The sequence below is a fragment of the Sphingomonas sp. 28-62-11 genome (assembly GCF_002278865.1).
GTDB lineage: Bacteria > Pseudomonadota > Alphaproteobacteria > Sphingomonadales > Sphingomonadaceae > Sphingomonas.
In genome coordinates, this window is the sequence record NZ_NCGB01000022.1 from 57,672 (window position 1) to 110,835 (window position 53,164).

Consider the following 53,164-nt stretch of genomic DNA (forward strand, 5'->3'; position numbering starts at 1 on the left):
CCCGCCCGCCCGATACGATGATCTTCGCGCTCGTGAGTTCGGGGCGTTCGGAAGCGGCGATCTCGGACGAGACGAAGGTGGAGACACCCTTTTCGCCGGTCGAGCCGATCGCTTCGATCGTCGCCGAACCACCTTCGGTCGCGGCCTTGGCGAAGGCGGTGCCGCGCACCGTCACTACCAGCTTGGCGTCCGACGACTTGACCGTGGCGATCGCGTTGCCCGCATAGATCGGGCGGGTGAAGGTATTGTCGCCCTCAACCGACAGGATGTCGCTGATCTGCATGACATCGAGCAGGGCCGCCACGCGCGGGGCAATGTTCTTGCCGGTCGAGGTGGAGGGCACGACGAACGCATCGTGATGGCCCATCAGCTCGGCGACGAGGGGCGCGACATTCTCGGCCAGTGCATGCGCATAGGCGGCGTCATCAGCGACATGGACCTTGCCCACGCCGGCGATCTTGGCGGCTTGTTCTGCAACAGAACCGACGCCTTGTCCTGCAACGAGCAGGTGCACGTCGCCCATCTGGCTCGCGGCGGTGACCGTTGCGAGCGTGGCATCCTTGACGACCGCGCCGTCATGCTCGACCCAAACCAGCGTCTTCATGCAACAACTCCCAATGTCTTCAGCTTGCCGATCAGCTCATCTACGTCCGCTACCTTGACGCCAGCACTACGCTTGGCGGGTTCCTCGACCTTCAGCGTCGTGATGCGCGGGGCGATATCGACGCCGTAATCAGCCGCGGTCTTCTGCGCGAGCGGCTTCGACTTGGCCTTCATGATGTTGGGCAGCGATGCATAGCGCGGCTCGTTCAGGCGCAGATCAGTGGTGACGATCGCGGGGAGCTTGAGATCGACGGTTTCGGAGCCACCGTCGATTTCGCGCGTCACCTTGACGGTATCGCCGCTGACCTCGACCGCGCTCGCAAAGGTGCCCTGGCCCCAGCCGGTGAGCGCGGCGAGCATCTGGCCGGTCTGGTTGTTATCGTCATCGATCGCCTGCTTACCGAGGATGATCAGCCCGGGCTGTTCCTCATCGGCAATTGCCTTGAGCAGCTTGGCGATGCCCAGCGGCTCGACCCGGTCTTCGGTGACGATCAGGATCGCGCGGTCAGCGCCCATCGCCAGCGCGGTGCGGAGCGTTTCCTGCGCCTTGGCCTCACCGATCGAGACGGCGACGATTTCCGTCGCGACGCCCTTTTCCTTCAGGCGGATCGCCTCTTCCACCGCGATCTCGTCAAACGGATTCATGCTCATCTTGACGTTGGCCAGATCGATGCCCGACCCATCCGCCTTGACGCGGGGCTTTACGTTATAGTCAAGCACGCGCTTGACGGGGACCAGTATCTTCATTCGCATACTCTCCAATGCACGTCGCCGGATTCCCGGCAAGCAACAGCGTCAATTAGTTTGCCAGTTCAAGTCGCCGTTCGATCCGGTCGAGGCGTTCGCTGACATGGTCGATCGCGACTTGCTGAGCCGCGTCGGCCGCCGAAAAATGGGCCAGATGCTGGATAATCGATGCTTGCCCGCTTTCGAGGTTGGCGACCCGCGTTTTCAGATCGCGCAATTCGCGCTCGATACGATCAAGCGACGCCTGAAAGCGCTTCATATGCTCGAGCAGCAGGTTTTCGACATTCTCCGTCATGCTGACCCTCTTACGCCGCCGCTTTCACCTCGGCGACGATTTTCCGTGCGGCATCGCCCAGATCATTGGCGGGGACGATGGCGAGGCCCGAATTGGCGAGGATATCCTTGCCCGCCTGCACATTGGTACCTTCCAACCGAACGACCAGAGGCACCGACAGGTTCACTTCCTTTGCCGCGGCGACGATCCCCTCGGCGATGACATCGCATTTCATGATGCCGCCGAAAATGTTGACGAGGATGCCCTTCACGTTCGGATCGGCGAGGATGATCTTGAACGCCGCCGTCACCTTTTCCTTGTTGGCGCCGCCGCCCACGTCGAGGAAATTGGCGGGGAACATGCCGTTCAGCTTGATGATGTCCATCGTCGCCATGGCGAGGCCGGCGCCGTTGACCATGCACCCGATATCACCGTCGAGCTTGATATAGGCGAGATCGTATTTGCTCGCTTCGAGTTCGGCCGGGTCTTCCTCGGTCTCGTCGCGAAGTTCCATCAGGTCCTTGTGGCGGAACAGCGCGTTGGCATCGAAGCCGACCTTGGCATCGAGCACGAGCAGGCGGTTGTCGGTGGTGACGGCGAGCGGGTTGATCTCGATCTGCGCGGCATCGGTGCCGAGAAACGCGTCGTACAGCTTCGACGCGACATTGGCGGCCTGCTTGGCAAGATCACCCTTCAGCCCGAGTGCATCGGCGACGGCGCGGCCATGATGCGGCATGAAGCCGGTCGCAGGATCGACATCGATCGTGTGAATCTTTTCGGGCGTGTCATGCGCGACGGTTTCGATGTCCATTCCGCCTTCGGTGGAGACGACCATGCCGATCCGGCCGCTGGCGCGGTTGACGAGCAAGGCGAGGTAGAATTCCTTGGCGATATCGACGCCGTCGGTCACGTAGAGCCGGTTGACTTGCTTGCCATGCTCGCCGGTCTGGATCGTCACCAGCGTGTTGCCGAGCATGTCGGTGGCTGCCGCGCGGACTTCATCGGCGCTGCGGGCGAGGCGGACGCCGCCCTTGGCTTCGGGGGGCAGCTCGACGAACTTGCCCTTGCCGCGCCCACCGGCATGAATCTGCGCTTTTACGACATAAAGTGGCCCGGGGAGCTTGGCGGCGGCGGCAACGGCTTCGTCGACACTCATTGCGGCAAAACCGGCGGGCACGGGCACGCCAAATTTGGCGAGCAGCTCCTTGGCTTGATATTCATGGATGTTCATGGGGGGCCAGCGCCTTTGCAAGGATCGGGAATGCAGACGCCTTAAGCACAGTGCGACCGCCAAATCCAGATACGCCCCTAAAGATGTATCGGCACGCCCTCGCCTTCGCGCGAAGCGTTCGTTATATCGGCGTTATGTCGATCATTGCCGGTTTCGCGCTGTTCTTTGCGACCATCCTGGGGATGGAGATTTTCGCCTATGTCGTCCATCGCTGGGTGATGCACGGATTCGGCTGGTTTCTGCACGAAAGCCACCACCGCCCGCGCACGGGATTCTGGGAGCTGAACGACTGGTATTTCGTGATTTTCGCGACGCCCTCCATCGTCTTGCTCGTGCTGGGGACGAGTGGCACGACGGGCGATTGGGCGACGTGGATCGGCGCCGGGATTGCGGGCTATGGCGCGATCTATCTCGGCTTTCACGACATCATCGTCCACCGGCGGCTTGAGACCGGCTATGTGCCGCGCTGGAATTACATGAAGCGCATTGTTCAGGCGCACCGGCTGCACCATGTGGTGGAAACCAAGCATGGCACGGTGAGCTTCGGCTTCATTTATGCGCCCAAACCCGAAGTGCTGAAAGCCGAGCTGAAGCGTCGCGAAATGGCGGGCGTGCGGGCGCCCGCGCGCAGTTGATTCGGCGCTATCATCATTGATCGATAATCCCTGGTTCTATGCGCTGGCGGTGCCGGCGGTGATCCTGCTCGGCCTTGCCAAGGGCGGGTTTGCGGGGATGGGCGCGCTTTCGCTCCCGCTGCTCGCGCTCGTCATCTCGCCGGTGCGGGCAGCCGCGATCATGCTGCCGATCCTGATCGTACAGGATGCGGTGAGCATCTGGGCATTTCGCCGCAACTGGGATGGCTATGTGCTCGGCTGGATGGTGCCGGGCGCCGCGTTGGGCATCGCGCTTGGCTATATCTTTGCCGCGCGGGTGTCATCTTTGCCGCGCGGGTGTCGCCCGATGCCGTGCTCGGGATGGTCGGGGCGATTTCGATCCTGTTCGGGCTGTACCGGCTCTGGACCGATCGCGGTGGACGGGTGGCCGCCCCCGCATCGTCGCCCGGCTGGGTGGGGGCGCTGTGCGGCATCGCATCGGGCTTCACCAGCCAGGTGGCACATGCCGGGCAGCCGCCGTTTCAACTCTGGGTGCTGCCGCGCAAGCTTGACCGCGACGTGCTGGTCGGGACGACCGCGATCTTTTTCGGCATCATCAACTGGATCAAAGTGCCCGCCTATGCCGCACTCGGCCAGTTCACCCCCGCCAATCTGGTCACCGCCGGATTGCTGATGCCGCTGGCGATCCTGTCGACCCTGGTCGGCGTCTGGCTGGTGCGGCGCATTTCCCCGGCACGTTTCTATGCCGTGATCTACTGGCTGATGATTCTGGTGGGCATCAAGCTGGTCTGGGATGCGATCGCTTAATCGAACAGGCTGGAGACACTCGACTCGTCGGCGATCCGCTTGATCGCTTCGCCCAGCAAGGGCGCAATCGTCAGCAGGCGGATGCGTTTGGCATCCTTGATCACCTCATGCTGGCCGATCGAATCGGTGATGATCAGTTCGCTGAGCGCCGAGTTTTCGACCCGCGCGACGGCCCCGCCCGACAGCACGCCGTGGGTGCAATAGGCGATCACGTCCTTAGCTCCCGCCGTTTTCAGCGCCGCCGCCGCGTTGCAGAGCGTACCCGCCGAATCGACAATATCGTCGATCAAGATGCAGACGCGCCCTTCGACATCGCCGATGATGTTCATCACCTCGGATTCGCCCGCACGCTCACGGCGCTTGTCGACGATAGCGAGCGGGGCGTTGTTGAGCCGCTTGGCAAGCGCCCGCGCGCGCACCACACCGCCGACATCGGGCGAGACGACCATCAGATTCTGCCCGCCATAGCGCGCCTCGATATCGGCCGACATCACGGGCGCACCGAACAGATTATCGGTCGGGATATCGAAAAAGCCCTGGATCTGCCCGGCATGAAGATCGATCGAGAGCACGCGGTTGGCGCCTGCCACAGTGATAAGATTGGCGACCAGCTTGGCGGAAATCGGCGTACGCGGGCCGGGTTTGCGATCTTGCCGGGCATAGCCGAAATAGGGGATGACTGCGGTGATCCGCCGCGCCGATGCCCGCTTCAGCGCATCGATGCAGATCAGCAATTCCATCAGATTATCGTTCGCGGGATAGCCGGTCGATTGCAGCACGAACACGTCCTCGCCGCGGACATTTTCGTGGATTTCGACGAACACTTCCTCATCGGCGAAGCGGCGCACGCTGGCATCGGTGAGGTTGATGTCGAGATAACCCGCCACGTCACGCGCCAGCAGCAGGTTCGAATTGCCGGTCATCAGTTTCATTAAACGGCCACCCTTCGCTGCACCCCGCCCTCATAATCCGGGGAAGCGTGAACGCAATGCCACGATTGTGTCATAGGCGAATTTAGGCTATAATTCTGGCCAGATTATCGGGGTAATCATGCGCCATATTCCCATTGCCCAATTCAAAGACAAAATGTCCGAAATCATGGCCGCTGCCGAAGGGGGCGAAGACATCATCATCACGCGCCATGGTCGCGACTATATGAAGTTGGTGCCGGTCGCAGCAGACCGGATGGCCCGGCAACGCGCGGCGGTAGACGCGTTGTACAAGCTTGGCCAAGAGATCAAGGCCAGAAATGGCCCAACCACAGCCGAAGAAATCCGGGAGTGGATCAACGAAGGTCGTCGATGATCGTGATTGCCGATGCCTCGTCGGTTGGCACGTTCCTGATTCCTGACGAAAGTGGTGCCTTTGCCGAATTTGCTCGGTTAGTCTGCCGATCCACCCCTATCCATGTGCCGTCCATATGGTCTGCCGAAGTGGCTAATCTGTTGCGTACCGCCTATCGGCGTGGCCGCATCAACGATGCAGAGATGCAGGATGCCGTGGCGATCGCGGAAACGATGTTATCGGCCGTCCAGATTGAGCCGGATCCATCAATTGGTGCCATCCTCGACCATGCCCTGCGGACCGGGTTGAGCGCCTATGATGCAAGCTATGCGTTGCTGGCCGCCCGCCTCAACGCTCCCTTGCTTACCGCCGATGGCCCCCTGCGTCGCGCGGCGCAGACCCTTGGCCTGAAAGTCCTGACACCATGACCGTCACCACCCGTTTCGCCCCGTCGCCCACTGGCACGCTCCATGTCGGCAATATCCGCGCTGCGCTCCACAACTGGCTTTGGGCGCGCAAAAATGGCGGGCGGTTTGTGCTACGGATTGACGATACCGATGCCGAGCGGAGCGAGGAGCGGTTCGTCGAGGCGATCCGTGCTGATCTCGCCTGGCTGGGGCTCGAACCCGATGCCGAGGTGCGCCAGTCGCAGCGGTTTGACCTTTACCAGCGGCATTTTGACGCGCTGCTGGCGGACGGGCGCATCTATCCGGCCTATGAGACCGCGCAGGAACTTGATTTGCGGCGCAAGATCGCAGCCGGGCGTGGGCTGCCACCGGTCTATGACCGTGCCGCACTGGCACTGAGCGATGCCGATCGCGCGAAGCTGGAAAGCGAGGGCGTGCGCCCGCATTACCGCTTCAAGCTCGATCATGATGCGCCGATTACCTGGGACGATCTGGTGCGTGGCCCGCAGAAGTTTGATCCGGCGACGATGAGCGATCCGGTTATCCGTCGGGCGGATGGATCGTGGCTTTATATGTTGCCCTCTGCGATCGATGACGGTGATCTGGGGATCAGCCATGTTGTGCGCGGCGAGGACCATGTTTCAAACACCGCGCTTCAACTGCAGATGTTCGCGGCGATGGGCATGGCGCCGCCGCGCTTCGGCCATGCCGCGTTGCTGGTGGGCAGCGAAGGGAAGCTGTCGAAGCGACTCGGCGCGGTCGGCGTGGCCGAGTTTCGAGCGATGGGAATCGAACCCGAGGCGATCATTGCGTTGCTCGCGCGACTGGGCACCAGCGATCCGGTCGAGCCGCTGGTCGTTCGCACGCCGTTGCTCGAGCGGTTCGACTTTGCGCATTTCGGACGCGCACCGGCGCGGTTCGACGACACCGAACTGCAGGGGCTCAACGCAAAAATCATCCACCAGCTGCCGTTTGCACGCGTTGCCGAACAGCTGCCGTCGGGAATGGATGAGATAGCGTGGGAAGCAATCCGCCCGAATCTAACGGTGATCGCAGATGCGCAGGACTGGTGGGCGGTGGTCGAGGGGCCGATCGAAGCGTCGGTCGCGCCAGAGGACCGCAGCTTCCTTGAACGGGCAGCGGCGCTAGTCGAAACGCTCGACTGGGGCGCTGAACCTTGGAAGGCGCTTACCGGGCAGCTCAAGGCCGAGACCGGGCGAACGGGCAAGGCACTGTTCCTCCCTTTGCGCCGCGCGCTGACCGCCCGCGATCACGGCCCGGACATGGCAGCCATGCTGATCTTGATCGGGCGCGAACGCGCGCTGGCGCGGTTGCGGACATAAACCGGCACTGGAGCAGAACCGGGGGCTGGCCTTGGCTGCTTGCCCGCCCTATCTTTGTCACGATGAATTTTATCGCCCGTCTCTCGCCCTTTCGCGCGATCCGCGATTTGCGATTCTTCCTGTCGCAGCGGCAACCCTATGAACTGGGGTTTCTGGCCCTATCGATCCTGATCACGACAGCAGTAATCGCCGGTTTTGTGGCTGATTCGCGGGTCGAAAAGCCGTATAAGAAGAACATCATCTATGTTGAGCAATGGCCGGCGACGCGCACCAATGCAGAGATTGTCGCGCAACAGAAGATCGATCAGGTCGTGCGCGACAAGGAAAAGGCCGAGCAACTGCGCCGCGAGAAGGAATTGCAGGCGCAGTTCAAGAAACTCGACGATCGGTTGAAGGCCGTCGGGCTCTGATCACGTCGAACGCGGTCGCCGACGCGCGCTGGATGGCCGCTGCGCTGACTCTGGGCGCACGTGGCCGGGGCCGCACCGCCCCCAACCCCAATGTTGGCTGCATCATTGTTCGGGATGACCGCGTGGTCGGGCGGGGCTGGACGCAACCCGGCGGCCGTCCGCATGCCGAGGCTATGGCCCTCGAACAGGCGGGGGCATTTGCCAAGGGGGCGACGCTTTACACCACGCTTGAGCCTTGTGCGCATGTGTCACCCCGTGGCCCGGCGTGCAGCGACCTGATAATCGACGCACAGCTGGCCCGCGTCGTCATCGCCCTGGTTGATCCCGATGCGCGCACCTGCGGACAGGGCATCGAAAGGCTGCAAACGGCAGGGATCGCCGTGACGCACGGCCCAGGTACTGCCGCAGCGCTCAGCGTCATGGCGGGCTTCCTGACGCGACTTGCACTCGGGCGGCCCTATATTACCCTGAAGCTCGCGACGTCGCTCGACGGGCAAATCGCGCTCGCGGACGGCACGAGCCAGTGGATCACTGGACCACAGGCGCGGGCGCACGGCCACCTCGAACGTGCCCGGCACGAAGTGATCGTCGTCGGGCGCCACACGATCCAGGCCGACGCGCCAAAACTCGATGTTCGGCTTGCGGGGCTTGAAGATCGATCGCCCCGTCGGCTGGTCCTCACCACGATGACCGAAGCACCCTCGGGATGGGGCGTATTGCGCAAACCAGCCGATGTTGCGCTGCTGACGGGCGTCAACGACGTTTTGGTCGAGGGCGGCGCGCAGACCGCCGCGGCGTTCCTGGCGGACAATCTGGTCGATCGCCTGCTGCTGTATCGCGCACCGATCCTGATCGGGGCGGGCAAGGCGGCGCTAGGCGAATTTGGGCTGAGCGATCTGGGCACAGCGCATGGCAGATGGCAGCACGGCGATACGCGGACGCTTGGCGATGACAGGCTCGAGGTTTACGAGCGGGTGAGGGAGTAAACCATGTTCACAGGCATCATTACCGATATCGGCACCATCGAGCGGATTGAAAAGGACGGCGACACCCGGCTGATCATTCAGACCGCCTATGACACAACCGGGATCGATCTGGGCGCATCGATTGCCTGTTCGGGGGTGTGCCTGACAGTGATCGACAAATCCGGCCCCGGTGGCCCCGGCTGGTTCGCGGTCGATGTGTCCGATGAGACGATCCGCCGCACCGCGCCCGGCCAGTGGCAGCAGGGCCGTCGCCTGAACCTGGAACGCGCGATGAAACTGGGTGACGAGCTGGGCGGGCATATCGTGACAGGACATGTCGACGGAATCGGCATGATCGATTCGATCGCCGTCGTTGGCGGATCGCATCACTTGGTCGTCATCGCCCCGCCCGAGATTGCGCCCTTCATCGCGACCAAGGGGTCGATCACCGTCGATGGGGTGTCGCTGACCGTCAATGCCGTTCATGATCGCACGGACGGTTCCACCGCCTTTGACCTCAACATCATTCCGCACACCTGGGCGGTGACCGCACTGGGCGATGTCGTGCTGGGGCAGGAAGTGAATCTGGAGATCGATGTGTTGGCGCGTTATCTGGCGCGGATGAAGGATTATCTCGGCACGCGATAGTTTTAATGTGATTGTCATGCTTGACGGTCACATCTTGATGTGATTAGTGCATGTCATGAGCACGCAATTAATCGATAAACTCCGCAGCCTTGTCACCGATGGGGGTATGTCCCGTTCCGGCCTTGCCCGCGCGGCCGGGCTTCACGCCAATACGCTGCGCGATCTCGAATCGCCCGACTGGAACCCGACCGCGGATACGCTGCGCAAGCTGGAGACCTTCATCTTCGCGAGCGACGACAGCCCGGCGCTCGTCCCGATCGAGGAAATCATCGACGAGGCGCGTAACGGCCGGATGTTCATCCTGGTCGATGACGAAGACCGCGAGAATGAGGGCGATCTGGTGATCCCCGCGCAGATGGCGACGCCCGATGCGATCAATTTCATGGCGACGCATGGCCGCGGGCTGATCTGCCTGTCGCTCAGCAAGGCGCGAGTCGATGCACTGGGGCTTGAGCTCATGAGTCGCGCCAACGGCACCCGGCACGAAACCGCGTTTACAACCTCGATCGAAGCGCGCGAAGGCGTGACGACGGGCATTTCGGCGGCAGACCGCGCGCGGACCATTTCGGTGGCGATCGATTCATCCAAGGGCCGCGACGATATCGTGACGCCGGGGCATGTGTTTCCGCTGGTCGCGCGCGAAGGCGGCGTGCTGGTGCGCGCCGGGCATACCGAGGCGGCGGTCGATGTCGCGCGGCTGGCCGGGCTCAACCCGTCGGGCGTGATCTGCGAGATCATGAAGGATGACGGGACGATGGCGCGAATGGACGATCTGATATCGTTCGCGCGGCTGCACAATCTGAAGATGGGCACGATCCGCGATCTGATCGCCTATCGCCGCAAGCATGATCATCTGGTCGAAAAGCGCGCGGAAATGCCGTTCCAGAGCCGCTGGGGTGGCGAATGGAAGGCGATGACCTTTTACAACAAGGCCAGCGGCGACGAGACGATCGCGCTGGTGAAGGGAAGGATCGACCCGGAAAAGCCAACGCTGGTTCGGATGCATACCGCATCCTGGTTCGTCGACATGTTCGGCGAAGTCTCCGAACGATCGGGGCTGCTCTCCTGTTCGATGGAGGCGATTGCCGAGGCGGGATCGGGGGTGATCGTGGTGATCAACCGGCCGATGAAGGACAGCGTATCGCGCTTCATCAAGCTGCGCGGCGAAGGCAAGGGTGCCGGCGCGCCGGAAATCGAGGAACTGCGTGACTATGGCGTCGGTGCGCAGATCTTGGCGGAACTGGGCGTGCAGGACATGGTTTTGCTCACCAACACGCACCACACCTTGGTTGGGCTCGACGGTTATGGCCTGAGCATTGTCGGCGAACGGCCGATCCCGGGGACAGGGGGGGAATGACGTGCGGTGAATGACTTCAGTTGCCGTCACCCTGAACTTGTTTCAGGGTCCACTGCGCCGACGGCAAAACCGCACCTGAGGCACGATGGATGCTGAAACAAGTTCAGCATGACGGTTGATTTTGAGGACAGCATGGCAAAATTTCTCATCGTCGAAGCACGGTTCTACGATCACCTGAACGACATGCTGATCGACGGTGCCCGCGCCGCGATCGAGGCGGCGGGGCATGCGCATGAGACGATCACCGTGCCGGGTGCGCTCGAAATCCCCGGCGCGATTGCGTTTGCGGCCGAAACCGGCGCCTATGACGGCTTTGTCGCCCTGGGCGTCGTCATCCGCGGCGAGACCTATCATTTCGAAATCGTCGCAGGCGAAAGCGCACGCGGATTAATGGCGCTCAGCATGGACGGGCTCTGCATCGGCAACGGCATTTTGACCGTCGAGAACGAAGCCCAGGCGCTCGCCCGCGCGCACCCTGCTGACAAGGACAAGGGCGGCGAGGCCGCCAAGGCTGCGCTCGCGATGATGGCGCTGAAGGCGCGCTTCGGCTGAAGCCATGCCCGGCCAGATGCCCCCGCCGCGCTATCGCATCGTCGAACGCAACCGGCGGCTGGTGGTGATCGACAATTGGGCGACAGTGCCGCGACCCCTGGTCGCACAATCCCCGATCACGCGCCCGGATCGGCAAATCAGCGCCCCAACGCCGCCAGCCAAGCTACAGAAGATCGCATTTGACGGGCGCACATCCTTTACCACGCACCGCCTGTTCGATGCCCGGGGCCCACGCACGATCATTCTTGATCCCGGCAGCGCATCAGCGATCAACGGCGTCAAGATCGGCGGCGCCGTTGCCGCCTTTGCGCTGGTCGTCCTCGCCTTTATCTCCCCGGTATTGCTGTTACCGCTGGTCGTTCTGCTTCAACGGCGGGTGCGCGAACAGATCCGCAGCGCCATCACCGCTTGGCTCGATCGGGCAGCACTTAACAGCGCCTGACGGGCAAGCCGCTAGTCTTTTGGCTCGAGCTTACTTATACTGATGTAAGTAATGCAGCCGGAGACTCCCATGGCGCTCGCTCACACCTTCAAGGCCAATCCCCATTGGCTGCCCAAGATCCCGCAAAGCGCCATTCGCGATATTCCGGGCGAGGACGGCCTGCCCCTGGTGGGCAACACGTTTCGCATGCTCGCCGATCCGGTGGGGTTCGGGCGGCGGATGATCAGCACCTATGGCCCGGTGTTCCGCAACAACGCCTTTGGCGGGCCGCAGGTCAACATGGTCGGCCCCGATGCCAACGAATTGCTGCTATTTGATCGCGACAAGGTGTTTTCGTCCGAACAGGGCTGGGGGCCACTGCTCAACCTGCTGTTTCCGCGCGGGCTGATGCTGATGGATTTCGAGAAGCACCGCGCCGACCGCCGGGTGATGGCCGTCGCGTTCAAGCCCGAGCCGAGGTGATGGCCGTCGCGTTCAAGCCCGAGCCGATGCGCCATTATGCCGAGGTGCTGAACAGCGGAATCGCCCGGACTGTGAGCACATGGGGCAACAAGCCGATCAACTTCTATGATGCGATCAAGGAACTGACGCTTGATCTGGCGGCCGAGAGCTTTTTGGGGATGGAGCTCGGCCCCGAAGCGACCAAGATCAACCAGGCCTTTGTTGACGAAGTGCAGGCGAGCGTGACGCCCGTTCGCATTCCGCTGCCCGGCACCATGATGGCGAAGGGGGTGAAGGCGCGCAAATATCTGGTCGATTTCTTCCTGCGCGAAATTCCCAAGCGTCGCGCCGGGGACGGCCAGGATTTCTTCTCGCAATTCTGCCGCGCGACCGATGACGACGGCCAGCCACTGTCTGACATGGCGATCGCCGATCACATGAACTTCCTGATGATGGCCGCGCATGACACGATCACGTCATCAGCGACGAGCCTGGTGATGCTGCTTGGCCGCAATCCCGAATGGCAGGAAAAACTGCGCGCAGAAATTGCCGATCTGGGGCTGAACGATGATGAGGGGCTTGCTTATGGCCAGCTCGACAAGCTCGAACTGACCGATTTTGCGTTCAAGGAAGCATTGCGGCTGATTCCGCCGGTGCCGTCCCTCCCTCGCCGCGCGTTGAAACCGTTCGAGTTCGGCGGTTACCAGATTCCGGCGGGCGCCAATTGCAATATCGCGGTCGCCTACACGCATATGATGCCGGAAATTTGGCCCGAGCCCGAAAAATTCGATCCGATGCGCTTTGCGCCTGATCAGGTGCGCGGACGGCACAAATATGCCTGGGTGCCGTTCGGCGGCGGCGCGCATATGTGCCTGGGGCTGCATTTTGCGACAATGCAGATCCGCATCCTGATGGTGCAATTGCTGCGTCGCTACCGGATCGAGCTGGCCGAAGGCGCCGGGGCCGAGTGGCAACCCTGGCCGATCCCCCGCCCCAAGGACGGGCTGCCGCTGAAGTTCGTGCCGCTATAGGTTCGCGCAGCGGTGCAGAGGACGCAGAGGCGTCGTTCAAAGACCGCGCAGAGCGCTCATAGCCTTTCACCATGAAAAGGGCGGCTGCGCCGTGCGCGAACCGCCCTTCTTCTCTGCGTTCTCTGCGCCTCTGCGCGAACAAGCTTTATTCAGCCGCTGCCGTTTCCAGCGCCGGGTAATCGATATAGCCTTCCGGTCCCTGGCTGTACCAGGTGCGGAAATCATTCGCGTTGAGCGGTGCACCAGTGCGCAGGCGTTCCGGCAGATCGGGATTAGCCAGAAAGCTCCGGCCGAAGCTGACGGCATCGGCCACGCCCGAACCGATCACCGCCTGGGCAGCCTCTGCGGTGACATAATCCGAATTGACCACCAGCGGTCCGGCAAACACCTCCCGAATGGCAGGCGACAGGCGGGGCACATCGGTGCGACCAAAAGTGCCATCGGGACCGGGCTCGCGCAGTTCTAGGAAGCCGATGCCGATATCGCTCAGGATCTTCGCCGCCGTCGTGAACAATGGCTGCGGATCGCTGTCATCCACGCCTTGCGATTCGCCATTGGGCGAAAGCCGTACCGAGGTACGATCCGCGCCTGCGACCGACGCAACCCGCTCGGTCACTTCGCGCAGCAGGCGGGTGCGGTTTTCGATCGAGCCGCCGTAAATGTCATCGCGATGGTTCGCGCCGTTGCGCAGAAACTGATCAATCAGATAGCCATTGGCCGCGTGAATCTGCACGCCGTCAAATCCTGCAGCGATCGCATTGCGCGTCGCACGGGCATAATCTTCCAGCAGGCCCGGAATCTCATCGATCGTCAGCGGACGCGCGGTTTCGAAATCCTGGCGGCCTTCATAGGTATGCGCCTGCCCCGCCGTTGCCGTCGCCGATGACGACACAGGTTGTTCGCCGATCACCGACGAATGCAGCTGCCGTCCCATATGCCAAAGCTGGGCGATGATCCGCCCGCCGGCTGCATGGGTAGCCGCCACCACGGGCTTCCAGGCCTCGGTCTGCTCGTCGGTCCACAACCCCGGCGCGAATGGCCAGCCAAGCCCCTGCCGGCTGACGCCGGTGGCTTCCGAAATGATCAGGCCTGCGCTCGCACGCTGCGCGTAATATTCCCCCATGATCGGCTGCGGCACATGCGCCTTGCTAGCCCGACCGCGGGTGAGCGGGGCCATCAGGATGCGGTTGGGCGCGGCGATCGCGCCGAGTTGGATGGGATCGAACAGGCTCGGCATGAATTGGCTTCCTTGGTCAAACACCCCGTTTTGCGAGGCGACGCGCCGAACATAGGGCGCTATGCGCGGCGATGCACCTGAAACGATCCCAAGAAATAATAGGCCTGCAGAAACCAACCATCATGGCCGCTTCGACGATTCCCGCCCCTTCTGCCCCCCCGGCCACCGCGCTGGCTGCGCTGGTGATCGCCAATGTCGCGCTCGCCTTTGGCCCCTTGTTCGTGCGGATCGCTGATACGGGACCGGTCGCATCGGCATTCTGGCGGATCACGCTGGCCGCCCCGCTGTTGATTGCGATCGCGCTGGGCAGTGGTTGGCGGCCACAGGCTGTCGGCAGGTCGATCTGGGCAATCGTTGCCTTTGCCGGGATATTCTTCGCCGCCGATCTGGCGAGCTGGCACCTCGGTATTCTCGGCACCACGCTCGCCAATGCCACGCTGTTCGGCAATTCAGCGACCTTATTCTATCCCATATACGGTTTCCTGATCGCGCGCGCGCTGCCCAGTCGGGTGCAAGGGATCGCCTTGCTGCTCGCAACGATTGGCGGCGGACTGTTGATGGGGCGATCCTATGAACTGAGCCCGGCCCATCTGGTCGGCGACTTGCTCTGCCTGCTCGCGGGCATTCTCTATACCGGCTATTTCATCCTGATGGCGCGCGCACGGGAGACGATGGCGGCCGTGCCGGCGCTGGGGGTTTCGACCGTCGCGAGCATATTGCCGCTACTGTTGATGGCGCTCGCGCTGGGCGAACGGATCATCCCTGATCATTGGGGGCCGCTAATCGGGCTGGCGCTGGCCAGCCAGGTGGTGGGGCAAGGGATGATGATCTATGCGCTTGGCAAGCTGAGCCCGCTCGTCATCGGGATCGGCCTGCTGATCCAGCCAATCGTCGCCGCCATCACCGGCTGGGTGGTGTTTCGCGAACAATTGGGGCTCGCCGATCTGGTCGGCGGCGTGCTGGTGGCGATTGCATTGGTGCTTGTGCGTCGACCGGCACCGCTTGGCGCGGCACGGGACGATCGCTAGAACGGGCCCTCCAAGGAGATTGATCATGCCCGTTGCCCTTCCCGCCGATCCGACGCTTGACGAGATCCGCGCGGCGCTTGCCCCGCTGATTGCCGATAATGCAGCGTTTGATGGTTGGACCAACGAAGCGCTGATGCTGGCGGCCGAGCAGGCCGGATTCGATCAGGATATCGCGCGACTGGCCTTTGCCGACGGCGCCGTGGCGATGATCGATGCGTGGTTCGCGCATGTCGACGATGCCATGACGATCGCCGTGCCTGCCGTCGCGCTTGAGCGGATGAAGGTGCGCGCCAAGATTACCGCCCTTGTCGAGGCGAGGCTGGCAGTGGTGGCCGATAATCGCGAAGCGCTGCGCCGGGCGCTTGCCGTGCTGGCGATGCCACAAAATATCGCCCGGGCGGCCCGGCTCGGCTGGCGGACGGTCGATCTGATTTGGCGTCAGGCTGGCGATACCGCAACCGATTACAACCACTATACCAAGCGAACGATTCTGGGGGCGGTCTATGCCTCCACCATCACGGTTTTCATCAATGATGAGAGCGAGGATTGGGCCGATACCCGCGCTTTCCTGGCCCGCCGGATCGAAGGAATCATGCGGTTCGAGAAGGCCAAGGCCGGTTTCGTCGCACGGACCGAGAATTTCCCGAGCCTGTCGCGCTTTATCGGTCGGCTTCGCTACCCGGTCGTGTGATCACCACAGCGGTTATTGATAATCAATCGCAATGGGCGTATCCGCGAAGGCGTGACCGATAAGCTGACCCTTGAGAAACTGCCGACTCGCCAATCGGCGACCGTCGCGGCGATTGATTGGTCGCGGCTGGCCGAACCCGAGGCGCGGCGCTTGCGCGAACTGGGTTTCGACGAGGGCGTTGGCGTTGAAGTGCTCCACCGCGCCACATTGGGCGGCGGGCCGATTGCGTGCCGGATTGGCCGGATGACGGTGGCGCTGCGCCGGGTGGTGGCGGGAACGATCCACGTCCGGCCGCTTTCCCCGGCAGAATGATCCGACGGAAGTGACCTCGCGGACATGACCACAATCCCGCTGGTGGCGCTGGTCGGCAATCCCAATGCCGGCAAAAGCGCGCTGTTCAACGCACTGACCGGTGCGCGACAGAAAGTGGGCAATTATCCGGGCGTTACAGTGGAGCGGCATTCGGGGCGGCTTGCGCTGCCCGATGGTCGCCCGGTCGAGCTGGTTGATCTGCCCGGCGCCTATTCGCTCGATCCAGGCAGCCCCGACGAACGGGTGACGCGTGACGTGTTGACCGGCACGCAAGCGGGCGAACGACTGCCCGATGCGCTGATCGTGGTAGTGGATGCCGCCAATCTGGACAATCACCTCCGCTTCACGCTGCAGCTGATCGCGCTTGGCCTGCCGGTGGTGGTGGCGCTCAACATGGTCGATCTGGCCGAGCGCGACGGGCTGGTGCTCGATCCGGAACGGCTATCTGCTGAGCTTGGTGTACCCGTGGTGCCGACGGTTGCTGTGCGCAAGCGCGGGCTCGACGTGCTGAAGGCGCAAGTGAGCGACATGATCGGCACCGGCGCCGTCACACGGCTGCGGGCAAGCGACGGGAGCGTGCAGGAAGATATCGTCACGTTGCAGCGCCGCGCCCGAACGATTGCGATGGCGGCGACGATTTCCGAAACCCCCACCCGCCGCTGGACGCACACGCTCGACGAGATCGCGCTGCACCCGGTGTGGGGGATGATGTTGCTGGCGACGATCCTGTTCCTGATGTTCCAGGCGGTGTTCAGCTGGGCCACGGTGCCTGCCGACCTGATCGATCGCGGGTTCAGCGCAATCGGCGATGCGATTACCGCCCGGTTTGGCGAGGGTTTCTTCCCATCGCTGATCGTCGACGGCGTGATCGCAGGCGTAGGCGCGGTAATCGTGTTTCTACCGCAGATCATGATTCTGTTTTTCTTCATCCTGCTGCTCGAGGCGAGCGGATACATGGTGCGCGCCGCCTTCTTGATGGACCGGGTGATGGCGAGCGTCGGCCTGTCGGGTCGCGCCTTTATTCCGTTGCTGTCGAGCTTTGCCTGCGCCGTGCCTGGCATCATGGCGACCCGCACGATCGAGGATGAGAAGGACCGGCTGACGACGATCCTGATTGCGCCGCTGATGACCTGTTCGGCGCGCCTGCCGGTCTACACGCTGATTATCGCCGCGCTGATCCCCAACACCCCGGTGCTGCCTTTCATCGGGCTGCAGGGGGTGGTGATGTTCGGCCTGTATGTGATGGGTGTGGTCGGCGCATTTATCGCCGCGCTGGTGCTGCGCAAGACGGTGACCAAAGGGGCTTCATCGGGTTTCATGATGGAAATGCCGAAGTACCAACTGCCTCGTGCGCGCGATGTGGCACAGGGGCTGTGGGGCCGCGTGGAGATTTTCCTGCGACGCGCGGGCACGATCATTCTCTATTCCACGATCGCTTTATGGCTGTTGCTGAGTTTTCCCAAACCGCCTGAGGGCAGCCCGGTTTCGCCGGTAAACTATTCGGTCGCGGGGCGTGTCGCCAATGGGCTGGCGGTGGTGCTGAAACCGATTGGGTTCGATCGCGACATTGCGCTTGCGCTGATCCCGGCGATGGCGGCACGCGAGGTAGCGGTGGCGGCATTGGCGACGGTTTATGCGATCGACAATCCGGACGGGGAGAGCGGACAAAAGGCGCTGGCTGCCAACTTGCGCACACATTGGAGCCTGCCGACGGCACTCGCCTTCCTGATGTGGTTCGTGTTTGCGCCGCAGTGCATTTCGACGATTGCCGTTACCCGGCGCGAGACCAACAGCTGGAAATGGCCCGCCTTCATGGTCGGCTATTTGTTCGTGCTGGCATATGTCGCTGCCGGAGCTACATATTGGTCAGCAATCGCACTCGGTTTGTAGGAAGAAGAATATGGCGGGCAGCGTCAACAAGGTGATCATCGTCGGCAATCTGGGTCGTGATCCCGAAAGCAAGACCTTCCAGAATGGCGGCAAGGTGGTGAACCTGCGCATCGCCACGTCTGACAGCTGGAAAGACAAGAACACCGGTGAGCGCAAGGAAGCGACCGAATGGCATTCGGTGGCGATCTTCAACGAAGGGCTGGCCAATGTGGCCGAGCGTTATCTGCGCAAAGGATCGAAGGTCTATATCGAGGGCGCACTGAAGACCCGCAAATGGCAGGACGCCAGCGGCAATGATCGTTATTCGACCGAGATCGTCCTGCAGGGCTTCAACAGCGTACTGACGATGCTCGATGGCGCGCCGGGTGCTGGTGGCGGTTCGGGCGGCGGCATGGGTGGCGGTGGCGGTGGCGGTGGCGACTGGGACGGCGGTCGCGATGATTTCGGCAGCAGCGGTTCAGCCCCCGCGCGCGGCGGTGGCAATCGTGGCGGCGGCGGCTTTGGCGGCGGCAACAGCGGTGGTGGCTTCCCCGACGATCTCGATGACGACGTTCCGTTCTGACTCCGGGGGTGTAACTAAATCTGTAACTAACCTCGAATTACGGAGACAAAGTCGCAGATCCGGTTGTAACTAAGCCTGTGGTCATAACGCAGTCTGATAACGGGCTCCTAATTGTAACTAGGGGCCCGTTTTTCGTCCCATTATGAATCGATCATTACCGGGCTCTCCGCAACGAGTTGCAACGCAGACAGGTTCTTCATACGTTCTTTGCTTATTGCCGCGAGAACAGGGTCGATGAAGCCGTCAGCCGAAAAGAAGCTGGGTCCGTATTACCGCAAGAACGTCCGCTTCGACAATGGCGAGCGGTTCGCATTCATGTGCGCGAGGAGCACTGACCTGCCCGATGCATGGGCGCTGCGCTATGCGCTGGCCAAGCTCCGGCAGAAGTCGATCAACCTCGCCAACCGTGTCGTCGACTCGCTCTGCCTGCTCTATGAGTGGGCCGAGGACGAGGGCATCGACATCTCCCAACGCCTCGAGTCCGGCGAGCTGTTCTCCCCGATGGAGATCGAGAACCTCTCCGAATTCATGCGCACCAGCAAGAAGACGCCGCTCGACGTCGGGAAGATGAAGGTCAAGCGCGTCGTCGTGGGCAACACCCACAAGGACAGGATGAAGCGCGTCCTGGCGTTCGTGGAGTGGCGGATGTCTCACATCTCACTCGCCATGACCGACCACTCGCGTGTTTACCTCGTCAACGCGCGACTCGCCGTCCTGAAGAACGTCGTCGCCAACATCAGCGGTAGCAAGCAGAAGCAGCGCGAAGCCCTAACCGACGAAGAGCTCGACTTCCTGATGCAGGTCATCCGTCCTGACGATCCGCGCAATCCGTTCGCCCCGCACACGCGGCACCGCAACTTCTGCTTGGTGCTGTTCTTCGTCGAGCTCGGCATGCGGGAGGCCGAACCGCTCGTGTTGAAGTCAGAGCACGTCAACGTGGCTGGCCGGCAGCCCGGCATCAGCATCGTGCCGAATCCCAACGATCCGGAGGAGCACCGCACGGATCCGCCGCTGGTCAAGACGGCCGGTCGAGATCTGCCCATCAGCCCGCTGCTCGCCTTCTCGATGGACGAGTACATCATGAAGTGGCGCACCAAGCTGCCGGGCCACAAGAGGAACCCCTTCGTCTTCCTGGAGACCATCGGCGGCGCGGCGATGTCGCTTGACGCACAGTATGACATCTTCCAAACGCTGCGGGCACGGTTCCCCGACGATTTGCCAGCAGACCTGTCGTCCCACAAGCTGCGCCACACCTGGAACTCCCGGTTCCGGCGGCTGGCCGCTGAATATGGATGGACGCAAGCGTTCCGCCGCATCATCAACAACTACATCATGGGTTGGAACAAGACGTCCGAGCAGGACGTGCGCTACGCCCACTCCGAGATCGTGCGCGAAGCAACCAACATCCTACGCGCGCTTCATGCGCCGTCCGTTCCAATCAAAGCTGCGGCGTGACGGCCAGTTCGCCAATCGCCGCCGTTGCGGGCCCCGCCCGTAGGTGGCCGCCGCGCGATCAGATCGTCGTGGACCGCGCCGGACTGCCCGTGGACGTGTCTGGCACCGTCTGGCGCATGAACGACGCAATGCGTTCGGCTTCAATCAACTGGGCCAACTTCCCGCTGGCGGATTGCATCGCCCTTGATGCCATCAAGGGTTACCTAGTCCACCTCATCAAGAGCGGTTCACCGGCGGCCGTGGGGAACGCGTTTCACCAGATCGGCATCCTGATCCGGATGCCAGCCTTCCAACACGCAGCGGTGGCCGGCGAAACGATTCCCTACCTCGCGCTCAGCCAAGCGCGCGACTATCTGGGGCAGGAAGACCAATGGAAGCTGCACTACGGCCGCGCGATGTATCGCTGGTGCACGCAGAACGCATACGACGGCTTCGAACAAGGCGTGTTAGACCAGATCGAAGACTGGCGGATCGGCGGGAACAAGAAGGGCAAGGCGGTGCGATCCCGCGATCCCGACGAAGGACCGCTGACCGCACGGGAGGTCTCGGCCATCGTCACAGCCTTGCGTGCTGTGCGGCTCACCGGGTCGATGCCGTTGCCCGAACAGGCTGCGCTGGCTCTAGCGCTGGCATTCGGCTCGAACTCGAGCCAGTTCGCCTCCATGCGAGAGGAGGATGTCGAGCCGCTGCGCTCGGGCGACGAGATCGCGGCTTGGATCATCAGCATCCCCCGGCACAAGAAGGGCGAGGCACTATCGCGATCATCCTTCAGGCAACGGAAGCTCACTGGCCTGTATGGCGAGATCGTCCAGGACCTGATCGAGTGGAGCCAGACCCGACCGACGTTCGAGAACGACGCTCGGCCGCTCATCCGCAAGGGCACCCTGCGTAAGCGCTTCACGTTCGACGACCAGTGGCAGGCCCATATGTCGGCGGCAGCCTTCACCCGGCTGCTGCAACGTGCCGTCCTTCGCCTGGGAATTACGACCTACGGCGGAAAACCGCTCGAGGTCACGTGCCGCCGCTTCCGCTACACCCTGCCGAGCAGGATGGTCGCGAACGGGGCATCGCAGGCCGCGGTCGCCGATGTCCTCGACCACAGCGACCTTCAGAACGTGCCCGTCTACTGGGAAATCCACTCCGACATCGTCGACCCGATCGATGCCGCGATGACGACGGCCCTCGCGCCGCGTGCGCAAGCGTTCGCCGGGATCATCCGATCCGAAACCGAGGCCGTCAGGGGCGATGACGAGGCCAGTCGACGCTTCCTCGCCGATCCTGCAACCAACCAGGTCGAGGTCATCGGCAACTGCGGCGAGTTCCGCTTCTGCGGCATCACCGCCCCCTATGCGTGCTACACCTGCGTCAAGTTCCAGGCATGGATGAATGGTCCGCACCAGGAAGTTCTCGATCAGCTGCAGCGCGCCCGAGAAGAGCGCGCCCACCTTGGGCTTCATCCGAAGATGATCGGGATCGAGGACGAACTCATCGACGCGGTGAAGGACACAATCGCGAGGATCGAGGCCAAGCGCGCTGGCGAGGAGCCGAACCATGCTTGAGCGGCTCGTCACCATCCCAGAGCGCACCGCGCGCTCGGCGCTCGCGGAGGTCATCAGGCGCGCACGCTACGATTGCGCCGCCTTCGGGTCGGATCTGGCCTTCGACGAGCCCGTGTGGGACGTGACGAAGAGCTGTCCGCGACCCAGCAACAAGTCGCAGACGGCGGCCAGGATCTACTACACGACCCACGAGGGCGGCACGTCCAAGAGCATGAAAGGACGCACCGCTCTCGGTGAGCCGTTCGGCGCCTTCGTGAAGGCGATTGTCCGCCTTAAGCAGGACGCGCGACCGCAGACTGCCGATCCGCTCATCGCCATCGTGCATGCCGCGCGTGATCTGGGCGAGGAGCTGCAATCGCGGAATAACGACCCCTGCATGCTGCTGACCGAGGACTTCGACGCCGCCGCCAGGCGCATCCTCGAGCGTGCCAGCGGGATCAAGCGATACAAGCTCGGGGTCGCCTTGGAGGAGATAGCCCGCTTCATCGACAAGCACGGCGTGACGCCGATGCGGCTCGATTGGAAGAATCCGATCAAGAAGACCAGCAACGCGCGTGACCGGACATCCGACCTCGCGGTCACTGCGCGTGCCGACAAGATCCCCGAAGCTGAGGTCTTCGACGCGCTCGCCGAGATCTGGCAGATCATCGACAACCCGAGCGACGCCATCCTGATGGGCTGCGTCGTGCTCCTTCATTGCGCCCCTTGGCGCATCATCGAGGTCCTGCGCATCGCGTACGACTGCGAGGTCGAGGAGCAGAAGGAAGGACCTGACGGTCCGGTGTTCGACCCTGATGGCCTCCCTGTGATGCGTTACGGCATCCGCTACTGGAAGGAAAAGAGCGGGGACCCCGACATCAAGTGGATCCCCACGGTCATGGTCGACGTGGCCAAGTCCGCCATCGAGCGGATCCGGCTGGCGACGGCCGGCGCGCACGAGCTTGCGAATTGGCTGGTGGACAATCCGGGTCGAGCTTGGCTGCCGGCAGATATCCCGCCCACCGCGGACGACGCGTTTACGGTCAAGGACGTTCAGCGCGTCCTCGGCTTCAGTGCACCGTCTGCGGCGCTGCTGTGGCTCAACGCCAACGGCGTCCCGCTCAGCGATCAGCAATACGCGTCCCGCCAGTTCGGGGCCAAGACGAGGAGGGTGGTCGCCCGGCCGGACCTGGAGGCGGCGCTGCTGCGCATGATGCCCTCGGTGGCGCCGGGTCGGGCCGAGTCACCGCTCCACAAGCGGCTGTTCGTCAGCTTCGCCAACCAGCACCACGCCAAGCGGGCGACGATCCCCTGCCTGCTCGAGATCACTAGCGACCAGCAGGTCCGGGACTTCCTCGGCGGCAGGCGCGAGAACGGCAAGACGGTCGTCCAGTCCGGCTTCTCGCGCCTGCTCAACCGGCCGGATCTCAGCGCCCGGACGCACCAGTTCAGGCACTGGCTCAACACGCTGGCCCAGTCGGGCGGACTCGAACAGCAACTGATCGCGCGCTGGTCAGGAAGGGACGAGATCGCGCAAAACGCGGAATACGACCACCTGACCCCTACGGAGCTGGCCGCGGTGGTGCGTGAGCCGCTGGCCAAGGGCATGGCCATCGGCGTGCTCGCTGATATCCACACAAAGCGGGACCCTATTGAGCAGGAGAGTTTTCGCGACGTGATCGTCGCGACGGCGCATGTGACCGAGATTGGATTCTGCATCCACGACTGGAACACCGCACCGTGCCCCGAATTCGGAGCGTGCTCCACCTGCGCGTCGTTCGTGTTCATCAAGGGCGATGCGAAGCACCGCGGTCGCATCGAGGTGATGCGCGCCGACACGGCATGGGTGCTCGCACGCCTCGAAGTCGAGATGGAAGAAGGCACGCGCGGAGCGTCTAACCACTACAGGACGATGCGCGCCAAGCTCGACAGCCTGAACCGCATCCTCGCGTATCACGACGACACCAGCATCCCGGACGGCACGCTCATCCAGCCGAACAGTTCGTCGCCCGTCCACATCGAAGCAGCAAGGGAAGAGGCGGCATGACCCAGGAGAAGAAACCGGGCCGCAGTCGCATCCCGATCACGCCGGAGCGCAAGGAGAAGATCATCGCGCTGATCGAACGCTGGACGGTCGAGTGGGGCCGGCTGACAGGCCCGACGCTCGAGACCAGGGTCGAGACCTGCCTGGGCTGGAAGCTGTCGCGCATCGGCATGTTCAAGCACGCCGAGATCGAGGCCGCGTTCGACAAGCGCCGTCTCGGCCTCGCTGAAGGCAAGCCGCCCAGGAAGCGCCGGCCGGTGCATGAGGAGGTGACCGCTCAGCGGATCAAGCGGCTCGAGGACGAGAATGCCACATTGGAGAAGAAGGTCGACAACCTGCTGGAAATGATCGCGCGCCACCATTTCAATGCGCAGCGGAAAGGCATGACGATAGCCGAGCTCGAGGCACCGCTCAACCAGGCGAGGACTGAGACGCGCTTCCCCGACGCCGGCAAGAAGAAACGGTGATCAGATGCCGGACATCAGCAATAAGGCGCGCGGTGACGCCAACCACCGGGCGCTGGTTGCCTACTTCGACCGCGTCGGCGCCGACATCCCGCGCAAGCCTGACGGGTCGGGCGACATCGCCGCCATCGTGCGGGACGTCCCGCTGACCACACGCCAGGTAATCTACCAGAACGAGCGCAACCGCGCGCTCTGCAACGAGCGCTTCGCCCGGCACGACATCCCGCCGATCGCCGGAAAGGGCGATGCCGTCGCGGTCGCCTTCCAGCGTCCTGGCGCCGCGGCCCCCGATGACGAGAAGAAGGCGCTCAAGCGGCACAACGATCAGCTCCAGCGCGAGCTCGCCGTCGCGCGCGCCGAGGTCATCGAGCTGCGCCGAGACATGCGCCGCTACAAGGCGATCGAGATCCACCTGGCGGACACCGGCCGCCTGCCACGATGACCGACGTCGTCGTCCGCGCCACCGTCACCACCGTGCTGCACGCCGGCACGCGCATGGCCGTATTCCGCGCCGACGACGACAATGACGTCCGCCGCCGCTTCGTGGCGAGGGACCTGCCCAGGCCGCCCGCCACGGGCGAGACCTGGCACATCCGCGGCACCGCCGACGTCCACCCCAGCTTCGGTGCGCAGGTCGTCGTCACCGACATGAAGCTGGCGCGGCCCGAAGGGCGGCTGCTCGCGCGCCTCCTGGCAGGCCAGCGCTTCCCCGGCGTCGGCGAGGCGACCGCCAACAAGCTGTGGGACGCATATGGCGAGCAGCTGGTCGACGTGCTGGAAGCCGCAGACGGCGACGCGCTGTTGCGGGTCCTGCCCGACGACGCACGCTCGCGCGCGCAGGTCGAGACGATCCTGCTCGAGTGGCCGATGGTCGATGCCGAGCCGCGCATCCTCGCCGGCTTCGACCGCGTCGGCATCCCGCTGAACGTCGCCGCCAAGCTGCTCGCGATCTATGGCACCGACGCGCTGGACCGATTGCACGCCGATCCATACCGGCTGCTGGCGTTCAGCAGCTGGAAGACGACGGACGCGATCGCCCGGCGGATGGGCGTCGCGCCGACCGATCCCCGCCGCCAGGTCGCCGCGTGCGAGGCGGCCCTCCACGCCCGCCTACGGGACGGCGACACCCTGATGGGCGGTGAAGCCCTCAGGAAGGCCGCTGGAGCGCTCCTGGGCGTGACCGTGGGCGACGACGTGCTCGACACCGCGTCGCGCCTCGGGGCCATCCGCAGGCGCACCACCGGCTGGCAATCGTCGGGCGCCGCTCTCATGGAGGACGCGATCGCGCAGCGGATCGCGGACGAACTCACTGCCTGTTCGCGCAAGCCGACCGTCCTACCACTCCCTGACCGTTCGATTGACGACGTCGAGCTAAACGCGGGCCAGGCGTCTGCCGTGGCTATGGCGATCACCGAGAACTTCTCGCTGCTGGTGGGCGGCGCCGGCACCGGCAAGACCACCACGCTGAAGGCGATCTGCCGCGCCGCCGCCGCCGCCGGCGTGCCCGTGGAGATGATGGCGCTGTCGGGTCGCGCGGCCCTGCGCATGCGCGAGGCCACCGGCCAGCAGGCCCGCACGATCGCGGGCTGGCTGAACGGCGTGGCAATTGGCAACATCGACCTGTCGCACAATCCGCTCATCGTCATCGACGAGGCCAGCATGGTGGACCTCGGCTCGCTCTACCGCATCATGCTGCTGGCGCCCGAGGGCTGCCGCTTCCTGCTCGTCGGCGACGATGGCCAGCTGCCGCCTGTCAGCTTCGGCCTCACCTTCCACGCGCTGCTCGAGGTCGACGCAATCCCGCGCACGGTGCTGACCGAGGTCATGCGCCAAGCGGCCGAGACCGGCATCCCCGGCGTCGCCCAGGCCGTCCGCGACGGCGTCTTGCCCGACCTGTCCGGCTACGACCCTGCAGCCGATCACGGCGTGTCGATCGCCACGTGCGATGCGCGCGACGTGGTCGCGACCGCCGTCTCCATCCGCCGCGGCCTTCCCACCGCGCAGATCGTCGGCTCGATCAAGGGTGGCGGTGATCACGCCGATGGCGGCACGATCGCCATGAACGCCTCGCTGCACGACGCCTGGGCGGCAGCCCGCAAGCTCGATCCCTCGACCTGGCTGCGCGGCGAACCCGTCATGTGGACCGTCAACGACTACGACCTCGACCTGTGGAACGGCAGCCTCGGCAAGGTCGTCCGCATGACGGACGACGGCCTGTCGGTCCGGTTCGACGAGGGCGACCGGACCATTCCCGTCGAGCTGCTCGACCATCTCGAGCCGGCGTGGGCAATCACCACGCACAAGGCACAGGGATCGCAGTTCGAGACCGTCGTAGTGCCCGTGACCGACAGCCGCATCCTGGACCGTACGCTCCTCTACACGGCACTCACGCGCGCCACGCAGCGGGTCGTCCTAGTCGGCGATCCGGTCGTCATACGCAATGCAATCCGCCGCCCGCCGCAGGCATCGCGGAGGGCGACGTGGATGAAGTGCGCGGTGATAGCCGCGCTCAGCCAAGAATCCGAGGCACAGGCCGCATGATGCGGTTTCCAGTGGGGAACAAAAAAGATACAATACCGGAAGCCGGCGTTCCAACGCTGGTCCGAGATCACGCCAGACGCAGGAGGACCGCATGTCGAACGACCACAAGACCGCCGACGCTTCACGCGCGTCCCGCGACATCGCGAAGCCTGGCGATCTGTCACACCTCTATCGCGGTGGCGCGCGTCCAACGGTCCCGACGGCGACCGAACTTGCAAAGCGTCTGCGCCGGTTGCGTGAGGAAGTCGGATACAGCGTCGAGCAGCTCGCACGGCATTGCGGTGTCACAGAGTCGGCGATTACCGCATTCGAGGACGATGCAACCGCCGACGCGGCGACGCTCCTCGCGCTGATCACCTGCTTCTCATGGTCGTGGCGCCTCGACGAAGCCTTCCTGGCCCCGCGTCTGCCCAAGGTCGATGACATGCTGGCCTACCAGAGGGCCCGGCGATGAGCACCTGGCCGGGCATCGACGAGATCGAGGTCGATCTCGACTTCGGCACAGATGGGGAAATGCGCCTGGGCCGGCTGACGGAGATACAGGGCCGTCCCCAGTTCGAATATGACCCGGCGATCCTCCAGACGCCTGTGAATCCATCGCCGATAACCCTTGAGCGGACAACCGAGAAACAGGACGGATACGATAGCTTCGACGGGCTGCACCCGATCTTCAGCGACTCCCAGCCGGATGGTTGGACCAGGCACCTGGTCGATCGCCGCGTCCGCGAGGCAGGATACAATCCCCGGGATCTCGGCATCCTCGATCGGCTCGCGCTCGTCGGCGGCAACGGGGTCGGAGCATTGTCATACAGTCCGGCGGCAGGGCTCGGAGTCGAGCTGCGGCGCCTGACGGTCGACGATCTCGCTGAGATCATCACCAGGGTGGATGGTGGCACCAAGGAGGAGATCGCGCTGGCCGAGCGGATGGCGGGCTCACTGGGCGGTGTTAGGCCAAAGTCCCACATCTCGTCGGATGGCGTCGACATGTCCATCACGCCGCGGCCGGACCGTCCGGGCTACACGCCCTGGATCATGAAGTTCCCATCGCCGGCTTATGACGACGCGGACGCCGGCGTCGTCGAATACGCCTACTCGAATATGGCACGGGCCGCGGGTATCGAGATGCCGCGGACAAAGCTCTTCGAGTCACTGAAGGGGCCCGGATTCTTCGCTGCCGAGCGCTTCGACTACGACGCCGGTCGGCGCTTCCACTACCAATCATATGGCGGCATGGTCGGTATCGCTCCGCTCACCGGATCGGACTACTCCGATCTGATCAGGGTGGGCAGGCAACTCGTCGACAATCCCGAGGAGCAGCTGATCCGCCGCATGGCGTTCAACGTGCTGGCAGCCAACCGGGACGACCATGTCCGCAACCACGGCTTCCTGATGGACAGCCGTGGTTCATGGCGTCTGGCGCCTGCGTTCGACCTCACGTTCAGCCCCCAGACCGGCCATGCCATGGCCGTCGGAGGCCTCCATACGAAACCGCGCCTCTTCAACATGCGCAAAGCCGTCAGGGACGCCGGCGCTGACGATGGCGGCGTCGCCAGACTCGTCAAGGAAGTGCGGGACGTGGTGCGCGAGTGGCCGACCTTCGCGAAGGATGCCGGCGTGCCACCGAAGCGGGCCGAGGCCATCATGGACGAGATCGTGAGGTCCGACCCGCCTGACCCGCGCGGAATGCAGCTAGGGCTATCGCGCTAGGGCACCGGTCGTCCGGTCGCGATCGCGCGGTGGATGGCGACCAGATCGCCCTGGCAGGACAGCACTTCTAAAACCCGCTCATAGAACGCTTTGCGGTGGCAACTCGTCGAGTTCACCGAGGCCATCAAGGCCGCCCCCGCCCAATGGCATCGGCGGCAGGCGCGCGCCACGCGGACGGAAATACATCCACATCAACCAGGAGGACAGCCATGTCCGAAGCGACGACGCGCGCCTATGCCGCAGCGGCCGAGGCGCTGAAACTCAACGTGCTCGCCTATGGCGGAACGCTGCTCGACCTGGACGTGTTCACCGAGCGGCTGGTCGAGTCGACCGAGGACCCCTACGGCGTCGACGTCGTCATCGACATCCGACCGGGGCTCGCCCTGTCCTTCCCCATCGTCACGACGTCGATGAAGGAATGGCGCAGGCGCGGTCCAGGCTCGCCGACCGAGATGCTGGTGCGGGCGCTGGGACGGCTCGCCATGACGCGCGTCTGGCGAAGGCGCGGCACCACCGCGCCACCCGCAGGCCTGCTGGAGACCAACGGTCTCGGCAAGCTGCTCGTCGAGCGTGGTGGCGTCGAGCCGCAGGCGTTCTTCGACGCCACCTGGGCGCCGTCGATCCACATCGGCGATAAGTATAGCGACACGCTCGACTGGATGGGCGGCGGCACCATCACGCCGCTGTTCGCGCGCGCCCCTGCCGCCGAGCGCAACCGCGTCGTCGATCTGCCCGCGCCGCTGCCGTGGATGAGCGGATACAGCTCCCTCGACGCCGTGTTCGTCGAGGCGGTCGCCCTCGACGAGAGGCTGGCCGTGATCTGGAAGCCGCAGGACTCGACCGGCTTCGAGATCCGGCTGCCCGCCAACTCGCTCCCCGAGACGCTGAAGGCGGCCGCGATCGGCAGACCCTTCTCCTCATACGTGTCGCACCGGCTGCTCGACAGGTTCGATCTCGAGATCGACGTCGTCCTCTCGCACCAGAAGTCGCTGCGCATGAAGCTACGCGGCGGCTCGGCCCTGTGGCGGCGCGTCCGGCTGAAGGGCGGCAACGAGGACCGCAGAGACCTGAAGGCCGAGATCCGAGCGCTGCGCGAGGGTCGCATCCATCTTGAGCGCGTCATCGCCGGTCACCTGACGATTCCCGGCTGTCGCGGCGACATCGAGGTCCCATGGGAAAACCTGTTCGACGAGGACGAGATCGACGAGTTCACGGGCCGGCCGTGGCCAAGCCATCCCGAGGACGGGATCGAAGGCATCTCATCGAAGCGTCGCCGGGAAGATCGTCAGCACGATGACGGCGATCCCATCATCCGCTTCGACGAGGACGATCCGGCGTCATACGAATAACGATCATGCCGGTCCAATTACACGCTGGAACTGCCGTTAGCGCACACTCAGCCGGAGGGGAGAGTAAAATATGACGAAACCCGTCGATATGGAACGGGTTGGGCGCGCTCGGGACATCCACCGCCGGTTGATGGAGCTTCCTCGGCCCAAGGGCCTATCCAACAACGAATGGGCACGAGAGGCCCAAGTCAACACTTCCTTCTTCACCAACCTCATGAAAGGCAGCGAGCCATCGGTTGGAAAACTGCGCGCCGTGCTCGTGGCGGTGGGCTCGAGCATCCCCGAATTCTTCGCGGACGAAGCTGAAGGCAGGCTGGTCAGAATGCCCACCGAGCAAACCCTAAAGAGCGCAATCAGCGAGGCGCTATCGGATGATGCCACGACCACCTTCGTCGCCACGTGCGTGGCCAGGACCATCCGTGGACCCGCTATTGAACGCAGCCAGACAACCAGCCCCAGCTAAGGAGCACCACATGCAGCGCTTCAACGACATCAACCCATCGCGCTGGCGCTTCGGCAACCCGCAAGCCCCGGCCTGCATACAGGCCGCCAAGCGCCACGAGCACTCGGGCGGGACCACGTCCGGATTCTTCCAGGACCTCAACGCCGTCATCGGCCAGGGCTACAACGACGCCATCATGCGCTTCGGCCGCGAGCAGCGCCCCGGCAGCTCGTCGTTCATGGACATCCTCTCCAGCGAGATGGCGCTCGCGCTCTACGCCTCGACCTTCTGGCGCTCGTTCAGAAACGTGATCGCGATCGACCCGGAGCTCATGACCTTGCTCGAGCACACCAGCGCGGACGATCTGCCACTGTCGGCCATCAGGTTCCCGTTCCCCTTCTTCCACGTCGCATTCCCGGCCGGCAACGGCATGTCGCTGCCCGGTCCCCGCAACGAGATCGACGGCGTCTACGTCGATACCCGGATGGAGGGGAAGCTGCAGCTGTGCATAACGTGCCGGCGGCTCGACCGCACGCCGACGAAGCGGAACTACCCCCGCGTCATCGAAAGGACCTTCGGCCTCTCCGGGGATATGGAGGCCGACGAGACGGTCGGCGGCTTCGTGCGCCGCATGACCGAGGAGAAGGTGGCTGGGCTGCTGGCGTCGCATGACACCTGGACCCGCCTCGCCGAGGAGATGAACCAGAGCGAAGCGGGACATGCCGGCGGTCGCCACTTCACAACCGTCGCCCCCGAGAACGACGCCAGGCGTGCCGACGACGCCGAGGAGGGGCTTCCTTCCGCGCTGACGGCGCTCGGCATGGTGATGAGCGTGCTGAGCTACCTCTCTACCGATCACGGCACGACCGCGCCGGTCGCGACCGACTACTCGCCCGCGCCGCCGCAGCGGCTCGCGCAGAAGCTGCGCGTCGGCACCGAGAAGCAGCGCCGGCTCGCCCGCGAAGAGGCGTTCCGCCTTGGCATCATCCCCATCCAGGTCGTCGGCCGCGGCATCCTCAGCGACGAGGAGCGCGGGGCGCTCACCGATCGCGAGGTCCGCCCGCACTGGCGGCGCGGGCACATCCGCCGCGTGTGGATGGAGGGCAGGCGCGAGCGCTACGAGGTCCGCTGGATCCGCCCGGTCATCGTCAACCGCCACAAGGGCGATCCGGTCGGCATGCACATCCACACGATCGTGCCCGCGCCGTCTGTTGACACTGGTTCGACGTGACACCGCCGGACGCTCGACCTAAGCTGGTCACCAGCGGAAATCGGCGCAAAAGCGGCCGATAGTTACATCGGAGTTTGATTCGAATGGATCAAAAGAACGGTTCACCGAGGACGGAGGCATTGTTCTTACATACAGTTACACCTCTTCCCCGGAATAACCGTTCTGACGGACTATCGCCGAAGCAGGAACACGGCATGTTCGGCGAGGAAATTTGCCGCCGCTGATGTCGTGCGCTTGCCGTCCGACAGGAACCAAGCGCCCTCCACGGTAACCCCGCGTTCCTTCACAAAGGCGCGGAAATCATCGACGGTCACGTGGTGGATATTGGGTGTATCGTACCATCGTTCGGGTAATAACCGCGTCACCGGCATCCGCCCGCCCCAGAGCAGCGACGCGCGCACCCGCCAATGCGCGAAATTAGGGAAGGAGACGAACGCCTGCCGCCCGATCCGGAGCAAATGATCAAGAACCATATCGGGCGCGCGCGCGGTCTGCAGCGTCTGGCTGAGGATCGCATAATCGAAACTGGCATCGGGATAATCCGCCAGATCGCGATCAGCATCGCCCTGCACCACGGATAGGCCGCGCGCGACGGCGGCGGCGACATTGTCGGCATCAATCTCCAGCCCGCGCGCATCCACCCGCCGATCGTCGCGCAGTGCCGCCATCAGCGCGCCGTCGCCGCAGCCAACGTCAAGCACACGCGCACCGGGTGCGACATTGGCAGCGATGATCGCGAGATCGGGTCGCAAGGTCATGCCACCGACCGCAGAAAGCCGTCGACCACCCGGTTCAACTCCGGCGATTCGAGCAGGAAAGCGTCATGGCCATAGGGACTCGATAGCTCGACAAAGCTTGCCGCCGCGCCGCTGGCATTGAGCGCATGGACGATGCTGCGCGATTCCGCGGTCGGATAGAGCCAGTCGGTATCGAAGCTGACGAGGCAGAACCGCGCCGCAGTGTCCCGAAAGGCATTGGCGAGCATGCCGCCATGTTCCTCGGCGAGATCGAAATAATCCATGGCGCGGGTGATGTAGAGATAGGAGTTCGCATCAAACCGATCGACAAAGCTGATCCCCTGGTGCCGCAAATAGCTTTCGACCTGAAAATCGGCGTCGAACCCAAAGCTCTTCGCTTCCCGTGCCTGCAGACGCCGCCCGAATTTCTCGGTCAGCCCAGCTTCCGACAGATAGGTGATGTGCGCCGCCATCCGCGCTACCGCCAGCCCAGCCGTCGGTGGCTCGCCGCTGGCATAGTAATCACCGCCGTGCCATCGCGGATCGGCCATCACCGCCTGGCGGCCGACCTCGTGAAAGGCGATATTTTGCGCGGTATGGCGGGCGGTGGAGGCGATCACCACTGCAGCGCGGACCCGCTCCGGGAAAGTGGCCGGCCAGCTGAGCGCCTGCATGCCCCCCATCGACCCGCCGACGACCGCGCGCAGCACCCCCACGCCCAGATGATCGAGCAGCATCGCCTGCGCGCGCACCATGTCGCGGATCGTGATGACCGGAAACGTCATGCCCCAGGGCCTGCCGATCGCGGGGTTGATGCTCGCGGGGCCGGACGACCCCATACAACTGCCGAGCACATTGGCGCAGATGACGAAGTGCCGCGCCGGATCAATCGGCTTGCCTTCACCCACCATCCGCGTCCACCAGCCGGGCTTGCCGGTGATCGGGTGGTCGCTGGCGACATGCTGATCGCCCGTCAGCGCGTGACAGATGAGGACCGCGTTGCCGCCATCCGCGTCCAGCGTGCCATAGGTTTCATAGGCGATGTCGACCGGGGACAGCAGATTACCCCCGTCAAGCCGCAAGGGGCCGGGCAGAGTGATCAACCGGCTGAGCCCGTAACGCGCGTCATGCTCCATGATCGGGCGCTAGGGCCGGGGTGTTCGCCTTGTCAATGTCGGGTGCCGGGGGCTATGCGCCGGAAATGACTGCACCTGTCCCCAAAGATTGGGTCATGGCCATCGCGCCCTATGTCCCCGGCCGATCGACCGCTGATGACGGGCGCAAGCTCGTCAAGCTTTCCGCCAACGAGAATCCCCTCGGTACGTCACCCGCTGCGCGCGCCGCGTTCAACGCCGCGCATGCCTCGCTTGATCGCTATCCCGATCCCGGCGCGATGATTTTGCGTGAGGCTGTGGCGGAGACGTACGGGCTCGATCCGCTGCGCGTCATCTACGGCACTGGGTCCGACGATGTGCTCCATCTGGCCGCCGGTGCCTTTGCCGGGCCGGGTGATGAGGTAATCTTCGTCCATTACGGTTTTGCCGTTTACGAAATCGCGGCGCGGCGCGTTGGGGCGACCCCAGTGATCGCCCCCGACACCGATTATGCGACCGATGTCGACGCGATTCTGGCGTGCGTTACCGATCGCACCCGGATCATCTTCCTCGCCAACCCGAACAACCCCACAGGCACTTTCACGCCCCGCGCAGAAATCGCCCGGCTGCATGCGGCTTTACCAAAGCACGTGCTGCTCGTGATTGACCAAGCCTATGCCGAGTATATCGAGCCCGAGGATGACGATGCCGGGCTGGCGCTAGCGATGACCGAGCCCAATGTGCTGATCACGCGGACCTTCTCCAAGATATATGGGCTGGCCGCCGAACGGATCGGCTGGGGCTATGGTGCAGCACCGCTGATCGAGGCGATGCACCGCATTCGCCTGCCCTTCAACGTCACGACCGCCGGGCAATTGGCGGCAGTGGCGGCGCTTGGCGATCAGGATTTCGTCACCTCGACCCGCGCGCATAATGCCCATTGGCGGGCATGGCTGGCGGGCGAGATCGCTTCGATGGGCAATCACGGCCTGCGCGCAGTGCCATCCAAGGCCAATTTCCTGCTGGTGCTGTTCGAAGGCGCGGTGACCGCTGAAGCAGCGTATAAGGACCTAATGGAACGCGGCTATATCGTCCGCTGGTTGCCGGGCCAGGGCCTGCCGCACGGGCTGCGGATGACGATCGGCACTGAGGAAGAGACTCGCGGGCTGGCCACGGCCTTGCGCGATATTGTTGAGCATCAGCGCTGATGCTGCCTTTCGCCCGGGTCACCATTATCGGGCTGGGGCTGATCGGTTCGTCGATCGCCCATGCGATCCGCGCCAACATGCCGACCGTGCGTCTGACCGGGCATGATGCCGACCCCGATGTGCGTGACACCGCTATTCGACTTCAACTCTGCGATGACATCGCCGATACGGCCGGCGCCGCGGTAATCGATGCCGATCTGGTGATTTTATGCGTACCGGTGGGCGCGATGGCGGCCGCTGCCGCTGCTCTACGTGATGATCTGTCCCCCGAAGCGATCGTCAGCGATGTTGGCAGCTGCAAGGAAGAGGTGGCGCGCGTCCTGGTCGAGGCGCTCCCGGGCGCAACGATCGTCCCTGCGCATCCGGTGGCGGGCACCGAGCGTTCCGGGCCGGAGGCTGGGTTTGCCACGCTGTTCCAGGGTCGCTGGTGCATTGTGACCCCGATCGAGGGCATGCCCGAGACAGCGACCGAGAGGGTCAGCGATTTCTGGCGCAAGCTGGGAGCAGAGGTCGACCTGATGGCCCCCGACCATCACGACCGGGTGCTCGCGGTGACAAGCCATTTGCCCCATCTGATCGCCTATACGATCGTCGGCACGGCATCCGATCTGGAGGAAGTAACGCAATCCGAAGTGATCAAATATTCGGCCGGCGGTTTTCGCGATTTCACCCGGATCGCAGCATCGGACCCGACGATGTGGCGCGATGTGTTCCTGTCGAACCGGGAAGCCGTGCTCGACATGCTTCAACGCTTTTCTGAGGATTTGTCATCGCTCCAACGCGCGATCCGCTGGGGCAAGGGGGACGAGCTGTTCGATCTGTTCACCCGCACCCGCGCGGTCCGCCGCAGCATTATCGAACAAGGGCAGGATGATGCCGCCCCCGATTTCGGGCGATCGCACGAATAGCTTATTCGAGCACATTGATCGCCGCATGCACCCGCGCCTCGATCTCTTCCCGCGGCAATTTGGGCGGGATTCGTTCGCCGAACAGGAAGGTCACGACACCGGGGCGCTTGGGCCCCTTTTTCGGCCAAACCGCGCCTGAATTGATCGCGATCGGCACGACGGGCAGGCCAAGCACCCGGTACAGCCCGGCAAAGCCCGATTTGAGCGGCGGGGTCTCGCCCTGCGCGACGCGGGTGCCTTCGGGGAAGATCACCACTGATCGTCCCTGCGCGAGCGCTTGCCTTGCCTCACGCATCATCTGGCGCAGCGCCGCCGCGTTGCTATCGCGGTCAACAACGATCGCCCCGTAACGCTGCACCGCCCAGCCCCATACGGGGATCGAGGCGAGTTCGCGCTTGATGACGAACACGGGGTTACCCAGCGTCATACACAGATCGAGTGTCTCAAACATCGCATGATGCTTGACGGCGTAGAAGGTAGGCTCGGTGGCGATCTTTCCTTCATAGCGCGTGGTAATGCCCAGCGTTACACGCGCTGCAATCCGGTGAAAGCGCGACCAAAGATAGACATTGGCAATGAAAGCCCGCTGCCCGAACAGCGAGGTGATTGGCGTCGCCAGCACAATCGGTACCGATCCACCATAGAAAACGAGAACAAACAACCACGTCCGCAGGCGGTTAATCATCCGCCGATTCCCAGCCACAGCGCCACGCGCCGGACAAGATACTTGTCATATTCGGCGAGCAGCAGCAGGAATCGGGGGGCACCGGCCACACCGTCCCCCTCAACCCGAACATCGGGGCCGAGCGCATAAGTGAGTTCCAGCCGGGCGCGGCGCAAATGCCAGTCCGCCGTCACCAGCCGGACCGATTTATACCCGTGGCGGCGCACCCAATCTCGCGTTTCCTCAGCATTGGAACGGGTATCGACTGCCTCGCGCCCCAGATCGATACAACAAGCGAAAAGCTTGGGGGAAGTACGGTACTCGATCGCCAGGTCCACAGGGCGCACCCCCGGCGCCACCCCGGTCACCAGCATTCGCTTTGCGGCACCTGCCTGCATCAGTGCGATGCCGCGATCGATGCGCCCCGCCCCCCCGGTCGGCACCACGATGGCATCGGTACGGCGATTATCGAGCGGGCCGGGCAGAAACGCCATGAACCAGGCAAATCCCAGCAACCAGGCGATGGCGATAAGGCCGATGATCCGTCTGATCACAAAAACTGCCTCAAGGCGCCAAGCACAGCATAGCGCGCCGCCACCGTCGCCAGCAACGCGAACAGGATCGGCAGCCCGGCAAGCAGTACCCAGTCCCGCTCTGATAGCGCAATGCCACTGACCAAATCGGAGCCAAGCCCCGAAAGCTGGCTACCGACAAGGCTAATCGTCAGCATCGCCAGCACCGTGCCCGCCGCGCCGCCATAGAGCGTGTCGAGCGCGATCCGCCGCTGGAATAGCCGCGCGACCTGCATGTCGGTCGAGCCAAGCATGTGGAGCACCTCGATCGTCTCGCGGTGGGTATCAAGCCCCGCGCGCCCGACCAGAATCACGACGGCGGCAGTTGCCCCGGCCATCAGCACGACTAAGCCCGCTGCAAGCCAAATCATCAGCTGCATGAAATTGCTGACCGGCGACATCCAGCTTTCATGCCGGTCAATCCGCGCGGACGGCACCACGGCGCGAACGGCGCGTGCCAGGCGCGCAACCGCGCTGTCGGTGCCCGCCAGCAGCTCGACATCGATCATCGCGGGCATCGGCAGATCGGGATCGGCACCGTCTTCGCCCAGCCAGGGGCGCAGCAAGCCGGCCAGCTGGGCGCGATCGACCGGTTCGGCGCGCGCGACACCAGGTGTCTGCCGGATCAGGCGAAGCGCAGCCGCGGCGTCGCGTTCACGCGCGCCTTCATTGGCCTCGACGATCTGAACCGTCACGCGACCCGCAATCTGGCGATCGAGCACATTAGCCGCCGCCAGCGTCCCAAGCCCGAATGCTGCTGCCAGCACCGTCAGGAACAGCATGATCGCCATGATCCAGATCATCGATCGCGTCCGCCGACTTTCATCGAGCAGGCGACGATCGGCGGCGGGGGTGATGAGGCGAATCTTCACGTCGCGCCGCCCGGCGGATGGCGCAGCGAGCCGGTCGGATCGAGCAGGCGCCCCTGATCGAGCCGCATCATATGAGCATTGGGAATCCGCCCGAGCAGATGGAAATCATGCGTGGCGACCACCACCGTCGTACCGAGCCGGTTCAGGCTATCAAACAAGTGCAAAAGGCGTTCGGCCATGTCGGGATCGACATTGCCGGTCGGCTCGTCGGCGACCAGAATTTCGGGTCGGCCAATCACTGCGCGCGCGATGGCCACGCGCTGTTGCTCGCCACCCGACAAGGTTGGCGCTTTGGCATCGACCCGGTCGGACAAACCAACCCAGGCAAGCATTTCGCGCACAGGCGCCTCTACGTCAGCCTCCGGCACGCCGGAAACCCGCAGTGGCAAGGCGATATTGTCGTAGGCAGACAGGTGCGGCAGCAGCCGGAAATCCTGAAAAACCACCCCGATCCGGCGGCGAAAACCCGGCAGGCGATCGCGCGGCAGCGTCACCGCATCCTCACCGAACAGCCGGATCGACCCGCGCGTGGGGCGCTGCGACAGATAGAGCAGCTTGAGCAACGAGGTTTTTCCGGCGCCCGACGCGCCAGTCAGGAAATAGAAGGCGCCACTCGACAGGGAAAAGCTGACATCGGACAGGGTTTCCTGCCCGGTGCCATAGCGTAGCCCCACGTTGTCGAATTGAACGATGTTCGCCATGGCGGCGCGGTTTCCGCTTTCAATCGTTGGTTGACGTTCGTCGCAGCCATCGCACGCCCGGGCCACCGGCTCAAGCATACACGCCCTTCTCGCGCTTTGCCGCCCATCGGTTGCCGGTCCCCTCTTGCCACCAGCGCCTGCAACGTGCTTAGATTCGCTTTGGGATGGGGAAAGGGGCGATGCGCCCCAAAACAGACCTGACACTGCCGGGCAACAACGAAATACAGCGCCATGATACTGGAATGCACCGAATGTCGGACGCGGTATCTGGTCCCCGATGCGGCCATCGGGGCAGACGGCCGCACGGTGCGCTGCGCCAGTTGCAAGCATAGCTGGTTTCAGGCGCCGCCCCCGCTCGATCTGGTCACACGCGCAGAGGAGTTGCAATCGGCAAGCCCGAGGATCGAACCGGCGCCTGCGGATCGCGCCCCGCCGGTTGCGCCACAAGTTGCAGCTGCGCCGCGCTCGCCTCAACGCGTCGCCGATTCAAGTGGTTTCGATCCCTTTGCCCACCGGGCGCCATTTCGCCCGCGCCGCAACCCTGCGCGCCGCCAGACGATTGCCGCTGTCGCCGCAGGTGGCGCAATGCTCGCCGGGGTGGCGGGGATCCTCTATTCGGGCGCGCCTGGCTTTGCGACGCAGCTTGGACTTGCCCAAGCGGTGAAAGACGATCCGCTGGTTATCGAGCAATATCCGATCGATCGACGCGACTTGCCGACGGGTACCGAGCTGTTTGCCGTGAGCGGGCGGATCATGAACAAGTCGAGCACCCGCCAGCGCGTGCCTGATATTCGCGCCGAACTTCGTGATGGTACAGCGGTCAATTCCCGAATCGTGTTCAGCTGGACCATCACGCCCGAACAGCGCACCCTGGCGCCGGGCGCTTCGATCGAGTTCAACAGCGCGCAAACCGATGTGCCCGCCAATTCAAAACGGCTCGACTTTACGTTTGAGCGCGGACCCGTTGGCTGATCATATAGAATCGTGCTGCGTGCAGGATGGCTGCAGCGAGCATCCCGATGCCTGAGGCCAGCACCAATCCCAACGCGCCCCAGCCACTGTTTACCAGCCAAAGCCCCAATCCGCCGGTGACGACAAAATAGGCGATGATGCTGTTCACACCTGCCACGACCTGATCTCCCAGCGATCGTAGCGCATAGACCAGCACCACCTGCGCACTGTCGAACAGGATGAACGGTGCCCATATCGGCAACATCGCCAGCGCGGTCGCGTGAACCGCAGACGTTGCTGGAAACAGGCTGGTAATTGGTCCGGCAGCGACAATCAGAACCGCAGCGAGAATGCCGGTCACCGCCACGGTAATCCACACTGCGATCAATGACCGCGCGATGGCGGCGCCGGGATTACCCTCCCCCACCGCATTGCCCGCCCGAACCCCCGCTGCCGATCCCAGCCCCATCGCGACCGAGAAAGTGACGTTGTGAATGGCGAACACGATCTGAAAAGCATGGGCGGTCGCGTCGCCCAGTTGGGTCGATAGCGCGATCAGCACGGCGAACCCGGCAAGCTCCAGACTTGAGGCGATGGCGGGCACCACCCCGAACAGGAACAAACGACCCACCGCGCTGGCGATGCCCGCCCAGGCCGCCACGCCGAAATCACGCACGCCGCGCGCCACCGCCGAGGGAAGCGTCCAAACTGCGATCATCAACCCAGCAGCACCAAATGCATAGGCAATCGCCGTCGCGAGCACCGCACCCAGCGCCCCCAGCGCAGGCAGTCCGAGATGCCCGCCGGACAATGCCCAGGCAAGCACGGCGTTGAACGGCAGGATCGAAAAATTCACAACGGTGACGCGGCCGGGGCGGCTTACCCCTTCAAGGAAGAAACTCACCGCGATGATAATCAGTCCCAAGGGATAGGAAAGCCCAAGCACGCGCACCACCGGTACGGTATCGTCGATCAGCGCGGGTGCCACCCCTAGCCCGGCGAGCAGTTGGGCAGCGAACAGATACAGGATCAGCCCCATGACGCTTCCCACAGCGAGCGCCAGCGCGATGCCCTCGCGCAGCACACGACCCGTGGCAGGCAAATCGCCTGCGCCATCGGCACGCGCTGCGAAGACGAGAATGCCCGATAAACACCCAAGCCCGGCAACGATCGTGATGAAGCTGAGCGTCCGACTGGCGGCGAGAATCGCCACCTGATCGGTACTGACAAGACCGACCACCGCTACGTCGGTGACGTGCAGCAGTGTCCAGTTCAGGCTGGTCATGATCACCGGCCAGGCCAGCGACAACAGCCGACGCGTCTCGTTGGGCAGGCGATCGATATGGGTCATGGCGGCTGCTCTAGGCGGTCGGGCACCGGACCGGAAGCCTCAGCCGAGGCAGATCGCCCGCAAGATATCGCGCTTGTAAGCCCCGCCTCGCTTTGCTAGGGCCTCGCGCCTACCGGCAGCCGGGCCCCATTCGTCAAAATGGGTCGGCAGCGTTTCACGTGCGGCCGTGGCGGAACTGGTAGACGCGCAACGTTGAGGTCGTTGTGGGCGAAAGCCCGTGGAAGTTCGAGTCTTCTCGGCCGCACCACTTAGCGTCCATCGAAACAACCGGTCCGCTTCGCCAATCGCAACATCGTTAACCGAAGCCTCTCGGCGGATCATCAGCCCGTCGCCATCGAACGCCCATTGTTCATTGCCATGGCTGCGCCACCAACGGCCACCGGCATCATGCGATTCATACACAAACCGCACGGCAATCCGGTTGTCGGTGAACGCCCAGACTTCCTTGATGAGCCGATACTCAAACTCCGCTGCCCATTTGCGCGTCAGGAAATCGATGATCGCTGCGCGACCCGTGAAAAAATCCGACCGGGTTCGCCAGCGGCTATTCTCGCTATAGGCGAGCGCGACACGCCCCGGATCACGGCTGTTCCAGGCATCTTCGGCCATTCGCGCCTTGAGCGCTGCGGTTTCGATCGTGAACGGGGGCACGGGCGGGCGCGACATGGGTAATCTCCGGGATGATGTCCAAGCGGGACCCCAGCATTGTATCGCCTTCACGGTGCGGTAGAATATACTGAAGATGGAAATGATTGTTTCGCTGGGCGGAACCAATGGACCAACTGCATATGATGCGTGTCTTTGTGAAAGCCGCCGAAACTGGCGGTTTTGCGGCAACCGCACGCCAGCTGAGCCTGAGCGCGCCTGCAGTCACGCGGGCCATTGCCGCACTCGAAAGCCATATCGGCGCACGGTTGTTTATCCGGACGACCCGGACGATCAGGCTGACCGATATCGGGCAGCGCTATCTCGACGATTGCCGCCGCATCCTGGCCGATCTGGCGGAGGCAGAAGCAACGGCTGCAGGACGCCATGCCGTACCGAGCGGCCCGTTGGTGGTGACCGCGCCGACTTTGTTCGGGCAATATTACGTAATGCCCATCCTGCTCGATTATCTCGATATGCATCCCCGGGTGAAGGCCGAGGCGCTGTTTGTCGACCGCCTAACCAATATCGTCGAAGAAGGGATCGATGTTGCCGTCCGGATCGGGAACCTGCCCGATTCAAGCCATAGCGCCATCCGGGTTGGCCAGGTGCGCCGGGTTATCTGTGGATCACCGGCCTATTTTGCACGGCATGGCCGCCCGGCCGAACCCGGCGATCTGGCCGGGCACCGGATTATTGCAACCTCGCTTGGATCATCGCCAACACTGCCGGTTTGGCGCTTTGGACAGGCGGGCAAGACCGGCATCGAGATCGACTCACCCCTGCATTGCCACACGATTGATTCAGCGATCATCGCTGCCCGCGCCGGATGGGGACTAACCCGTGTCCTGTCCTACCAGATCGGCCCAGCGCTGTCGGCGGGCGACCTCGAAATCGTGCTGGCAGATCATGAAGAACCGCCATTGCCCGTCCATATCCTTCACCATCAGGGAAGGCGGGCATCGGCGGCTGTTCGAAGTTTCATCGATCTGGCGGTTGAGAATCTTCGCACGATCAGTGTTATCAGCTAGAATCGCCGTCCATTATTACGATTACCGCAATGGTTTCGTACGATCGATGCGGCTTCTCCCTTGGTCCCGCGGGGGTTATCTCGGCCCCGACAAGGCGACGTTTAGCGCGCCCGGTGGGAGCTCAATCATGGACAAGGCCATCGAAACGCCCAGCGACATTTTCTTCTCGCCCGCGGTGAAGGCAGTGCAGTCAGCACGAGGATCGCGTGAAAATTATGCTCGCGCTGCGGCGCGCGGCGCCTTTCGCACCGAAATCAACGATGATTTGATCAGCCGCCTGGCCGAGGCTGACAGTTTCTACCTCGCCACCGCCAGCGCTGACGGGCAGCCCTATATCCAGCATCGCGGTGGACCGCCCGGCTTTATCCGGGTGCTCGACAAGCACCGGATCGCCTTTGCCGATTACCGCGGCAACAAACAGTATATCTCGACCGGCAATCTGTCGGAGAATGACCGCGCCCAGATATTCATCATGGATTATGTCAACCAACGCCGAGTGAAGATCTGGGGGCGCGCGGAAACAACGCAGGATCCGCAAATCATCGGGCAGTTGATGCCCGAAGGGTACCGCGCGCAGGGCGAACAGGCGATCATCTTCACCGTCGATGTTTGGGACCTGAACTGCCCTCAGCATATTCCGATTAAGCTGCCGCTGGCCGATGTGGCGCCGATCGTTACCGAGCTCCGCGCGCGCGTCGCCGATTTGGAAGCCGAACTTGCGCGACTGCGCTAACGCAGCTTGCTGATCGACAGGCCGTCGCTCTTGGCGCGATCCTTCACCGATTCCTCGCTACGCGTCATCGCCTTGGCAATCGCCTTCAAGGGCATATTCTTTTTGGCGAGGAGATGAAGTTTCTGAATCTCGTCCTGCGTCCAGGGCTGGCGATGTCGCTCAAATCGTTCTGCCACGTCGTTCATTCCAGACGAATAATGCGGCACAAAGGCCAGTGGCGCGTTATGACGCGATTAAGGCTATAGACCAATGCTATTCCGCTTGGCCTATCTGTCGCGTGAAGGTTCACCTTTGGTTGCTGCCGCTTATCTGAACGCCATTGGGACTGCGGTGCCGGGGCATGACATTCATCAAGCCTTTATCGGCTGGGCGCGCGCGCAGATTGCCGATGAGCGTCAGGGGGCGGTTTTCGACCGAATGGCCAAAAGGGCCGCGATCAACCATCGCTGGTCGGTACTGCCACCGACCGCCATAGGCGGATCGCCCGTCGATCCGGGCGGGTTTTATGATGTGGTCGGTGTGCCCGGCACAGCGGTGCGCATGGACCGTTACGCACAGGCTGCTCCCGTGCTGGGCAGGGCTGCGATTGATGACCTCGCCGATCGCGGCGACATTGCGGGCATCACCCATTTCGTTGTCGCGAGTTGCACCGGCTTTGTCGCACCGGGGATCGACCAGATCATCGCGCGTCAGCTTGGTCTAGCGCCATCGGTCGAGCGATTGCTGATTGGCTTCATGGGCTGTTACGCCGCCGTGGCCGCCATCCGTACCGCGCGCCATATTGTCCGCTCCGAACCCGATGCCCGCGTGCTGGTGCTATGTGTCGAGTTGTCGACGCTGCACCTGCAGCAAACCGATGCGATCGAGCCTTTGCTGGCGATGCTGCAGTTTGGCGATGGGGCCGCCGCCGCGCTCGTCACGGGCAAACCGGGCGGGTTCGTGCTCGGCCAGCCATTCGCGACGACATTGCCCGATTCCGAAGCGCTGATCCGCTGGGATGTTACCGATAGCGGCTTTGCGATGCATTTGTCCGGCGAAGTGCCAGGCCGAATCGCGGCTGGACTCGCCGACCCCGAATTTGCCCGCGCCGCAACGGGCGGGCGGGCGCCAGCTGAGATTGACGGCTGGGCAGTCCATGCCGGTGGCCGCTCGATCCTTGATGCGGTGGAAAACGCCCTCGCTATCGATCCCGCCAAACTACTGGCGTCGCGCCAGGTGCTTGCCGACTACGGCAATATGTCGTCGGCGACACTGATGTTCGCGCTCGCCAATCTGATTGATGGGCCAAAGATCACCGATGGCGTCGCGCTTGCCTTTGGGCCGGGCCTGGCGGCCGAGGGCTTTGGCTTTCGGCACGCGCCATGAGCAGACTCGCCACGCGCGCTATCGCCGAAGAGCTGATGGACGCTGAGGATCTCGACCCGGAAACCTATACGGCGGTGGTTGCCGATCTGGCACGGGTGAATGGCGTGACGATGGCGGCCCGGCCGACGCTGGCGTTTTTGAACCGCGCGGCCCGCGGAGCGAAGCGCCTAAAGCTGCTCGATGTCGGCTATGGAGACGGCGATATGCTGCGCCGGATCGCCCACTGGGCCGCGCGACGCGGGATCGACGTCGAGCTGGTCGGTGTTGACCTCAACCCCCGCAGCGAGTTGGCGGCGCGCGCGCATACCCCGGCGGGCCTGCCGATCACCTATCTGACGGGCGATTATGCCGATCATGCGGGGGCGGGCTGGGACTTGGTGATCAGCAGTCTGGTCGCGCATCACATGACGCAAGACCAGCTGATCGCTTTCCTGCGTTTCATGGAGACTGAATCGAATCGCGGCTGGTTCGTCAACGATCTCGAACGGCATGGTTTTGCCCATTGGGGCTTCCCCGTGCTGGCCACGCTGATGCGCTGGCACCCGATCGTGAAGCATGACGGGACGCTGTCGATCGCACGATCCTATCGCCCCAATGAATGGCCTGTGTTGCTGGCAGAAGCCGAGGTTACTGATGCGCACGTGAACCGCTATTTCCCGTTTCGGCTATGCGTCGAACGCCTGCGCTGATCATCGGTGGTGGCCCGGCGGGGGCAGCGACCGCGATTATGCTGGCACAGGCACGCCTGCCGCACCTGCTGATCGAACGGACCGCAACGACGGGTGACGCGCTATGCGGCGGCTTTCTAAGCTGGCGGTCGCTCGATTCATTGCAGTCGCTTGGCATCGACCCTGAGACGCTGAACCCCAATTTATTGACCACCGCGCGGCTGTTCGTCGGCGATCAACTGGCCCAAGCCCCGTTGCCACGGCCAGCGCGTGGCGTTTCCCGCCACCGGCTCGATAGCGTGATGATCGCGCGAGCGATTGCGCTGGGCGCGAATATTGAGCGCGGCGTCGATGCGCGGGGCTGGTCTGACCAAGGCGTTCGGCTGCAGGACGGGACGGTACTGGCGGCGGATGCGATCTTCCTGGCGACCGGCAAGCGCGATCTGCGCGGTGCGACGCGCCCGCCGGAGGCGCAGGAGGCGGATCCGTCGCTTGGGCTCCGGGTGCGGTTGGCAGCATCGCCAGCCCTGCACCGCCTGCTCGACGGCGCGATCGAGCTGCATCTCTTCGATCGCGGCTATGTCGGGCTGAACCTGCAGGAGGATGGTTCGGGCAATTTCTGCCTTGCCGTCCACCGATCACGCCTGATCGAAGCGGGTGGCCCCGAACCATTGCTGGCATCGATCGCCGCCGAATGCCCCCGGATTGCCGAGCGGCTAGCCTATCGCGCGCCCGGGGCAATCGATGCGGTCGCCAATGTTCCTTATGGCTGGCGATTGCGCCACGGAGTGCCGGGCATGTTCCGGCTGGGCGATCAGGCCGCCGTCATCCCGTCATTGGCGGGTGAGGGCATGGGAATCGCCATCGCCAGCGGTATTCGGGCAGCCCAGGCCTATACCCGTGACGGGGCGGCCGCCGCCCCGGACTTTCAGCACCGGCTCGCCCGCGACCTGGCCCGACCGCTCGCGATTGCGGGCATGATCCGCGCAGCGGCCGAGCGCCCGGCATTCGCGCGCCCCTTGGTGACGATCGCGCGCACCTTTCCGTTGTTGATCGACATTGCTGCCCGCCTGACCCGGATCGATCATTCACCGATTGACGCCAGCAGCGCAGCGTAAGAGATTGCACCGCATGGATCACATCACCCTGTCCGACGCTGAATGGCGCGCCAAACTCTCCCCCGAGGCCTATCATGTGCTGCGCGAGGCCGGCACCGAGCGTGCCTTTACCGGTCGCTATAATGACAACAAGGCCGACGGCATCTATCACTGCGGGGGCTGCGGGCTCGAGCTGTTCGACAGCGCCGACAAATATGATTCGGGTTCGGGCTGGCCAAGCTTCACCCAGCCGATCGCGCCCGAATATGTCACCGAACATCGCGATGAAAGCCATGGGATGATCCGGATCGAGGCGTGTTGCGCGCGGTGCGATGGGCATCTGGGCCATGTGTTTCCCGATGGCCCGGCACCAACCGGGCTGCGCTATTGTATGAACTCACTGTCGCTCGATTTTCAGCCGCGCGACTAAAGCAGGCGAACCGATCAGGCGTTCGGGCTTTGGGGTGAACGCTGCGGGCCAGATGGCTTGTGAGTGTGCCAGATAAGCGGTATTCCGCCTGCACTTCATGGCAAACTTCACCCTTCCCGCTTTGTCCCCCCTGTGGCGCCGCCGGATCGTGCTTGCCCTGCAGATCATGGGCGGGCTGGCCGCGGCCGGACTGATCGCGCTGATCGTTGCGGTTTATGTAGCCAAAGCGCAGCTGCCGAGCTTTGACGAGCTGAAATCATCGCCCAACGGCCAGACGATCCGGGTCCATGCCGCTGACGGCACCGTGATCGTGTCGATCGGCCCCAGCTATGGCGAATGGCTACCTTATGATCGGATTCCGGTGGTGATGCGCGATGCCACCGTCTCGGTCGAAGACCGTCGCTTTCGCTCACACCCAGGGGTTGATCCGATCGCGCTCGTGCGGATCGTGCAATTCGCCATCGCCAATCGCGGCACTGGGCGGCGATTACAGGGCGCATCAACGATCACCCAACAGGTCGCCCGCACGATCTTCCTGTCGAACCGGTACACGTTTGGCCGCAAGATCCGCGAAATGGTGCTCGCGCTCGCGCTCGAACGCCAGTTCAGCAAGGATCAGATCCTCGAATTGTACCTCAACAAGGTCTATTTCGGGGGCGGTGCGTACGGCATCGACGCCGCGTCGCGCCGTTTCTTCGGGCATGGCGCCGATCGGCTGAGCCTGGAAGAAGCCGCCGTGATCGCCGGGCTGGTGAAGGCGCCATCGCATTATTCCCCCACCGCCGATGCGGAAGCGGCGATCGGGCGCGCGGGCGTGGTGATTGGCGTCATGCAGGAAACCGGCGCGATCACCGCTGAGCAAGCCGCCGCTGCCGATCCTTCATCGGTCAAGCTGGCGCCGGAGCCCAAGCAGAACAGCGTCCGCTATTTCACCGATTGGGCACTCCCGCAGCTCGAGCTACTGATCGATGAAACAACCCGTCCGCTGGAGGTGTGGACCACGCTCGACCTGCCCATGCAGCGTGCCGCCGATGCCGCGATCCGGGCCGCTGCGCCCAGCAACGCACAAGGGGCATTGGTCGCACTTGATCGTGATGGCGCCGTGCGATCGATGGTGGGTGGCAAGGATTATGTTGCGTCAATCTACAACCGATCGACCCAGGCCGTGCGCCAGCCGGGATCGGCGTTCAAGCTGTTCGTTTATCTCGCCGCGCTTGAGGCCGGGCACCGTACCGAGGAAAAAGTGGTCGACGAGCCTGTGACGATCAACGGCTGGAGCCCGCGCAACAGTTCCGGCCGCAATTCGGGCGAGATGACGCTGCGGAACGCTTTTGCCTATTCGATCAATACCGTCGCCGCCAAGCTCGGCCAGGATGTCGGCTTTGCGACAATTGCCGATATGGCGCGGCGGTTTGGCATCACCACCCCGGTCAATACTCAGCCTGCGATGGTCCTCGGCAGCTCCGATGTCCGCCTGATTGAAATGACGCGGGCCTTCGCGTCGGTCGCAAACAAAGGCGTTGCCGTGACGCCCTATGGAATCACCAAGGTGACCGCAAACGGCGTGACCATCTACGCGCATGAGGTTGACCGTTCGCAGGTGCTGGTTGCCCCCAGTGTGGCAGCGCAAATGACCGATCTTTTGCAAACCGCTGTCAATACGGGGTCCGGCCGCGCCGCACAGATCGGGCGACCGGTCGCGGGCAAGACCGGCACGACCACGTCGAACAAGGATGGCTGGTTTCTAGGCTTTTCGAGCGGGTTGACCACCGGCGTTTGGATGGGCCGCGACGATGCCCGCACCGTCCCCGGCCTGCAGGGCGGCACCGCGCCCGCGCGTGCTTTTGCTGCCTTCATGAAAGTTGCGGTGGCACGCCGCCCCGTTGAGCAGTTCGAAACCGCCGTCACCCTGCCCGATGAATCCGCGCTCGACGAGGAATCCTATTTCGGCCAGCCCGACAATGGCTTGTTCGTTGACGAGAATGGCAATCCCGTCGACCCGGACAGCACGGCGCCCGCCGATGGTAGTATGGTTACTCCCGATGGTGGTCCGATTGACGGCGATGCACCACCGGCTGATGAGGGGGACCGGCGCCCAGGGCAGCAGCTCGATCAGGCCTGGATGGACCGTGTGCTTGGCCGGTCCAATGGTCCCCGATCGGGAACCAACCCGCCAGCATCGCGAACGCCACCCGGCGATCGTTCTCAGGAATCGCGCCCCAACCAGTGAAGCGCAGCGCCGTGGCGCCGCAACCAGACGCGCGCAGCCCCGGCATCGACCCCAACCAATTGATCGACCAGTGCATGAAATTCCGGCCCGTGATTCATATGCACGCGGTGCGCCACTTCATGTGCCACGGTGGCGCGGCGAACCCGATCGGGCATCAGGATCAGCCGCCAGCTATACCGGATCATCCCGCTTGATGCGCAGCTACCCCAGCGCGCCTTCGGATCGCCGACCGATACCCCGCTCACCGTTACGCCGACGCGCCCGGCAAACTCGGCGGTTTCGGCGCTCAGCACGGCCAGTGCCTCGCGCTTCAGCCAGGCCGTGATGCGGCGGGACAAGCCATCGATCGGGCCGCCACAATGGAGCCAATCGCCAACCCGCGATACCCGGCGCGATGCAGTTTCATCCCACACGATCGTCACATCGCCATCGCCCATCGGGATGGTCGCGCCCGGTACAAAGGGACGCGGCACTGGCAGTTTGGCGCGCTGTTCGGCGATCCATTCGCCATGCGCCTCTGCCCAACGGAGCGCCGGCGCCAGCGCGGCGCGCTTCGGCAGCGTCAAGCGCACCGCGCCTGTCGCCGGATCAACACTCAGCCGCGCGCGCCGCGCGCGCGGGTGGCGAACGACCTCGATTCCTGCGGTCACAATTCGCGATCGATCAGATGATGTTCGAGCTCACCGGCATCATCCTCCGAAATCGTCCGGCCCCGTACCGACATGCCCGCACGGTGAATCGCCTGCCGATCGCCGCAAACGAGGTAGTGCCAATCAGGCAACGGCTTGCCATCTTCGCGCAGCCGGTAAGCGCAACTGCCGGGCAGCCAATCGATCTGCGCTAGTTTGGCAGGAGTCAGCCGCACGCATTCGGCGACAAAGGCATGGCGGTGCTTGTAGTTCGAGCATTGCGCGGTTTCACGATCGAGCAGCCGACACGAGACATTGGTTGGCAGCAATTCGCCGGTCTCTTCGTCCTCAAGCTTGTGGACGCAGCATTTGCCGCAGCCATCGCACAGCGCCTCCCATTGCGCGCGATCGAGTTTGTGCAGCGGGGTGTCTTCCCAGAATTTGCCTGCCATCCGGCTGGTCACTTCGCCCAGCGCTTGATCGCGTTGACGATCTCGTCAGGGGATTTATCCTGCGGGAGTAGCGCCAGCGGTTCGCCCTTCGGCCCGAACAAATAGGCAAGGCGGCTGTGATCGACGATATAGCCACCATCGGGACGCTTAGGCTTGGCCTCTGAATAAATCGCAAAACGCTTTTTCACTGCGTCGATCTGCGCCTGGGTGCCGGTAAGCGCAATCAGCCGGGGCGAGAAGGCACCAGCAAATTGTTTCAGCGCCGCCGGGGTATCGCGCGCGGGATCGACGGTGATGAAAATCGGCACGACGCGGGCCGACAGCGCCGGATCACGCTGATCCAGCGCGCGCATCGCCAACGCGATGTTCTGTACGTCGACCGGGCAGACATCGGGGCAATAGCTGTAGCCAAAATAAATGATGCGATATTTACCCGCGAAATCGCTGTCGCGAACCAGCTTTCCGTTCTGGTCGGTGAGTGCGAATGGGCCCCCGATCCGGGCACCGGCGAGCGGCGGTGTTGCGGTTTCCTGACCAGGCGTACCCGGGACGGAACACCCCGCCAGCACCACTGCCGTGATGAGCGCAAGCGTGCGTTTCAATTTCTCGTTCATGGCGCGACAAGCCATGATCTGTTATCGAACAGCGTGCAAGTGGCGGGTGTTAGCCCCGCACCGAGAACAAGGATGCGATATAAACATGGCAGCAACTATGCGGAAACTGGCAATCATGGCAGCGGCTTGCCTGGCCAGCGGCGTGATCAACGGCCCGATTTCAGCGCAGCTGGGGCAGTCACCCGGCGCGAAGTTTCTGGAAGCGGTGAAGGAAGAGAAAAACAACGAGGTTGTCGCGGCCGTCAACGAAAATGGTGCCGCGATCGTCAATACCCGCGATTTCTCGAGCCGTGAAACCGCGCTCCATATCGTCGCCAAGCGGGGTGATGTGCTCTACACGCGTTTCCTGCTGCAGAAGGGCGGCAACCCCAATTTGCGCGATGTACGGGGCAGCACGCCCCTGCTGGTCGCGGTGAGCAACGGCCATGCCGATCTGGTTTCCGTGTTCGTCGCCGCCAAGGCCAATGTGAACCAAGGCAATGACAGCGGCGAGACCCCGTTGATCAAGGCCGTCCAACGACGCGATCTGGTGATGGTGCGTGAACTGATCGCTGCAGGTGCTGATCCCGATCAGGCGGATTCACTCGCCGGCAAATCAGCGCGGATCTATGCCAATGAGGATACGCGCACGCCGGCTCTTGCCAAGATTTTCGCCGATATACCCAAGCGCGAGCGACGGGCTGTGTCTGGGCCGACGCTTTAAGCGAGAGAGGTAGCGCTATCCCAGAATTTCGGCTTCGGGATCGATCGACTGGATCAATCGCCGACCTGCCCGGCGGGCAAAAGCGAGCGTGTTGCGCTTGCGCGCCGCCGCGGGCATCGGCGCGCTAAACGCCTCACGCACGATCATTGCATCATACCGATCGGCGACAATGATGCCTGTCCGTTCGGGTAGAAAAGCGGCCCCACGCAGCGGCGCCAGATCAAAGCCCGTCGGCACTGCCCAGAAATAGCGATCGCAATGCGCCAGATAATCGGTCCATTTGCCATCGCCCAACAAATCGGCCCGTGATGTTTTGATTTCGACGATCACAATGCCGCCCCGCGCATCGATGGCCATCAAATCAGCACGGCGCCCGCCTTCAAGCGGCACTTCGCCCATGGTGATCAGATCGTGGCGGAGGAGCATCCGAGTGACGCCCCGGACGAGATCGGCAGCACAGCCAGGCGCCACAGGGCTGATCGGCATACGATCGGGGAAAGGCTCAGAAAGCATTTCCCCGACCTAGAACATTACACGAACAAAATAAAGGCCGTGAGTTACGGCGATACGCAGTTAGCGGTAAAAGACGTGGCCACCGATGGCTGCCACGCGCGTAAGCCGCCAGCCGGGTGAGACGTGACGCGCATGGAAGAACAAGGCGTTCGCCACGGGGCTTTCCCAACGCTCAGCCATGGCAACCTGCGCAACCGCCAAGGCGGTGCGATATTGGGCGTTACCGTTGCCAATGCTTGGCATACGGCCGCCGCGCACGAACGAGAATTGCCCAGGCTGCTTGACGACCGAACAGATTGATCGGGGGAAACGACCTGATTTCGTGCGATTGATCACGACATTGGCAACGGCAAGCTGGCCTTGCAGCGACTCACCCTTTGATTCGAAAAAAATCGTCCCTGCCAGGCAGGCCAGATCGCTGTCGACCGTCATGGGCGGTTCCTGCGCAGCAACGGCAGCAGCCAGTGTTGCATAGGACCGACGCTCGACCGGGAGGCCACGATCGATGTTCTGCGGATCATCCGCAATAACTGGATCGGAAGGGGGTGTTGCGGTGGGCACTATGGGTGCCGAAGGAACTGAAGCCGGTGCCAGGACGTTGGATATTCCGGGGCTGTCAGTCGACGCTGGTGCTGTAATCACCAAGGTCCTGTCGAGTTCGATCGCGAACCCGGGGGTGCCGGAGCCTGCCAGGCTGGCGGCACAGAAAACCGCGATGACGATCGCGGCTCGAAGAGAAAACTGCATTGAAACTGCTAAATATGCGGTTGGCGCGCGGTCGTGATCGCCTGAATTGGCACCACGCCGGGCATACCCCCCGACTGCGTCACTGACCGATATCGCACATCAGCACAGCACAACGCGTATTTCGAAGCGCCGCCGTTTCGTTGTGCGGCGCAATATAGTCAACCCGCGGCGATCGTTTCAGCGGCGAACCGTTCCGCTTCCGGGATATCCAGTTCAATCACCCATAGGTCGGGATCACGATCGCGTCGCCGGTGCCAATAGGCGGTCACCTGCGCCGGATCATCGCCCGCCACTGCCGCGACAGCAACGAGGCCAACCGCGCCTGTTGGACCGATTCCACGCTCCAATATTTTGAAATCATTGCCTTTTTGGCAAGTAATGACGAGAATAGCACCGGCCTGAAGGTCTCCCTTGGCAAGCACCATCGCCATGCCCCCGGCATCATTAACACGGCGTAACAAGGCATTGACCAGCACCGTGCTGGGCAGCCAATCGCTCATGCCGGACGATAACCGGGCAGGCTGGCGAGCGGGATACGCGAGCGCATGAAGGTGCCGGTGCCTCGCGCAACTTCTTCACCGTTTGCATCAATCAACCGCGCA

62 protein-coding genes, 1 tRNA gene and 2 pseudogenes (2 of these 65 only partly in view) are annotated in these 53,164 nt (G+C 63.5%); 42 read left to right on the plus strand and 23 right to left on the minus strand.

The features are described from left to right. The 4 genes in view from B7Y49_RS09025 to sucC are tightly spaced (at most 52 nt apart) and all read right to left on the minus strand, a layout consistent with a single transcriptional unit that may run on beyond the window. Positions 1-604: the 5' portion of an electron transfer flavoprotein subunit alpha/FixB family protein gene (locus B7Y49_RS09025; protein ID WP_374127256.1), read on the minus strand. 326 nt of this gene lie to the left of the window's left edge; the window shows 604 of its 930 coding nt (coding positions 1-604); its start codon is at positions 602-604; its stop codon lies beyond the left edge, outside the window. Continuing rightward, entirely contained in the window at positions 601-1,350 is a 750-nt protein-coding gene (locus B7Y49_RS09030; RefSeq protein ID WP_374127257.1) for an electron transfer flavoprotein subunit beta/FixA family protein, read from the minus strand. The genes B7Y49_RS09025 and B7Y49_RS09030 overlap by 4 nt, the downstream gene beginning before the upstream one ends. A 52-nt stretch (positions 1,351-1,402) precedes the next feature. Next, on the minus strand, positions 1,403-1,645 hold the full coding sequence (locus tag B7Y49_RS09035; RefSeq protein WP_374127258.1) for a hypothetical protein: 243 nt from the start codon (positions 1,643-1,645) through the stop codon (positions 1,403-1,405). A 10-nt stretch (positions 1,646-1,655) separates the two neighbouring features. Further along, complete coding sequence (gene sucC, locus B7Y49_RS09040) at positions 1,656-2,855, minus strand: succinate--CoA ligase subunit beta (RefSeq protein ID WP_374127259.1); 1,200 nt, start codon at positions 2,853-2,855, stop codon at positions 1,656-1,658. Between the two features lie 134 nt (positions 2,856-2,989). On the opposite strand from sucC, the gene B7Y49_RS09045 reads away from it, so the two are divergent. The 3 genes and pseudogenes from B7Y49_RS09045 (at position 2,990) to B7Y49_RS09055 (ending at position 4,276) form a co-directional block, all read left to right on the plus strand. Next, the gene (locus B7Y49_RS09045) at positions 2,990-3,490 is read left to right on the plus strand and encodes a beta-carotene hydroxylase (protein ID WP_374127260.1); all 501 of its coding nucleotides are present in this window, start codon (positions 2,990-2,992) and stop codon (positions 3,488-3,490) included. Positions 3,491-3,587: 97 nt separating this feature from the next. Then, a pseudogene (locus B7Y49_RS09050) lies at positions 3,588-3,701 on the plus strand (sulfite exporter TauE/SafE family protein); the annotation flags it as partial. Between the two features lie 104 nt (positions 3,702-3,805). Next, positions 3,806-4,276 (plus strand): sulfite exporter TauE/SafE family protein, encoded by a 471-nt coding sequence (locus tag B7Y49_RS09055; RefSeq protein WP_374127261.1) that lies wholly within the window; start codon positions 3,806-3,808, stop codon positions 4,274-4,276. On the opposite strand, the gene B7Y49_RS09060 is transcribed toward B7Y49_RS09055, so the two are convergent. Next, the gene (locus tag B7Y49_RS09060; protein WP_374127262.1) at positions 4,273-5,208 is read right to left on the minus strand and encodes a ribose-phosphate pyrophosphokinase; all 936 of its coding nucleotides are present in this window, start codon (positions 5,206-5,208) and stop codon (positions 4,273-4,275) included. The two genes, B7Y49_RS09055 and B7Y49_RS09060, sit on opposite strands and share 4 nt — an antisense overlap. 118 nt (positions 5,209-5,326) lie before the next feature. On the opposite strand from B7Y49_RS09060, the gene B7Y49_RS09065 reads away from it, so the two are divergent. The 11 genes from B7Y49_RS09065 to B7Y49_RS09115 all read left to right on the plus strand — a co-directional run bounded on the left by B7Y49_RS09065 (position 5,327) and on the right by B7Y49_RS09115 (position 13,156). Then, on the plus strand, positions 5,327-5,581 hold the full coding sequence (locus B7Y49_RS09065) for a type II toxin-antitoxin system Phd/YefM family antitoxin (protein WP_374127263.1): 255 nt from the start codon (positions 5,327-5,329) through the stop codon (positions 5,579-5,581). Further along, positions 5,578-5,988 (plus strand): type II toxin-antitoxin system VapC family toxin, encoded by a 411-nt coding sequence (locus B7Y49_RS09070; RefSeq protein WP_374127264.1) that lies wholly within the window; start codon positions 5,578-5,580, stop codon positions 5,986-5,988. Before B7Y49_RS09065 ends, B7Y49_RS09070 begins: the two co-directional genes overlap by 4 nt. After that, positions 5,985-7,310 (plus strand): glutamate--tRNA ligase, encoded by a 1,326-nt coding sequence (gene gltX / locus B7Y49_RS09075; RefSeq protein ID WP_374127265.1) that lies wholly within the window; start codon positions 5,985-5,987, stop codon positions 7,308-7,310. The genes B7Y49_RS09070 and gltX overlap by 4 nt, the downstream gene beginning before the upstream one ends. Before the next feature lie 62 nt (positions 7,311-7,372). Continuing rightward, on the plus strand, positions 7,373-7,720 hold the full coding sequence (locus B7Y49_RS09080) for a hypothetical protein (RefSeq protein WP_374127266.1): 348 nt from the start codon (positions 7,373-7,375) through the stop codon (positions 7,718-7,720). Positions 7,721-7,752: 32 nt separating this feature from the next. Then, entirely contained in the window at positions 7,753-8,706 is a 954-nt protein-coding gene (ribD, locus tag B7Y49_RS09085) for a bifunctional diaminohydroxyphosphoribosylaminopyrimidine deaminase/5-amino-6-(5-phosphoribosylamino)uracil reductase RibD (RefSeq protein WP_374127267.1), read from the plus strand. Positions 8,707-8,709: 3 nt separating this feature from the next. Next, the gene (locus B7Y49_RS09090; RefSeq protein WP_374127268.1) at positions 8,710-9,333 is read left to right on the plus strand and encodes a riboflavin synthase; all 624 of its coding nucleotides are present in this window, start codon (positions 8,710-8,712) and stop codon (positions 9,331-9,333) included. A 55-nt stretch (positions 9,334-9,388) separates the two neighbouring features. Next, complete coding sequence (gene ribB / locus B7Y49_RS09095; protein WP_374127269.1) at positions 9,389-10,690, plus strand: 3,4-dihydroxy-2-butanone-4-phosphate synthase; 1,302 nt, start codon at positions 9,389-9,391, stop codon at positions 10,688-10,690. 132 nt (positions 10,691-10,822) lie between these two features. Further along, positions 10,823-11,242, plus strand: a complete 420-nt coding sequence (gene ribH, locus B7Y49_RS09100) for a 6,7-dimethyl-8-ribityllumazine synthase (protein WP_374127270.1) — start codon at positions 10,823-10,825, stop codon at positions 11,240-11,242. Between the two features lie 4 nt (positions 11,243-11,246). Then, the gene (locus B7Y49_RS09105; RefSeq protein ID WP_374127271.1) at positions 11,247-11,684 is read left to right on the plus strand and encodes a hypothetical protein; all 438 of its coding nucleotides are present in this window, start codon (positions 11,247-11,249) and stop codon (positions 11,682-11,684) included. Between the two features lie 69 nt (positions 11,685-11,753). Beyond that, complete coding sequence (locus tag B7Y49_RS09110) at positions 11,754-12,146, plus strand: hypothetical protein (RefSeq protein WP_374127272.1); 393 nt, start codon at positions 11,754-11,756, stop codon at positions 12,144-12,146. After that, positions 12,146-13,156 carry a cytochrome P450 gene (locus B7Y49_RS09115; protein WP_374127273.1) on the plus strand — a complete coding sequence of 337 codons (1,011 nt, stop codon included), beginning with the start codon at positions 12,146-12,148 and terminating at the stop codon, positions 13,154-13,156. The genes B7Y49_RS09110 and B7Y49_RS09115 overlap by 1 nt, the downstream gene beginning before the upstream one ends. Before the next feature lie 145 nt (positions 13,157-13,301). On the opposite strand, the gene B7Y49_RS09120 is transcribed toward B7Y49_RS09115, so the two are convergent. Beyond that, complete coding sequence (locus B7Y49_RS09120; RefSeq protein WP_374127274.1) at positions 13,302-14,393, minus strand: alkene reductase; 1,092 nt, start codon at positions 14,391-14,393, stop codon at positions 13,302-13,304. A gap of 122 nt (positions 14,394-14,515) precedes the next feature. Here B7Y49_RS09120 and B7Y49_RS09125 point away from each other — a divergent pair, with 122 nt between their 5' ends. From B7Y49_RS09125 to B7Y49_RS09185, 13 genes are all read left to right on the plus strand, one after another. Further along, on the plus strand, positions 14,516-15,421 hold the full coding sequence (locus tag B7Y49_RS09125; protein ID WP_374127275.1) for a DMT family transporter: 906 nt from the start codon (positions 14,516-14,518) through the stop codon (positions 15,419-15,421). A gap of 25 nt (positions 15,422-15,446) precedes the next feature. After that, positions 15,447-16,112: a COQ9 family protein gene (locus B7Y49_RS09130; protein ID WP_374127276.1), complete on the plus strand. Its 666-nt coding sequence runs from the start codon at positions 15,447-15,449 to the stop codon at positions 16,110-16,112. A 51-nt stretch (positions 16,113-16,163) separates the two neighbouring features. Then, positions 16,164-16,424, plus strand: coding sequence for a ferrous iron transport protein A (locus B7Y49_RS09135; protein WP_374127277.1), 261 nt, complete (start codon positions 16,164-16,166; stop codon positions 16,422-16,424). Positions 16,425-16,448: 24 nt separating this feature from the next. Then, on the plus strand, positions 16,449-18,314 hold the full coding sequence (locus B7Y49_RS09140) for a ferrous iron transporter B (RefSeq protein WP_374127278.1): 1,866 nt from the start codon (positions 16,449-16,451) through the stop codon (positions 18,312-18,314). Between the two features lie 10 nt (positions 18,315-18,324). Continuing rightward, positions 18,325-18,876, plus strand: a complete 552-nt coding sequence (ssb, locus tag B7Y49_RS09145) for a single-stranded DNA-binding protein (RefSeq protein ID WP_374127279.1) — start codon at positions 18,325-18,327, stop codon at positions 18,874-18,876. A gap of 234 nt (positions 18,877-19,110) precedes the next feature. Then, complete coding sequence (locus tag B7Y49_RS09150; RefSeq protein ID WP_374127280.1) at positions 19,111-20,331, plus strand: hypothetical protein; 1,221 nt, start codon at positions 19,111-19,113, stop codon at positions 20,329-20,331. Then, entirely contained in the window at positions 20,328-21,890 is a 1,563-nt protein-coding gene (locus B7Y49_RS09155) for a tyrosine-type recombinase/integrase (RefSeq protein WP_374127281.1), read from the plus strand. The genes B7Y49_RS09150 and B7Y49_RS09155 overlap by 4 nt, the downstream gene beginning before the upstream one ends. Further along, the gene (locus tag B7Y49_RS09160; protein ID WP_374127282.1) at positions 21,883-23,916 is read left to right on the plus strand and encodes a hypothetical protein; all 2,034 of its coding nucleotides are present in this window, start codon (positions 21,883-21,885) and stop codon (positions 23,914-23,916) included. Before B7Y49_RS09155 ends, B7Y49_RS09160 begins: the two co-directional genes overlap by 8 nt. Further along, positions 23,913-24,380 carry a hypothetical protein gene (locus B7Y49_RS09165; protein WP_374127283.1) on the plus strand — a complete coding sequence of 156 codons (468 nt, stop codon included), beginning with the start codon at positions 23,913-23,915 and terminating at the stop codon, positions 24,378-24,380. The genes B7Y49_RS09160 and B7Y49_RS09165 overlap by 4 nt, the downstream gene beginning before the upstream one ends. A 4-nt stretch (positions 24,381-24,384) precedes the next feature. Then, positions 24,385-24,819, plus strand: coding sequence for a hypothetical protein (locus B7Y49_RS09170; protein WP_374127284.1), 435 nt, complete (start codon positions 24,385-24,387; stop codon positions 24,817-24,819). After that, complete coding sequence (locus B7Y49_RS09175; RefSeq protein ID WP_374127285.1) at positions 24,816-26,918, plus strand: helicase HerA-like domain-containing protein; 2,103 nt, start codon at positions 24,816-24,818, stop codon at positions 26,916-26,918. Before B7Y49_RS09170 ends, B7Y49_RS09175 begins: the two co-directional genes overlap by 4 nt. 91 nt (positions 26,919-27,009) lie before the next feature. Further along, complete coding sequence (locus B7Y49_RS09180; RefSeq protein WP_374127286.1) at positions 27,010-27,372, plus strand: helix-turn-helix domain-containing protein; 363 nt, start codon at positions 27,010-27,012, stop codon at positions 27,370-27,372. Next, positions 27,369-28,625 (plus strand): type II toxin-antitoxin system HipA family toxin, encoded by a 1,257-nt coding sequence (locus B7Y49_RS09185; RefSeq protein WP_374127287.1) that lies wholly within the window; start codon positions 27,369-27,371, stop codon positions 28,623-28,625. Before B7Y49_RS09180 ends, B7Y49_RS09185 begins: the two co-directional genes overlap by 4 nt. Here the strand turns inward: B7Y49_RS09185 and B7Y49_RS09190 are convergent. Beyond that, the gene (locus B7Y49_RS09190) at positions 28,622-28,750 is read right to left on the minus strand and encodes a hypothetical protein (RefSeq protein ID WP_374127288.1); all 129 of its coding nucleotides are present in this window, start codon (positions 28,748-28,750) and stop codon (positions 28,622-28,624) included. The two genes, B7Y49_RS09185 and B7Y49_RS09190, sit on opposite strands and share 4 nt — an antisense overlap. An 84-nt stretch (positions 28,751-28,834) precedes the next feature. Between B7Y49_RS09190 and B7Y49_RS09195 the strand changes: the two genes are divergently transcribed. From B7Y49_RS09195 to B7Y49_RS09205, 3 genes are all read left to right on the plus strand, one after another. Then, a complete protein-coding gene (locus B7Y49_RS09195; RefSeq protein WP_374127289.1) occupies positions 28,835-29,974 on the plus strand; it encodes a hypothetical protein in 1,140 nt (379 codons plus the stop codon). A gap of 70 nt (positions 29,975-30,044) precedes the next feature. Beyond that, positions 30,045-30,437, plus strand: a complete 393-nt coding sequence (locus B7Y49_RS09200) for a hypothetical protein (RefSeq protein ID WP_374127290.1) — start codon at positions 30,045-30,047, stop codon at positions 30,435-30,437. A gap of 10 nt (positions 30,438-30,447) precedes the next feature. Continuing rightward, a complete protein-coding gene (locus B7Y49_RS09205) occupies positions 30,448-31,647 on the plus strand; it encodes a hypothetical protein (RefSeq protein WP_374127291.1) in 1,200 nt (399 codons plus the stop codon). A gap of 170 nt (positions 31,648-31,817) precedes the next feature. Here B7Y49_RS09205 and metW read toward each other — a convergent pair whose 3' ends face one another. Further along, complete coding sequence (gene metW, locus B7Y49_RS09210) at positions 31,818-32,405, minus strand: methionine biosynthesis protein MetW (RefSeq protein WP_374127292.1); 588 nt, start codon at positions 32,403-32,405, stop codon at positions 31,818-31,820. Next, on the minus strand, positions 32,402-33,520 hold the full coding sequence (locus tag B7Y49_RS09215; protein ID WP_374127293.1) for a homoserine O-acetyltransferase: 1,119 nt from the start codon (positions 33,518-33,520) through the stop codon (positions 32,402-32,404). Before B7Y49_RS09215 ends, metW begins: the two co-directional genes overlap by 4 nt. Positions 33,521-33,585: 65 nt before the next feature. Here B7Y49_RS09215 and hisC point away from each other — a divergent pair, with 65 nt between their 5' ends. Then, positions 33,586-34,686: a histidinol-phosphate transaminase gene (hisC, locus tag B7Y49_RS09220; protein ID WP_374127294.1), complete on the plus strand. Its 1,101-nt coding sequence runs from the start codon at positions 33,586-33,588 to the stop codon at positions 34,684-34,686. After that, positions 34,686-35,594: a prephenate/arogenate dehydrogenase family protein gene (locus tag B7Y49_RS09225; protein WP_374127295.1), complete on the plus strand. Its 909-nt coding sequence runs from the start codon at positions 34,686-34,688 to the stop codon at positions 35,592-35,594. Before hisC ends, B7Y49_RS09225 begins: the two co-directional genes overlap by 1 nt. 1 nt (position 35,595) lies before the next feature. On the opposite strand, the gene B7Y49_RS09230 is transcribed toward B7Y49_RS09225, so the two are convergent. From B7Y49_RS09230 to ftsE, 4 genes are read right to left on the minus strand one after another with little or no spacing between them, the layout of a single operon-like run. Then, entirely contained in the window at positions 35,596-36,279 is a 684-nt protein-coding gene (locus tag B7Y49_RS09230) for a lysophospholipid acyltransferase family protein (protein ID WP_374127296.1), read from the minus strand. Continuing rightward, entirely contained in the window at positions 36,276-36,812 is a 537-nt protein-coding gene (locus tag B7Y49_RS09235) for a YdcF family protein (RefSeq protein WP_374127297.1), read from the minus strand. Before B7Y49_RS09235 ends, B7Y49_RS09230 begins: the two co-directional genes overlap by 4 nt. Then, a complete protein-coding gene (locus B7Y49_RS09240) occupies positions 36,809-37,702 on the minus strand; it encodes an ABC transporter permease (protein WP_374127298.1) in 894 nt (297 codons plus the stop codon). Before B7Y49_RS09240 ends, B7Y49_RS09235 begins: the two co-directional genes overlap by 4 nt. Further along, positions 37,699-38,403: a cell division ATP-binding protein FtsE gene (gene ftsE, locus B7Y49_RS09245; protein ID WP_374127299.1), complete on the minus strand. Its 705-nt coding sequence runs from the start codon at positions 38,401-38,403 to the stop codon at positions 37,699-37,701. The genes B7Y49_RS09240 and ftsE overlap by 4 nt, the downstream gene beginning before the upstream one ends. A 231-nt stretch (positions 38,404-38,634) precedes the next feature. Between ftsE and B7Y49_RS09250 the strand changes: the two genes are divergently transcribed. Next, positions 38,635-39,375 (plus strand): MJ0042-type zinc finger domain-containing protein, encoded by a 741-nt coding sequence (locus tag B7Y49_RS09250; protein ID WP_374127300.1) that lies wholly within the window; start codon positions 38,635-38,637, stop codon positions 39,373-39,375. Here the strand turns inward: B7Y49_RS09250 and B7Y49_RS09255 are convergent. Next, positions 39,347-40,705, minus strand: coding sequence for an MATE family efflux transporter (locus tag B7Y49_RS09255; protein ID WP_374127301.1), 1,359 nt, complete (start codon positions 40,703-40,705; stop codon positions 39,347-39,349). The genes B7Y49_RS09250 and B7Y49_RS09255 overlap by 29 nt on opposite strands. Before the next feature lie 160 nt (positions 40,706-40,865). Here B7Y49_RS09255 and B7Y49_RS09260 point away from each other — a divergent pair. After that, positions 40,866-40,952: transfer RNA gene (locus B7Y49_RS09260), tRNA-Leu, on the plus strand. A gap of 2 nt (positions 40,953-40,954) precedes the next feature. On the opposite strand, the pseudogene B7Y49_RS09265 reads toward B7Y49_RS09260, so the two are convergent. Then, positions 40,955-41,371, minus strand: a pseudogene (locus B7Y49_RS09265) (DUF1348 family protein); the annotation flags it as partial. 122 nt (positions 41,372-41,493) lie between these two features. Here B7Y49_RS09265 and B7Y49_RS09270 point away from each other — a divergent pair. Both B7Y49_RS09270 and B7Y49_RS09275 read left to right on the plus strand, forming a co-directional pair. Next, the gene (locus tag B7Y49_RS09270) at positions 41,494-42,381 is read left to right on the plus strand and encodes a LysR family transcriptional regulator (RefSeq protein WP_374127302.1); all 888 of its coding nucleotides are present in this window, start codon (positions 41,494-41,496) and stop codon (positions 42,379-42,381) included. Positions 42,382-42,508: 127 nt separating this feature from the next. After that, positions 42,509-43,114 (plus strand): pyridoxamine 5'-phosphate oxidase family protein, encoded by a 606-nt coding sequence (locus tag B7Y49_RS09275; RefSeq protein WP_374127303.1) that lies wholly within the window; start codon positions 42,509-42,511, stop codon positions 43,112-43,114. On the opposite strand, the gene B7Y49_RS09280 is transcribed toward B7Y49_RS09275, so the two are convergent. Next, positions 43,111-43,290 carry an SANT/Myb-like DNA-binding domain-containing protein gene (locus tag B7Y49_RS09280; RefSeq protein ID WP_374127304.1) on the minus strand — a complete coding sequence of 60 codons (180 nt, stop codon included), beginning with the start codon at positions 43,288-43,290 and terminating at the stop codon, positions 43,111-43,113. The two genes, B7Y49_RS09275 and B7Y49_RS09280, sit on opposite strands and share 4 nt — an antisense overlap. Before the next feature lie 73 nt (positions 43,291-43,363). On the opposite strand from B7Y49_RS09280, the gene B7Y49_RS09285 reads away from it, so the two are divergent. From B7Y49_RS09285 to B7Y49_RS09305, 5 genes are all read left to right on the plus strand, one after another. After that, on the plus strand, positions 43,364-44,479 hold the full coding sequence (locus B7Y49_RS09285) for a type III polyketide synthase (RefSeq protein WP_374127305.1): 1,116 nt from the start codon (positions 43,364-43,366) through the stop codon (positions 44,477-44,479). After that, a complete protein-coding gene (locus B7Y49_RS09290) occupies positions 44,476-45,168 on the plus strand; it encodes a methyltransferase domain-containing protein (RefSeq protein WP_374127306.1) in 693 nt (230 codons plus the stop codon). The genes B7Y49_RS09285 and B7Y49_RS09290 overlap by 4 nt, the downstream gene beginning before the upstream one ends. Beyond that, on the plus strand, positions 45,147-46,265 hold the full coding sequence (locus B7Y49_RS09295) for an NAD(P)/FAD-dependent oxidoreductase (RefSeq protein ID WP_374127307.1): 1,119 nt from the start codon (positions 45,147-45,149) through the stop codon (positions 46,263-46,265). The genes B7Y49_RS09290 and B7Y49_RS09295 overlap by 22 nt, the downstream gene beginning before the upstream one ends. A 13-nt stretch (positions 46,266-46,278) precedes the next feature. Then, entirely contained in the window at positions 46,279-46,674 is a 396-nt protein-coding gene (msrB, locus tag B7Y49_RS09300; RefSeq protein ID WP_374127308.1) for a peptide-methionine (R)-S-oxide reductase MsrB, read from the plus strand. Positions 46,675-46,771: 97 nt separating this feature from the next. Then, positions 46,772-48,904 (plus strand): transglycosylase domain-containing protein, encoded by a 2,133-nt coding sequence (locus tag B7Y49_RS09305; protein ID WP_374127309.1) that lies wholly within the window; start codon positions 46,772-46,774, stop codon positions 48,902-48,904. Here the strand turns inward: B7Y49_RS09305 and B7Y49_RS09310 are convergent. From B7Y49_RS09310 to B7Y49_RS09320, 3 genes are read right to left on the minus strand one after another with little or no spacing between them, the layout of a single operon-like run. After that, positions 48,880-49,554, minus strand: a complete 675-nt coding sequence (locus B7Y49_RS09310; protein ID WP_374127310.1) for a M48 family metallopeptidase — start codon at positions 49,552-49,554, stop codon at positions 48,880-48,882. The two genes, B7Y49_RS09305 and B7Y49_RS09310, sit on opposite strands and share 25 nt — an antisense overlap. Continuing rightward, positions 49,551-49,985 carry a YcgN family cysteine cluster protein gene (locus tag B7Y49_RS09315; protein WP_374127350.1) on the minus strand — a complete coding sequence of 145 codons (435 nt, stop codon included), beginning with the start codon at positions 49,983-49,985 and terminating at the stop codon, positions 49,551-49,553. The genes B7Y49_RS09310 and B7Y49_RS09315 overlap by 4 nt, the downstream gene beginning before the upstream one ends. An 8-nt stretch (positions 49,986-49,993) precedes the next feature. After that, positions 49,994-50,599: an SCO family protein gene (locus B7Y49_RS09320; protein ID WP_374127311.1), complete on the minus strand. Its 606-nt coding sequence runs from the start codon at positions 50,597-50,599 to the stop codon at positions 49,994-49,996. Between the two features lie 85 nt (positions 50,600-50,684). Here B7Y49_RS09320 and B7Y49_RS09325 point away from each other — a divergent pair, with 85 nt between their 5' ends. Then, positions 50,685-51,302: an ankyrin repeat domain-containing protein gene (locus B7Y49_RS09325; protein ID WP_374127312.1), complete on the plus strand. Its 618-nt coding sequence runs from the start codon at positions 50,685-50,687 to the stop codon at positions 51,300-51,302. A 15-nt stretch (positions 51,303-51,317) separates the two neighbouring features. On the opposite strand, the gene B7Y49_RS09330 is transcribed toward B7Y49_RS09325, so the two are convergent. From B7Y49_RS09330 to B7Y49_RS09345, 4 genes are all read right to left on the minus strand, one after another. After that, the gene (locus tag B7Y49_RS09330; protein ID WP_374127313.1) at positions 51,318-51,815 is read right to left on the minus strand and encodes an MmcB family DNA repair protein; all 498 of its coding nucleotides are present in this window, start codon (positions 51,813-51,815) and stop codon (positions 51,318-51,320) included. Positions 51,816-51,875: 60 nt separating this feature from the next. Further along, positions 51,876-52,562, minus strand: coding sequence for a cell wall hydrolase (locus B7Y49_RS09335; protein ID WP_374127314.1), 687 nt, complete (start codon positions 52,560-52,562; stop codon positions 51,876-51,878). A gap of 158 nt (positions 52,563-52,720) precedes the next feature. After that, on the minus strand, positions 52,721-53,062 hold the full coding sequence (locus tag B7Y49_RS09340) for a DUF1491 family protein (protein ID WP_374127315.1): 342 nt from the start codon (positions 53,060-53,062) through the stop codon (positions 52,721-52,723). Continuing rightward, positions 53,059-53,164, minus strand: the 3' portion of a protein-coding gene (locus tag B7Y49_RS09345) for a PaaI family thioesterase (RefSeq protein WP_374127316.1). It continues 368 nt past the right edge of the window; the window shows 106 of its 474 coding nt (coding positions 369-474); its start codon lies beyond the right edge, outside the window; it ends in the stop codon at positions 53,059-53,061. Before B7Y49_RS09345 ends, B7Y49_RS09340 begins: the two co-directional genes overlap by 4 nt.

What these genes read in the sequence shown, in the direction of transcription:
- B7Y49_RS09165 (WP_374127283.1), top strand. Translation starts at nt 23,913, where the DNA reads ATGACCCAGGAGAAGAAACCGGGCCGCAGTCGCATCCCGATCACGCCG.
- B7Y49_RS09305 (WP_374127309.1), top strand. Translation starts at nt 46,772, where the DNA reads ATGGCAAACTTCACCCTTCCCGCTTTGTCCCCCCTGTGGCGCCGCCGG.
- B7Y49_RS09185 (WP_374127287.1), top strand. Translation starts at nt 27,369, where the DNA reads ATGAGCACCTGGCCGGGCATCGACGAGATCGAGGTCGATCTCGACTTC.
- B7Y49_RS09030 (WP_374127257.1), bottom strand. Translation starts at nt 1,350, where the DNA reads ATGAAGATACTGGTCCCCGTCAAGCGCGTGCTTGACTATAACGTAAAG.
- B7Y49_RS09115 (WP_374127273.1), top strand. Translation starts at nt 12,146, where the DNA reads ATGGCCGTCGCGTTCAAGCCCGAGCCGATGCGCCATTATGCCGAGGTG.
- B7Y49_RS09035 (WP_374127258.1), bottom strand. Translation starts at nt 1,645, where the DNA reads ATGACGGAGAATGTCGAAAACCTGCTGCTCGAGCATATGAAGCGCTTT.
- B7Y49_RS09255 (WP_374127301.1), bottom strand. Translation starts at nt 40,705, where the DNA reads ATGACCCATATCGATCGCCTGCCCAACGAGACGCGTCGGCTGTTGTCG.
- B7Y49_RS09190 (WP_374127288.1), bottom strand. Translation starts at nt 28,750, where the DNA reads ATGGCCTCGGTGAACTCGACGAGTTGCCACCGCAAAGCGTTCTATGAG.
- B7Y49_RS09320 (WP_374127311.1), bottom strand. Translation starts at nt 50,599, where the DNA reads ATGAACGAGAAATTGAAACGCACGCTTGCGCTCATCACGGCAGTGGTG.
- B7Y49_RS09315 (WP_374127350.1), bottom strand. Translation starts at nt 49,985, where the DNA reads ATGGCAGGCAAATTCTGGGAAGACACCCCGCTGCACAAACTCGATCGC.
- B7Y49_RS09200 (WP_374127290.1), top strand. Translation starts at nt 30,045, where the DNA reads ATGACGAAACCCGTCGATATGGAACGGGTTGGGCGCGCTCGGGACATC.
- ribD (WP_374127267.1), top strand. Translation starts at nt 7,753, where the DNA reads ATGGCCGCTGCGCTGACTCTGGGCGCACGTGGCCGGGGCCGCACCGCC.
- B7Y49_RS09110 (WP_374127272.1), top strand. Translation starts at nt 11,754, where the DNA reads ATGGCGCTCGCTCACACCTTCAAGGCCAATCCCCATTGGCTGCCCAAG.
- B7Y49_RS09065 (WP_374127263.1), top strand. Translation starts at nt 5,327, where the DNA reads ATGCGCCATATTCCCATTGCCCAATTCAAAGACAAAATGTCCGAAATC.
- B7Y49_RS09325 (WP_374127312.1), top strand. Translation starts at nt 50,685, where the DNA reads ATGGCAGCAACTATGCGGAAACTGGCAATCATGGCAGCGGCTTGCCTG.
- B7Y49_RS09330 (WP_374127313.1), bottom strand. Translation starts at nt 51,815, where the DNA reads ATGCTTTCTGAGCCTTTCCCCGATCGTATGCCGATCAGCCCTGTGGCG.
- B7Y49_RS09125 (WP_374127275.1), top strand. Translation starts at nt 14,516, where the DNA reads ATGGCCGCTTCGACGATTCCCGCCCCTTCTGCCCCCCCGGCCACCGCG.
- B7Y49_RS09335 (WP_374127314.1), bottom strand. Translation starts at nt 52,562, where the DNA reads ATGCAGTTTTCTCTTCGAGCCGCGATCGTCATCGCGGTTTTCTGTGCC.
- B7Y49_RS09140 (WP_374127278.1), top strand. Translation starts at nt 16,449, where the DNA reads ATGACCACAATCCCGCTGGTGGCGCTGGTCGGCAATCCCAATGCCGGC.
- metW (WP_374127292.1), bottom strand. Translation starts at nt 32,405, where the DNA reads ATGACCTTGCGACCCGATCTCGCGATCATCGCTGCCAATGTCGCACCC.
- ribB (WP_374127269.1), top strand. Translation starts at nt 9,389, where the DNA reads ATGAGCACGCAATTAATCGATAAACTCCGCAGCCTTGTCACCGATGGG.
- B7Y49_RS09195 (WP_374127289.1), top strand. Translation starts at nt 28,835, where the DNA reads ATGTCCGAAGCGACGACGCGCGCCTATGCCGCAGCGGCCGAGGCGCTG.
- B7Y49_RS09170 (WP_374127284.1), top strand. Translation starts at nt 24,385, where the DNA reads ATGCCGGACATCAGCAATAAGGCGCGCGGTGACGCCAACCACCGGGCG.
- B7Y49_RS09215 (WP_374127293.1), bottom strand. Translation starts at nt 33,520, where the DNA reads ATGGAGCATGACGCGCGTTACGGGCTCAGCCGGTTGATCACTCTGCCC.
- ribH (WP_374127270.1), top strand. Translation starts at nt 10,823, where the DNA reads ATGGCAAAATTTCTCATCGTCGAAGCACGGTTCTACGATCACCTGAAC.
- B7Y49_RS09090 (WP_374127268.1), top strand. Translation starts at nt 8,710, where the DNA reads ATGTTCACAGGCATCATTACCGATATCGGCACCATCGAGCGGATTGAA.
- sucC (WP_374127259.1), bottom strand. Translation starts at nt 2,855, where the DNA reads ATGAACATCCATGAATATCAAGCCAAGGAGCTGCTCGCCAAATTTGGC.
- B7Y49_RS09295 (WP_374127307.1), top strand. Translation starts at nt 45,147, where the DNA reads ATGCGTCGAACGCCTGCGCTGATCATCGGTGGTGGCCCGGCGGGGGCA.
- B7Y49_RS09150 (WP_374127280.1), top strand. Translation starts at nt 19,111, where the DNA reads ATGAAGCCGTCAGCCGAAAAGAAGCTGGGTCCGTATTACCGCAAGAAC.
- B7Y49_RS09230 (WP_374127296.1), bottom strand. Translation starts at nt 36,279, where the DNA reads ATGATTAACCGCCTGCGGACGTGGTTGTTTGTTCTCGTTTTCTATGGT.
- B7Y49_RS09070 (WP_374127264.1), top strand. Translation starts at nt 5,578, where the DNA reads ATGATCGTGATTGCCGATGCCTCGTCGGTTGGCACGTTCCTGATTCCT.
- B7Y49_RS09080 (WP_374127266.1), top strand. Translation starts at nt 7,373, where the DNA reads ATGAATTTTATCGCCCGTCTCTCGCCCTTTCGCGCGATCCGCGATTTG.
- B7Y49_RS09180 (WP_374127286.1), top strand. Translation starts at nt 27,010, where the DNA reads ATGTCGAACGACCACAAGACCGCCGACGCTTCACGCGCGTCCCGCGAC.
- B7Y49_RS09270 (WP_374127302.1), top strand. Translation starts at nt 41,494, where the DNA reads ATGATGCGTGTCTTTGTGAAAGCCGCCGAAACTGGCGGTTTTGCGGCA.
- B7Y49_RS09250 (WP_374127300.1), top strand. Translation starts at nt 38,635, where the DNA reads ATGATACTGGAATGCACCGAATGTCGGACGCGGTATCTGGTCCCCGAT.
- B7Y49_RS09290 (WP_374127306.1), top strand. Translation starts at nt 44,476, where the DNA reads ATGAGCAGACTCGCCACGCGCGCTATCGCCGAAGAGCTGATGGACGCT.
- gltX (WP_374127265.1), top strand. Translation starts at nt 5,985, where the DNA reads ATGACCGTCACCACCCGTTTCGCCCCGTCGCCCACTGGCACGCTCCAT.
- msrB (WP_374127308.1), top strand. Translation starts at nt 46,279, where the DNA reads ATGGATCACATCACCCTGTCCGACGCTGAATGGCGCGCCAAACTCTCC.
- B7Y49_RS09045 (WP_374127260.1), top strand. Translation starts at nt 2,990, where the DNA reads ATGTCGATCATTGCCGGTTTCGCGCTGTTCTTTGCGACCATCCTGGGG.
- B7Y49_RS09225 (WP_374127295.1), top strand. Translation starts at nt 34,686, where the DNA reads ATGCTGCCTTTCGCCCGGGTCACCATTATCGGGCTGGGGCTGATCGGT.
- B7Y49_RS09175 (WP_374127285.1), top strand. Translation starts at nt 24,816, where the DNA reads ATGACCGACGTCGTCGTCCGCGCCACCGTCACCACCGTGCTGCACGCC.
- B7Y49_RS09340 (WP_374127315.1), bottom strand. Translation starts at nt 53,062, where the DNA reads ATGAGCGATTGGCTGCCCAGCACGGTGCTGGTCAATGCCTTGTTACGC.
- B7Y49_RS09130 (WP_374127276.1), top strand. Translation starts at nt 15,447, where the DNA reads ATGCCCGTTGCCCTTCCCGCCGATCCGACGCTTGACGAGATCCGCGCG.
- B7Y49_RS09060 (WP_374127262.1), bottom strand. Translation starts at nt 5,208, where the DNA reads ATGAAACTGATGACCGGCAATTCGAACCTGCTGCTGGCGCGTGACGTG.
- B7Y49_RS09160 (WP_374127282.1), top strand. Translation starts at nt 21,883, where the DNA reads ATGCTTGAGCGGCTCGTCACCATCCCAGAGCGCACCGCGCGCTCGGCG.
- B7Y49_RS09285 (WP_374127305.1), top strand. Translation starts at nt 43,364, where the DNA reads ATGCTATTCCGCTTGGCCTATCTGTCGCGTGAAGGTTCACCTTTGGTT.
- B7Y49_RS09275 (WP_374127303.1), top strand. Translation starts at nt 42,509, where the DNA reads ATGGACAAGGCCATCGAAACGCCCAGCGACATTTTCTTCTCGCCCGCG.
- B7Y49_RS09120 (WP_374127274.1), bottom strand. Translation starts at nt 14,393, where the DNA reads ATGCCGAGCCTGTTCGATCCCATCCAACTCGGCGCGATCGCCGCGCCC.
- B7Y49_RS09105 (WP_374127271.1), top strand. Translation starts at nt 11,247, where the DNA reads ATGCCCGGCCAGATGCCCCCGCCGCGCTATCGCATCGTCGAACGCAAC.
- B7Y49_RS09205 (WP_374127291.1), top strand. Translation starts at nt 30,448, where the DNA reads ATGCAGCGCTTCAACGACATCAACCCATCGCGCTGGCGCTTCGGCAAC.
- hisC (WP_374127294.1), top strand. Translation starts at nt 33,586, where the DNA reads ATGACTGCACCTGTCCCCAAAGATTGGGTCATGGCCATCGCGCCCTAT.
- ftsE (WP_374127299.1), bottom strand. Translation starts at nt 38,403, where the DNA reads ATGGCGAACATCGTTCAATTCGACAACGTGGGGCTACGCTATGGCACC.
- ssb (WP_374127279.1), top strand. Translation starts at nt 18,325, where the DNA reads ATGGCGGGCAGCGTCAACAAGGTGATCATCGTCGGCAATCTGGGTCGT.